Annotated in this window: 52 protein-coding genes (1 of these 52 running past the window's edge); 13 read left to right on the top strand and 39 right to left on the bottom strand. The window is 66.5% G+C overall.

The annotated features are described in order from the left end of the window. The 11 genes from recO to hrcA form a co-directional block, all read right to left on the bottom strand. A protein-coding gene (recO, locus tag OSB52_RS17540) for a DNA repair protein RecO (RefSeq protein WP_235722681.1) crosses the window boundary here: on the bottom strand, positions 1-720 show its 5' portion. The gene continues 39 nt to the left of window position 1, outside the view; the window shows 720 of its 759 coding nt (coding positions 1-720); its start codon is at positions 718-720; the stop codon falls past the left edge of the window. Positions 721-768: 48 nt separating this feature from the next. After that, positions 769-2256 carry a YhgE/Pip domain-containing protein gene (locus OSB52_RS17535; RefSeq protein WP_266062890.1) on the bottom strand — a complete coding sequence of 496 codons (1488 nt, stop codon included), beginning with the start codon at positions 2254-2256 and terminating at the stop codon, positions 769-771. 3 nt (positions 2257-2259) lie between these two features. Then, complete coding sequence (gene era / locus OSB52_RS17530) at positions 2260-3183, bottom strand: GTPase Era (protein WP_266062889.1); 924 nt, start codon at positions 3181-3183, stop codon at positions 2260-2262. After that, on the bottom strand, positions 3183-3539 hold the full coding sequence (locus tag OSB52_RS17525) for a cytidine deaminase-like protein (RefSeq protein ID WP_235722677.1): 357 nt from the start codon (positions 3537-3539) through the stop codon (positions 3183-3185). The genes era and OSB52_RS17525 overlap by 1 nt, the downstream gene beginning before the upstream one ends. Further along, positions 3536-4966, bottom strand: coding sequence for a hemolysin family protein (locus tag OSB52_RS17520; protein ID WP_266062888.1), 1431 nt, complete (start codon positions 4964-4966; stop codon positions 3536-3538). The genes OSB52_RS17525 and OSB52_RS17520 overlap by 4 nt, the downstream gene beginning before the upstream one ends. Positions 4967-4968: 2 nt before the next feature. After that, positions 4969-5535 (bottom strand): rRNA maturation RNase YbeY, encoded by a 567-nt coding sequence (gene ybeY, locus OSB52_RS17515; RefSeq protein WP_235722675.1) that lies wholly within the window; start codon positions 5533-5535, stop codon positions 4969-4971. Beyond that, positions 5532-7697, bottom strand: a complete 2166-nt coding sequence (locus OSB52_RS17510) for a PhoH family protein (RefSeq protein WP_266062887.1) — start codon at positions 7695-7697, stop codon at positions 5532-5534. The genes ybeY and OSB52_RS17510 overlap by 4 nt, the downstream gene beginning before the upstream one ends. Positions 7698-7821: 124 nt before the next feature. Further along, positions 7822-8601, bottom strand: a complete 780-nt coding sequence (locus tag OSB52_RS17505; RefSeq protein ID WP_266062886.1) for an alpha/beta hydrolase family protein — start codon at positions 8599-8601, stop codon at positions 7822-7824. Next, complete coding sequence (locus OSB52_RS17500) at positions 8598-9350, bottom strand: 16S rRNA (uracil(1498)-N(3))-methyltransferase (RefSeq protein WP_266062885.1); 753 nt, start codon at positions 9348-9350, stop codon at positions 8598-8600. Before OSB52_RS17500 ends, OSB52_RS17505 begins: the two co-directional genes overlap by 4 nt. 29 nt (positions 9351-9379) lie before the next feature. Then, positions 9380-10546, bottom strand: coding sequence for a molecular chaperone DnaJ (gene dnaJ / locus OSB52_RS17495; RefSeq protein ID WP_266062883.1), 1167 nt, complete (start codon positions 10544-10546; stop codon positions 9380-9382). 87 nt (positions 10547-10633) lie between these two features. After that, on the bottom strand, positions 10634-11668 hold the full coding sequence (hrcA, locus tag OSB52_RS17490) for a heat-inducible transcriptional repressor HrcA (RefSeq protein WP_235722670.1): 1035 nt from the start codon (positions 11666-11668) through the stop codon (positions 10634-10636). 131 nt (positions 11669-11799) lie between these two features. Here hrcA and OSB52_RS17485 point away from each other — a divergent pair, with 131 nt between their 5' ends. After that, positions 11800-12249, top strand: coding sequence for a type II toxin-antitoxin system VapB family antitoxin (locus OSB52_RS17485; RefSeq protein WP_235722669.1), 450 nt, complete (start codon positions 11800-11802; stop codon positions 12247-12249). A gap of 7 nt (positions 12250-12256) precedes the next feature. Here the strand turns inward: OSB52_RS17485 and hemW are convergent, their stop codons facing one another. Next, entirely contained in the window at positions 12257-13468 is a 1212-nt protein-coding gene (gene hemW, locus OSB52_RS17480) for a radical SAM family heme chaperone HemW (RefSeq protein ID WP_266062882.1), read from the bottom strand. Between the two features lie 425 nt (positions 13469-13893). On the opposite strand from hemW, the gene OSB52_RS17475 reads away from it, so the two are divergent. Genes OSB52_RS17475 through OSB52_RS17455 form a run of 5 tightly spaced genes read left to right on the top strand, consistent with a single transcriptional unit; the run spans position 13894 to position 19441 of the window. Next, positions 13894-15639: a nitrite/sulfite reductase gene (locus OSB52_RS17475; RefSeq protein ID WP_266062881.1), complete on the top strand. Its 1746-nt coding sequence runs from the start codon at positions 13894-13896 to the stop codon at positions 15637-15639. Next, the gene (locus OSB52_RS17470) at positions 15636-16388 is read left to right on the top strand and encodes a phosphoadenylyl-sulfate reductase (RefSeq protein ID WP_235722666.1); all 753 of its coding nucleotides are present in this window, start codon (positions 15636-15638) and stop codon (positions 16386-16388) included. The genes OSB52_RS17475 and OSB52_RS17470 overlap by 4 nt, the downstream gene beginning before the upstream one ends. Next, positions 16370-17344, top strand: coding sequence for a sulfate adenylyltransferase subunit CysD (gene cysD, locus OSB52_RS17465; protein WP_372474971.1), 975 nt, complete (start codon positions 16370-16372; stop codon positions 17342-17344). The genes OSB52_RS17470 and cysD overlap by 19 nt, the downstream gene beginning before the upstream one ends. 1 nt (position 17345) lies before the next feature. Continuing rightward, entirely contained in the window at positions 17346-18650 is a 1305-nt protein-coding gene (locus tag OSB52_RS17460) for a sulfate adenylyltransferase subunit 1 (protein ID WP_266062880.1), read from the top strand. A gap of 23 nt (positions 18651-18673) precedes the next feature. Next, entirely contained in the window at positions 18674-19441 is a 768-nt protein-coding gene (locus OSB52_RS17455) for a sirohydrochlorin chelatase (RefSeq protein ID WP_266062878.1), read from the top strand. On the opposite strand, the gene OSB52_RS17450 is transcribed toward OSB52_RS17455, so the two are convergent. From OSB52_RS17450 to OSB52_RS17430, 5 genes are all read right to left on the bottom strand, one after another. Next, positions 19399-20394, bottom strand: a complete 996-nt coding sequence (locus OSB52_RS17450; protein WP_235722662.1) for a sulfate/molybdate ABC transporter ATP-binding protein — start codon at positions 20392-20394, stop codon at positions 19399-19401. The two genes, OSB52_RS17455 and OSB52_RS17450, sit on opposite strands and share 43 nt — an antisense overlap. Position 20395: 1 nt before the next feature. Next, positions 20396-21322 (bottom strand): sulfate ABC transporter permease subunit CysW, encoded by a 927-nt coding sequence (cysW, locus tag OSB52_RS17445; RefSeq protein WP_266062877.1) that lies wholly within the window; start codon positions 21320-21322, stop codon positions 20396-20398. Continuing rightward, positions 21319-22194, bottom strand: a complete 876-nt coding sequence (cysT, locus tag OSB52_RS17440; RefSeq protein WP_266062876.1) for a sulfate ABC transporter permease subunit CysT — start codon at positions 22192-22194, stop codon at positions 21319-21321. Before cysT ends, cysW begins: the two co-directional genes overlap by 4 nt. After that, positions 22191-23270, bottom strand: a complete 1080-nt coding sequence (locus tag OSB52_RS17435; RefSeq protein ID WP_266062920.1) for a sulfate ABC transporter substrate-binding protein — start codon at positions 23268-23270, stop codon at positions 22191-22193. Before OSB52_RS17435 ends, cysT begins: the two co-directional genes overlap by 4 nt. 228 nt (positions 23271-23498) lie before the next feature. Continuing rightward, complete coding sequence (locus OSB52_RS17430; protein ID WP_235722659.1) at positions 23499-23696, bottom strand: hypothetical protein; 198 nt, start codon at positions 23694-23696, stop codon at positions 23499-23501. Positions 23697-23828: 132 nt separating this feature from the next. Between OSB52_RS17430 and OSB52_RS17425 the strand changes: the two genes are divergently transcribed. Next, positions 23829-25859, top strand: a complete 2031-nt coding sequence (locus tag OSB52_RS17425; protein ID WP_266062875.1) for a glycoside hydrolase family 15 protein — start codon at positions 23829-23831, stop codon at positions 25857-25859. 7 nt (positions 25860-25866) lie between these two features. On the opposite strand, the gene OSB52_RS17420 is transcribed toward OSB52_RS17425, so the two are convergent. The 3 genes from OSB52_RS17420 to lepA are packed head-to-tail and all read right to left on the bottom strand — an operon-like array spanning position 25867 to position 30780. Further along, complete coding sequence (locus tag OSB52_RS17420; RefSeq protein WP_266062874.1) at positions 25867-26790, bottom strand: cation diffusion facilitator family transporter; 924 nt, start codon at positions 26788-26790, stop codon at positions 25867-25869. Between the two features lie 8 nt (positions 26791-26798). Continuing rightward, the gene (locus OSB52_RS17415; protein WP_266062873.1) at positions 26799-28844 is read right to left on the bottom strand and encodes a M3 family metallopeptidase; all 2046 of its coding nucleotides are present in this window, start codon (positions 28842-28844) and stop codon (positions 26799-26801) included. A gap of 4 nt (positions 28845-28848) precedes the next feature. Beyond that, positions 28849-30780, bottom strand: a complete 1932-nt coding sequence (gene lepA / locus OSB52_RS17410) for a translation elongation factor 4 (protein ID WP_266062872.1) — start codon at positions 30778-30780, stop codon at positions 28849-28851. A gap of 46 nt (positions 30781-30826) precedes the next feature. Between lepA and OSB52_RS17405 the strand changes: the two genes are divergently transcribed. After that, on the top strand, positions 30827-31489 hold the full coding sequence (locus OSB52_RS17405; RefSeq protein WP_266062870.1) for an alpha/beta hydrolase family protein: 663 nt from the start codon (positions 30827-30829) through the stop codon (positions 31487-31489). Positions 31490-31495: 6 nt separating this feature from the next. Continuing rightward, positions 31496-31900 (top strand): type II toxin-antitoxin system PemK/MazF family toxin, encoded by a 405-nt coding sequence (locus tag OSB52_RS17400; RefSeq protein ID WP_235722653.1) that lies wholly within the window; start codon positions 31496-31498, stop codon positions 31898-31900. 3 nt (positions 31901-31903) lie between these two features. Here OSB52_RS17400 and OSB52_RS17395 read toward each other — a convergent pair whose 3' ends face one another. The 4 genes from OSB52_RS17395 to OSB52_RS17380 form a co-directional block, all read right to left on the bottom strand. Further along, positions 31904-32752, bottom strand: coding sequence for a transglutaminase family protein (locus tag OSB52_RS17395; protein WP_235722652.1), 849 nt, complete (start codon positions 32750-32752; stop codon positions 31904-31906). Continuing rightward, entirely contained in the window at positions 32749-33732 is a 984-nt protein-coding gene (locus tag OSB52_RS17390) for an alpha-E domain-containing protein (protein WP_266062869.1), read from the bottom strand. Before OSB52_RS17390 ends, OSB52_RS17395 begins: the two co-directional genes overlap by 4 nt. Next, positions 33732-35537, bottom strand: a complete 1806-nt coding sequence (locus tag OSB52_RS17385; protein WP_235722650.1) for a circularly permuted type 2 ATP-grasp protein — start codon at positions 35535-35537, stop codon at positions 33732-33734. Before OSB52_RS17385 ends, OSB52_RS17390 begins: the two co-directional genes overlap by 1 nt. 66 nt (positions 35538-35603) lie before the next feature. After that, positions 35604-36734, bottom strand: a complete 1131-nt coding sequence (locus OSB52_RS17380; protein ID WP_235722649.1) for a sulfotransferase family protein — start codon at positions 36732-36734, stop codon at positions 35604-35606. Between the two features lie 161 nt (positions 36735-36895). Here OSB52_RS17380 and rpsT point away from each other — a divergent pair, with 161 nt between their 5' ends. Then, a complete protein-coding gene (gene rpsT / locus OSB52_RS17375) occupies positions 36896-37156 on the top strand; it encodes a 30S ribosomal protein S20 (protein WP_235722648.1) in 261 nt (86 codons plus the stop codon). Between the two features lie 63 nt (positions 37157-37219). Here the strand turns inward: rpsT and holA are convergent, their stop codons facing one another. From holA to zapE, 12 genes are all read right to left on the bottom strand, one after another. After that, on the bottom strand, positions 37220-38197 hold the full coding sequence (holA, locus tag OSB52_RS17370) for a DNA polymerase III subunit delta (protein ID WP_235722647.1): 978 nt from the start codon (positions 38195-38197) through the stop codon (positions 37220-37222). Continuing rightward, complete coding sequence (locus tag OSB52_RS17365) at positions 38190-39701, bottom strand: ComEC/Rec2 family competence protein (protein WP_235722646.1); 1512 nt, start codon at positions 39699-39701, stop codon at positions 38190-38192. Before OSB52_RS17365 ends, holA begins: the two co-directional genes overlap by 8 nt. Then, positions 39698-40696, bottom strand: a complete 999-nt coding sequence (locus OSB52_RS17360; protein ID WP_266062867.1) for a ComEA family DNA-binding protein — start codon at positions 40694-40696, stop codon at positions 39698-39700. The genes OSB52_RS17365 and OSB52_RS17360 overlap by 4 nt, the downstream gene beginning before the upstream one ends. A gap of 105 nt (positions 40697-40801) precedes the next feature. After that, the gene (locus OSB52_RS17355; protein WP_235722643.1) at positions 40802-41650 is read right to left on the bottom strand and encodes a DegV family protein; all 849 of its coding nucleotides are present in this window, start codon (positions 41648-41650) and stop codon (positions 40802-40804) included. Positions 41651-41659: 9 nt separating this feature from the next. Continuing rightward, the gene (octT, locus tag OSB52_RS17350; protein WP_235722641.1) at positions 41660-42421 is read right to left on the bottom strand and encodes a diglucosylglycerate octanoyltransferase; all 762 of its coding nucleotides are present in this window, start codon (positions 42419-42421) and stop codon (positions 41660-41662) included. Then, entirely contained in the window at positions 42418-43131 is a 714-nt protein-coding gene (locus tag OSB52_RS17345; protein WP_235722639.1) for a histidine phosphatase family protein, read from the bottom strand. The genes octT and OSB52_RS17345 overlap by 4 nt, the downstream gene beginning before the upstream one ends. Then, positions 43128-43490 (bottom strand): ribosome silencing factor, encoded by a 363-nt coding sequence (rsfS, locus tag OSB52_RS17340; protein ID WP_160901019.1) that lies wholly within the window; start codon positions 43488-43490, stop codon positions 43128-43130. The genes OSB52_RS17345 and rsfS overlap by 4 nt, the downstream gene beginning before the upstream one ends. A gap of 61 nt (positions 43491-43551) precedes the next feature. After that, entirely contained in the window at positions 43552-44256 is a 705-nt protein-coding gene (gene nadD / locus OSB52_RS17335; RefSeq protein ID WP_235722637.1) for a nicotinate-nucleotide adenylyltransferase, read from the bottom strand. A gap of 52 nt (positions 44257-44308) precedes the next feature. Further along, entirely contained in the window at positions 44309-45739 is a 1431-nt protein-coding gene (locus OSB52_RS17330) for a vWA domain-containing protein (protein WP_266062864.1), read from the bottom strand. Beyond that, a complete protein-coding gene (locus OSB52_RS17325; protein ID WP_235722634.1) occupies positions 45739-46659 on the bottom strand; it encodes an AAA family ATPase in 921 nt (306 codons plus the stop codon). Before OSB52_RS17325 ends, OSB52_RS17330 begins: the two co-directional genes overlap by 1 nt. Beyond that, the gene (locus OSB52_RS17320; RefSeq protein ID WP_235722632.1) at positions 46659-47936 is read right to left on the bottom strand and encodes a glutamate-5-semialdehyde dehydrogenase; all 1278 of its coding nucleotides are present in this window, start codon (positions 47934-47936) and stop codon (positions 46659-46661) included. The genes OSB52_RS17325 and OSB52_RS17320 overlap by 1 nt, the downstream gene beginning before the upstream one ends. Before the next feature lie 123 nt (positions 47937-48059). Continuing rightward, a complete protein-coding gene (zapE, locus tag OSB52_RS17315) occupies positions 48060-49067 on the bottom strand; it encodes a cell division protein ZapE (RefSeq protein ID WP_266062863.1) in 1008 nt (335 codons plus the stop codon). 967 nt (positions 49068-50034) lie between these two features. On the opposite strand from zapE, the gene OSB52_RS17310 reads away from it, so the two are divergent. Both OSB52_RS17310 and OSB52_RS17305 read left to right on the top strand, forming a co-directional pair. Then, positions 50035-51309 (top strand): HNH endonuclease, encoded by a 1275-nt coding sequence (locus tag OSB52_RS17310; protein ID WP_235722791.1) that lies wholly within the window; start codon positions 50035-50037, stop codon positions 51307-51309. A 12-nt stretch (positions 51310-51321) separates the two neighbouring features. After that, positions 51322-52467: an MFS transporter gene (locus OSB52_RS17305; RefSeq protein WP_235722630.1), complete on the top strand. Its 1146-nt coding sequence runs from the start codon at positions 51322-51324 to the stop codon at positions 52465-52467. Here the strand turns inward: OSB52_RS17305 and OSB52_RS17300 are convergent. Genes OSB52_RS17300 through OSB52_RS17290 form a run of 3 tightly spaced genes read right to left on the bottom strand, consistent with a single transcriptional unit; the run spans position 52447 to position 57127 of the window. Next, positions 52447-53160 (bottom strand): HNH endonuclease family protein, encoded by a 714-nt coding sequence (locus tag OSB52_RS17300; protein ID WP_266062862.1) that lies wholly within the window; start codon positions 53158-53160, stop codon positions 52447-52449. The two genes, OSB52_RS17305 and OSB52_RS17300, sit on opposite strands and share 21 nt — an antisense overlap. Positions 53161-53201: 41 nt before the next feature. Further along, entirely contained in the window at positions 53202-55460 is a 2259-nt protein-coding gene (gene recG / locus OSB52_RS17295; RefSeq protein ID WP_266062919.1) for an ATP-dependent DNA helicase RecG, read from the bottom strand. Beyond that, on the bottom strand, positions 55460-57127 hold the full coding sequence (locus OSB52_RS17290; protein ID WP_235722627.1) for a DAK2 domain-containing protein: 1668 nt from the start codon (positions 57125-57127) through the stop codon (positions 55460-55462). Before OSB52_RS17290 ends, recG begins: the two co-directional genes overlap by 1 nt. Before the next feature lie 240 nt (positions 57128-57367). Between OSB52_RS17290 and rpmB the strand changes: the two genes are divergently transcribed. Then, a complete protein-coding gene (gene rpmB / locus OSB52_RS17285; protein ID WP_124706538.1) occupies positions 57368-57559 on the top strand; it encodes a 50S ribosomal protein L28 in 192 nt (63 codons plus the stop codon). Positions 57560-57671: the final 112 nt, after the last annotated feature.

Here is a 57671-nt window from a genome sequence, read left to right as displayed (position 1 = left end):
GATCAGTGGCAGGGTTCGCAACTGTCGTTCCAGATGCCACTGCAGATGCGCCGCGGTCAGTCCGGTGGCCTGCCGCTGCAACGACGAACTGACGTCCACGGTGTGTTCCCACTGGCCACGGAAGAGCGCATCCATCAGATCCAGTACGCCCGGCGACGGAGTCGCGGAACCGGGAGGGCGGCAATGGATGCACACCGCTCCCCCGGCCGCCACGTGAAACGCACGGTGCGGTCCCGGCTGGGCACAGCGGGCACAGACGTCGAGGGTGGGCATCCAGCCCGCGCAATGCATGGCCCGCAGGAGGTAGGCGTCCAGGATGAGTTCGTTGGGTCGCCGACGTTCGGCCAGCGCGTCGAGCGCACCGACAGTCAGCCGGTGCAGTTGTGCAGCCGGTGCACGTTCCTCACCAGCGAGCCGTTCCGCGGTCTCCAGAACCGCACATGCGGTGGTGTAGCGGCTGTAATCGGCCACGAGCGCGTCGGCGTACGCGTGCAGCGTGTGCACCTGGGTGACCACATCGAGTGAGCGTCCTGGATACAGGTGCACATCGACGTGGGCGAAGGGTTCGAGCCGGGCACCGAACTTGGATCGGGTACGTCGCACACCTTTGGCCACCGCACGCACCAGGCCGTGTTCCTGGGTGAGCATCGTGATGATGCGGTCGGCTTCGCCCAGCTTGTGCTGGCGCAGCACCACGGCCTCATCCCGGTAGAACCTCACCCGATCATTCTTCCACCGTGCACCGACGATGACCGTCGCGACATGCGCTCAGTCCGGGCCGGCGCGCCTGCGCTCGGGCGCCACGCCGGCCACGTGCGCGGGTGACGGCGTGGTGATGGTGGCCGGCCCGCCCCCGTCGACGAACCGTGCCAGACGCGATGGCAACGTCATCCCGCCGGGGAACCGGTGCCAGCCCTTGCGGTCGTAGAGCTTGGTCCCGCCCAAACCCAACGCCACACCGACCAGCAGCCCGACCAGGCACTGGATCACCGATCGCCCCAGTCCGGCATCGAAGTCGGCATCGAAATAAAGGATCGCGCGGCAGCCCAGGTACACCAGATGCATCGGTTCGATCGCGGCGATCCAGGCGAACAGTCGCGGACTGGCCTCCAATGGCACGGTGCCTCCCGACGAGGGCAGTCCGAGGATCACGAAGAAGATCAGGTTGAGGATCAGACCCGGGTTTCCGAAGACCGCCATCATCGAACTCGCCGAGATGCCGACGGCGCTGATCACCAGCACCGAGAACATCCACAGCGAGAACGCGTTGGGCAGCGACGTACCCACCGCGGTGCAGACCGCGATGTAGAGCGCGGACTGGATCACCGCGACGAAGACCATGATGGTCCACTTGGTGGCAAGGGTGCCCCATCTCGAGATCGCCAACCGTTGTCGCAACTGGTAGAACGGCCCGTACTCGATCGGGGTCTGGCCGAGGATGCCGTCGACCACCACGCTGACCATCATCGCCCCGGTGAAACCGGCCAAGATCAGCAGCAACGTGTAATAGAACGCCGACAACCCGTTACCCGAGCCGTCGGGCAGCGGAGTCGGTTCGATGACCCGCACGTCGACGGGGTTGGCCAGCGCCAGTTGTGCGGCCCCGGAGAAGGGCACGTCAGCGGCCACCAACGTTTGCCGCACCGTCTCCACCAACCGCTCGCCGACCTGTTGATTGACCTGCGCCGACATCTCGTCGGCGAACGTGGTGGTGACGGCCGACGCGAAGGTGCCCGAACCACGGTTGATGAACACGTCGATGGCCATCGGTGCAGGTTTGGCCTGCAGAACCGCCGAGCGCCCCAATGCGACGGCGCGGTTGGTGAAGTTGGGACCGATCACCACGACGCCGTAGGTCTTGCCGGAATTGAGTTCGCCCAGCGCGGTGACGCGGTCGGTGCGCTCGACGGCGATTCCACTCGCGGCCGCGGCCGAGACCACGCCGTCGGCGACCTCGTTGCCGAAGTTCTGGGTGCTGGTGCTGCCGTCGGGGTTGTCGACCTCACCGCCACGATCTTCGTTGACCAGCGCGATCGGGAAATCGTGCAGATTCTTCTGCGGATCGGCGACCGCGCCCATGTAGAGCGCGGCCATCAGGGACATGATCACCACCACCAGAACCAGCGGTGCGAGCCAGAACCGTGGTGAGCGCAGGACTTCGGCGATGGTGCTGCCGGCCTCCGCCTCGTGCTGTTCGGGCAGCACGTCATCAACCGGCGCGCCTGCGGTGTCGTCGGCACTCTCGTGACGCCCCATCGGCTAGAAACCCATCCGACCGAGCTGCTTGGGGTCGCGCTGCCAGTCCTTGGCGACCTTCACATGCAAGTCGAGGTACACCTTGGTGCCCAGTAGTTTCTCGATCTGTGCCCGGGCGACGGTACCGACCTCTTTGAGACGCGACCCCCGATGGCCGATGATGATCCCCTTCTGACTGTCACGTTCGACGTAAAGGATGGCGTGCACATCGACCATCGCCGGTCCGTCGGACTCTGCGGTGGCGTCGTCGGTGTCGCGCGGGATGATCTCCTCGATGACGACCGCCAGCGAATGGGGCAGCTCGTCACGCACCCCTTCGAGCGCCGCCTCGCGGATGAACTCCGCCATCAGCACTTCCTCGGGCTCGTCGGTGAGCTCGCCATCGGGGTAGAACGCCGGCCCGGGCTCCATCAGGCTCACCAGCACATCGGTCAGCACGTCGAGCTGTTTGCCGGATCTGGCCGACACCGGCACCACCTCGGAGTCGGGCCCGAGTAATTCGGACAACGCGATGAGCTGGGCGGCGATCTTGTCTGGGGTGACGCGGTCGATCTTGGTGACCACACCGAGCACGGTGGTGCGGGGCGCCATCTGCCGCACCTGGGACAGAATCCACCGATCACCAGGGCCGATGGCCTCGTCGGCGGGCACACACACGCCGATCACATCGACTTCGGAGTAGGTGTCGCGGACGAGGTCGTTGAGTCGCTGGCCCAGCAGTGTCCGCGGACGGTGCAGTCCGGGTGTGTCCACCAGGATGAGCTGCGCGTCGTCGCGGTTCACGATGCCGCGGATGGTGTGCCGGGTGGTCTGCGGCCGGGTGGAGGTGATCGCGATCTTCTCACCGACCAAGGCGTTCGTCAGGGTGGACTTGCCGGTGTTCGGCCGGCCGACGAAACAGACGAACCCCGACCGGAATTCGGCCATCAGACCGAACCCACCCGGTCGATCGGCGCACCCTTCAGGTCGGTCAGCACCGCGTAGGCGTCGGCGCTGATCTCGACCAGGGTGGCCATCCCCGGATCGTCGGCCGCGCCGTTGATGAGTACGGCCGCCTCAAAGGCACGCGCTCCCGAGGACAGCGCGGTCGCGATCGCCACCTGCAGTCCGGACAGTTCCAGGGAGTTAGTGCTGACCGGCGCACCGGCGTAGGTGCGCCCATCGCCGTCACGGACGGCTGCCGCCGTACTCGTCTCGGCGCGGGCAAGTGCTCCCCGGGCGAGCACGACGAGTTTGTGGTCCTCGTCGGAGAGGTCGGTGTTCTCACCCGGGGCTGTGCTCACGTTCGGTCCTCGCTGCTGTTGGTGTGCTTGGTGCGTTCGCCGCGCGATCGCTGCGACGACCCTCGGCTGGACATGGAGTATTCCCCACCTCGATCCCGATCGGCCACCTCATCATCGGGAATGTCGCTGTCATGGTGCTCACCGCGGCCAGATCGGGTGTCGTCGGTCTCGGGCTCATCCATGCGGGTGACCAGCACGGTGATGATGCGCTGACGCCCTCGACGGTTCGGGCCACCTTCGGCGACCAAAAGCAGTCCGTGCGACTCCACCCGCGCCCCGGGCAGTGGGACACGACCGAGTTCGAGGCCGAGGAGACCGCCGACGGTTTCCACCTCGTCGTCGTCGATATCGATGTCGAACAACTCGCCTAGATCTTCCACCGGCAGCCGGGCCGACACCCGCACCGCATCGTCGTCGAGTTCCTCGACCGGTGCGACCTCGTCCGTGTCGTACTCGTCGGTGATCTCGCCGACGATCTCCTCCAGGACATCCTCGATGGTGACCAGACCCGCGATGCCGCCGTACTCGTCGACCAACAAAGCCATGTGATTGCGGGTGCGCTGCATGTCGGCGAGAACCTTGTCCAGCGGTTTGGAGTCGGGAATGAACTCGGCATCGCGCATCACCTCGTGTACCCGCGCCGTCGTCGAGGATTCGCCTGACACCAAGTCCTTCAGATACACCACCCCGACGATGTCGTCGGGGTTCTCGCCGATCACCGGGATACGGGAGTGACCGGACCGCACAGCCAGACTCATCGCCTGTGCCGCCGTCTTGTCCTGCTCGATCCAGATCATCTCCGGACGCGGCACCATCACCTCGCGGGCGTTGGTGTCGCCGAGGTCGAAGACCGACTGGATCATCCGGCGTTCATCGGCCGCCACCACGCCACTGGCCTCGGCGAGGTCGACGACTTCCCGCAGTTCCACTTCGGTGGCGAATGGTCCGTTGCGGAAGCCCTTGCCCGGGGTGATCGCATTACCGATCAGGATCAGCAGCCGGGTCAGCGGTTTGAGTAGCAACCCGATGGCCTGCAGCACGATCGCCGAACCCAGCGAGATGGTGTACGCATGCTGGCGGCCGAGGGTGCGTGGACCGACACCGACGGCCACGTACAGCACCACCGCCATGCCGAGAATCGCGGCGAACAGTCCCCATCCCACGCCGAGCCAGTCGGTCAAGGCAAGTGCGATGAACGCGACCGAGGCCGTTTCGCAGGTGACGCGCAGCAGCACCGCCAGACCGACGTAGGTGCCCCTGCTCTGGAGCACGGTCGCCAATCGGACGGCACCGGCGCGCTGTTCTTTCATCATGTCTTCGACACGGGCTATCGAGACCGTCGACAGGGCGGCATCCATGGCGGCGAAGATCCCGCCGAACAAGAGCAGCACGATCGCGGCCACGACGAAGATGACGTCGTCAGGCACCGTCACTCGTCCTCGGTGGAGGCGTTGTCGCCCGCAGTGAGATCGGTGAAGCCGATGTTGGTCAGCAGCCGCGTGTCGCGGTCGGACTGTCGACGTTGCTGCGCCTGACGATGCCGGTCGGCATAGAAGTCCTCGAGGATTCGGTTCTGCAGACCGAACATCTCCTTTTCCTCTTCGGGCTCGGCGTGGTCGTAGCCCAGGAGATGGAGCACCCCGTGGATGGTCAGCATCGACAGCTCGTGCTCGAACGACCGTCGCGCCGATTTCGCCTGTTCGGCCGCGAATTCCGGGCACAGTACGATGTCACCGAGAATGGCCGGTCCCGGTTCGGCTGCGTCGGGCCGGCCGCCCGGCGCGAGTTCGTCCATCGGGAAGCTCATCACGTCGGTCGGTCCGGGCAGGTCCATCCACTGCATGTGCATGTCGGCCATCGCGTCCTGATCGACACACAGGATGGACAATTCCGCCGCCGGATGCACATCCATCGCCGCCACCGCGAAACGAGCGGCCGAGATGATCAGATCGGCCGGGACCTCGACGCCGGACTCGTTGGCCAGCTCGATGCTCATGACCGACGCCCGTGGTTGGCGGCGCGACGCGACGCGCGGTTGCCGGGCAATCTGTCGGCATCACGCAGGCCACCGGACCGCTGATTCTCCTCGGCCCGGCCGTAGGCGTCGACGATGTCGGCAACCAGGCGGTGCCGGACCACGTCTTGACTGGTGAGGGTGGAGAAGTGGATGTCGTCGATGCCGTCGAGGATGCGGGTGGCGGCCATCAGGCCGCTCTGCGCCCCGCCCGGGAGGTCGACCTGGGTGGTGTCGCCGGTGACGACGACCTTGGAACCGAAGCCGAGACGGGTGAGGAACATCTTCATCTGTTCGCCGGTGGTGTTCTGCGCCTCGTCGAGGATGATGAAGGCGTCGTTGAGGGTGTTGTGCGTGAGCAGAAAGTCCTCCGTCACATACAGCGAGTCCTCGGCGGCGACCTTGATGCAGACCGCCTCCTCGGTGCCCACCTCGTCGATGCTCTCGATGTAGCGCTTCGGCTCCTTGCATGCGCCCGCCGCGTACTTCTCCACCTTGCGGCCGAGCCGGAACGGCGCCAGGCCGGCCGGCAGCCGGATGTCGAGCACGTGCGCATCATGGCGGTAGGGAACCTCACGTCCGCGTGCCTTGCCCGGAGCACGACCAGCTGCTTTCCGGGTGCGTGAGTACACCACGCCCCCGAGAGAGCGCACGAGGAAGATGACGTCGTCTCGCAGGCGGTCGGACACCGTCGTGTACTGGACGCGGCAGGTGCGTCCCGACTGGCCGACGGGTCCGCCGTCGGTGTCGAGCAGTCCTTGCAATACGGCCAGTCGGACGTCGGCGGAGTTCTGCAGGTACTGGGCGGGCACGAACTTCGTGGACGACTTGCTCCCCCACAGCCCCAGTGCACGCATCGCATGCGTGACCGGGTTCTCGATCGTGATCACCTCGCCCGGCGTGCCGATGCGGTTGAGCACATAGTCGACGTCCGATTTCTGTCGGGCCCGGATGCCGGGAACTGCGGCGACGAGCGCGTCGATGAGTTCGGGGTCTGCGGTGGTGAACGACGGTGTCGTCATGCCCGCCATACATCCGGCACCGAGCATCAGTCCGAGGGCGTACGGGTCGAGAGGTACCGGCTGGGCGTCGATGGAGACCGGCGCAGCCAGCATCGGCAGCTCGTAGCGGTGGTAGTGCGCCGCGCGGAGATTGCCGATCATCTCCTTGGCGGCGAGCACCCGGGGCCCCTTGCCGCGACGTCGGTCGCTGCGGGTGTACACCGACCACAGGTGATCGGTGGAGCACAGAGTGGAGGCACCGTCCTGTGCGGTCACCCGCACGATGTCCTTGAAGCCCTGCGGGTAGATGCCTTGCACCTCGGTGGGCTTGCCGTTCGAGCCGATGACTTGATCGCCGACCTCCAGGTCGCCGATCGGGCGGAACCCCCCCGGTGTCAGCACTCGGGTCGACAAGGGTTGCGCCCGGCCACGCATATACGCCAGCGGCGCCACCTCGATCACCCCGGCCGCCATCAGCTTCGGGATCGCCTCGGGGTCCATCATGTCGTGCAGCGCGTCGTACAGCGGCCGCAGGTAGGGGTCGATCTTCTCGCTGAGCGTGCCCGGCAGGAAGCCGAGACGTTCACCGGCCTCGACAGCCGGGCGGGTCAGGATGATGCGGTTGACCGACTTGGACTGCAGCGCCTGCACGGCCTTGGCCATCGCCAGATAGGTCTTGCCGGTACCGGCGGGCCCGAGGCCGAACACGATGGTGTGGTTGTCGATCGCGTCGACGTAGCGCTTCTGATTGAGCGTCTTGGGCCGGATGGTCTTGCCGCGGCGGGAGATGATGTCCAGCGACAACACGTCGGCGGGCGATTCACTCGAACCTTCCGACAGCATCGACACACTGTGCCGAACCAGGTCGGGGCTCAGCGGGGTGCCGCGACCGACGAGATCGACCAGCTCGGCGATCACACGTTCGGACGCCGCCACATCGGCGGGTGCACCGGTCAGGGTGACCTGGTTGCCCCGTACATGGATATCCGCCGGCAGCAGTTGTTCGAGAGTACGGAGATTGACGTCACTCGCTCCGAGCAGGCCGAACACCACCTCGGAAGAGATTTCCACGTTGGAGGTGACAGATCGGCCCGCGGGTGGTCTGTTCGACGACGTGCTCGCGTCCGGGGTGTCGTCACTCACGTATGAAATCCCTCCTCAGGGTCCATGTTCGGTGCAGCTGTTGCGCCGCGATGGTGCCAGTCTAACGCGATTGAACGGGGCATCAGCAGGCATTATTCCGCTCGTACACAGGCCCGGCGCCGGTTCACACACCCAGCAACCGGATCGTCTGCCGAGTGGAGACGCTGTGCGGATCCACGAACGCGTCGTGGCCCTCACCCGGCACCACCACGAGTTCGGCCGATTGGCCGGCCGCGGTGACCGTCTGCACGTAACGCCGGCTCGACTCCACCGGAATCGCGCTGTCGAGTTCACCGTGCAGTGCCACCACATGCGCCTCGAAGGGCTCCTGACACAGCGGGGATGCCTCCCGATAGCGATGTGGGATCTCGTCGACCGGTCGACCCATCAGCCCACGGATTGACGGCCGGTTCGCGCCTGCTTCGAGGTCCAGTGCCGCCGATTGAGCGATGACCTGGGTGATCGTGGTGCCCGCGGTGCGCGCCCCCAGCTGCGCCACCGCCCAGACGGCGAGTTGTCCGCCCGCCGAATGGCCGACCACCGCGACCGCATCCCAGTCCACTCGCGAGCCGATCTCGGGCGGTACGACATCGCGGACAGGACCGTCGAGAGCCCGCAGCGCGGCCAGCACATCTCGGCCGGTGCCCGGCCAGCCGCCGCCTTCCTCGCCGACACGGCGGTACTCGATGTTCCAGACCAAGCAACCACGTTCGGCGATCAGACGAGCGATCGCGGTCTCGATGGTCAGAGCGAACTCGGTGCTCCAGTAGCCGCCATGGATGAGCACCACCGGCCGCACCGTGTCCTCGGGTCCGACGCCGTCTGCGGGGAGATATACATGCCCGAATTGCGATGGCGCCGTACCGTATTCCACTTTGGTCCGATGAACGGCGCATCGTCTCACCGGGTCACCCACCGATCGGTCAGGACTCCGATCGCGCCGAGCGCGACGGCCGCGGCGCTCGACGTGCGCAGGATCTCCGGCCCCAGGATCACCGGCGTTGCGCCGAGCGCGGTGAGATCGGCGATCTCGGTGTCGTCGACGCCCCCTTCGGGTCCGACGACCAACACGATCTCGGAGGCCTCGGCGATCGGAAGGTCGCGGAGCCCGACGCCGCCATCCTCGTGGAGGATCGCCGCCACACCGCCGCCGGCGATGGCGTCAGCGCAGCGACTGCGGACATCTGTCGTGGACGCCAGCGGCGCGATCGACGGAATCCACGGTCGCCGACTCTGTTTCGCGGCAGCCACCGCAGCCGCCCGCCACTTGTCCCGCCCCTTGTCGGCCTTGCCGGTCCACCGGGCCACGCACCGCGCCGCCTGCCACGGCACGATCTCGTCAGCTCCGGCCTCGGTGGCGAGATCGACCGCCAGTTCCGACCGCTCCGACTTCGGCAGTGCCTGCACCACCGTCACGCGGGGCCGCGGAGGGTCGACGTAGGCGTACGAGTGCGCCCGGGCCACCAGCGAGTCCTTGCCGGTGATCGCCACGATCTCGCAGCGGGCGGCGGACCCTCGTCCGTCGCCGGCGATCAACTCCGCACCGACGGCCAGTCGGGTGACCGTGACCGCATGGCGGCCTTCGGAACCAGACACCACGACGTCGGTACCCGCACGCGGTACGTCCTCGACCCAGAACAGTGGTGGACTCACGCGTAGCTCTTGTCAGTTCGTCGTCGGGTTCAGCGTCCGGCGAAAGCGTTACGCAGTCGCGAGAAGAGCCCACCGGCTGCGGCGCCCGTCGCGGAGCTGACGACCTCAGGCTGCTCATGCGACGCCTCGCGGAATTGGTTCAGCGCCTCGGTCTGGGCGGAGTCGAGTTTGGTGGGAACCACCACCTCGAGGTGCGCGTGCAGAGTGCCGCGGACCCCGGTGTTGAGGTGGGGCATGCCCTGGCCCTTCACCTTCACCACATGTCCGGGCTGGGTCCCCGGCGCGATGGTGACGCGCGCGGTGCCGTCGAGGATCGTGTCGACGTCGATCTCGTTGCCGAGCGCGGCGTCGGCGATCGGCACGCGGACGGTGCAGTGCAGGTCGTCCTTGTCGCGGACGAAGACCTCGTGCTGACGCTCGGTGACCTCGACGTAGAGATCACCGGCAGGCCCACCGCCCGGGCCGACCTCACCTTGTCCGGACAGTCGCACGCGCATGCCGTTCTCGATGCCGGCGGGGATCTTCACCGTCATCGTGCGGCGGGAGCGGACACGCCCGTCGCCCCCGCACTTGCGGCACGGGTCGGGGATGACCTCGCCCACGCCGTGGCACGTCGGGCACTCGCGCACGGTCATCACCTGGCCGAGGAAGGATCGCTGCACGGCCTGGATCTCGCCCTGACCCTTACAGGTGTCGCAGCTCGTCGGTTTCGAATCGCCGTGGGTACCCGATCCCTTACACACGTCACACAGGATCGCGGTGTCGACGGTGATCTCCTTGTTGACTCCGGCCGCGCATTCGTCGAGGTCGAGTTCCACGGCGACCAGCGCGGGTTCGCCCGGCTGCACCCGGCTGCGCGGTCCACGACCTGAGCCGAATCCCCCACCGAAGCCTCCGCCGCCGCCGGAACCGAAGAATGCCTCGAAGACATCTCCCAGACCGCCGCTTCCGAAGCCGCCGCCCGAGAAGCCGCCTTGGCCCGGACCCGCCATCGGGTCCCCGCCGGCGTCGACGATGCGGCGCTTCTCGGGGTCGGTCAGCACCTCGTAAGCGGTGCTGACCTCTTTGAATCGGTCCTCTTCGCCCGGGTTGACGTCGGGGTGCAGCTCACGCGCCTTCTTGCGGTAAGCGCGCTTGATCTCCTGGTCGGAGGCACCCTTGGCCACACCCAGGATTCCGTAATAATCACGTGCCACGGTCGTCTCGGTCCTGTCGTCTCACTGGTCACACTGGGCTCGGGTGGTCCGGCATCGCTCCCGGGCCGCTGCGGGCGGCCGCACGGGTCAGCGATCGGCCAACACCTCGCCGACATATTTGGCAACGGCTGCGACAGACGCGATTGTTCCCGGATAGTCCATACGGGTGGGACCGACCACGCCGACGCCGCCGAACACCGTGCCCGAAGCACCGTACCCTGTCGACACGACCGAGGTGCCACGCAGGTTCTCGGTCTGCGTCTCCTCCCCGATCTGGACGGTGACCCGTCCCATACGCTGGCTCGTGGCGAGCAACTTCAAGACCACCACCTGCTCTTCGAGGGCGTCGAGCACCGTGTCCATCCCGCCGAACACCGGCGCGAAGTCGGCGGCCGAACGGGCCAGATTGGACGTGCCGCCGAGAACGAGACGGTCGTCACCACGCTCCACGAGCGTCTCGACGAGAATCGTGGCCACCGCGATCACCGCATCGCGGATGTCGTCCGGGGCATCGTTGGCCAGTTCGGCGACCGCCACCGACGCCTCTTCCAGACGTTTGCCGTGCAAGGCCGCGGAGAACATGTCGCGCAAGCGGATGTAGTCGTCCTCGTCGAGGTCGTCACCGAGCGCCACCATGCGCTGTTCGACCCGACCGGTATCGGTGATCACCACCAGCAACAGCCGCGACGGCGACAGCGACACCACCTCGAGGTGCCGCACGGTGGCCGTCGACAGCACGGGGTACTGGATGACGGCGACCTGCCGAGTGAGCTGAGCGAGCAATTTGACCGAGCGTCGCAGCACGTCGTCGAGGTCCACCCCGGAATCGAGGACCGACAGGATCGCGCGTCGCTCTGCCGCCGACAACGGCTTGACCTCGCTGATCCGGTCGACGAACATCCGGTAACCCTTATCGGTGGGGACCCGGCCGGAACTGGTGTGTGGCTGGGCGATGTAGCCCTCGGCCTCCAGCACCGCCATGTCGTTGCGGACCGTCGCGCTCGACACCCCGAGCTGGTGGCGCTCCACGAGCGCCTTCGAACCGATGGGCTCCTGTGTGGAGACGAAATCGGTCACGATCGCACGCAAGATCTCGAATCTGCGATCGTCCGTGGTCGACATCCGTCTACACCTCCCGATCGTGCACTCTGCCATACAGTAGGTGACGTCCATCTTACGAACCGTTGCGTGAATTCCGTCGGACGCATCGTCCACGCGCCCGTCGCCACGCACGCCGGACCAGGAAGTGCTCGATGATCTTCAAGGGGGTGAGGGACGGGAGGCCCTATCCCGACCATGGGATGTCGGCGAGTGCGTGGGCCAAGATCCCGCCCCGGCAGTTCCGACTCGATGAACTCACCACGGTCACCACGGTCCTCGCGCTCGACCGCCTGCTGAGCGAGGATTCGACGTTCTACGGCGATCTCTTCTCGCATGTCGTGCGGTGGCGTGGCGATCTGTATCTGGAGGACGGGCTGCACCGAGCAGTGCGCTCGGCACTCCGTAACCGGCACATCATCCATGCCCGCATGCTTGATCTCGACGCCATCGACCTCGACGCCGACGCGGACTCGGTGGCCGACCGGCTCGACACCGAACGCCTACCGTCGCCGGGCCGGGCTCCGGTGCCCGGCGGCGCCCATCGCAAGGCCACCCGCAGCACCGGCTGGACCCTCCCGTCGACTACCCCTCCACAGTGGTGAGCCACCGTCACCCGGCGTACAGGATCTCCCGCACCACCCGATCGGCGAGCAGCCGTCCGGCGTCGGTGAGCACCAGCCGTGCGCCCACCGAACCGACGAAGGCGAGCAGCCCGTCGTCGACGAAGCCCGATGCCCGCCGGAACTCCTCGGCGGTGAGGTGCTCGACGGGCAGCCCGTTGCGGCATCGCGCGGTCAACATCACCGACTCGACGTGGCGGTCTTCGTCGGTGAGTACTTCGTGACCGCCCACCGGCAGCCGCGCATCGGTCAGCGCGTCGGCGTATCGGGCCGGATGCTTCTGGTTCCACCACCGCACACCATTGACATGGGAGTGCGCGCCCGGTCCGATGCCCCACCAGTCACTGCTGTACCAGTACGCGAGATTGTGGCGGCAGCGACTGTCCTCACCGCGTGACCAGTTGGACACCTCATACCAATCGAATCCGTCGGCCTGCAGGCGGCTGTCGAGGATCTGATAGCGATCGGCGAGCACGTCGTCGTCAGGTGCGGGCAGTTCGCCACGACGAATCCGACGGGCCAACGCGGTGCCGTCCTCCACGATCAGGGCGTAGGCGGACACGTGGTCGACGTCGGTGGACAGTACGGCGTCGACGCTGGCGTGCAGATCCGCATCGGTCTCCCCCGGCGTTCCGTAGATGAGGTCTAGATTGACATGTCGGAAACCGGCGGCGGTGGCCTCGCGGGCGGCGGCCACCGCCCGCCCCGGCGTGTGAGTGCGGTCCAGTGTCGCGAGCACATGCGGTGCCGCGGACTGCATCCCGAGCGAGACCCGGGTGAATCCGGCTGCCAACAAACCGTCGAAGAACTCCGGCGAGGTCGATTCGGGGTTCGACTCGGTGGTGACCTCGGCGTCGTCGGTGAGCTCGAACCGGGCACGCACCGCGTCCAGGAGGCGCCGCAGACCATCGGCCCCCAGCAGCGACGGCGTGCCACCGCCGACGAAGATCGTCGAGACCCCTCGGGCCGGATTCAGCAGCCGTGCGGCACTGTCCAGCTCCCGCTCCACCGCCTGCTGCCATGATTCAGGCGACGACGAACTCCCCAATTCCCCTGCCGTGTAGGTGTTGAAATCGCAGTACCCGCAGCGCGTCGCACAGAACGGCACATGCAGATAGAGGCCGAGTGGTGTCGCAGGGTCGACCGCACCACACGCGATTTCGACGGCGCTGTCGACTGCCGGCTCGGTTTCGACCTTCATGGGTCCATCATGCGCGCTCGGTGCGGTGTGATGAGCGCCACCTCGACCGTTTCGGCGCCTCTTCGCGGATGCGGAATAGACGTCGAACCGAACGCCTTGACCCCAAAGGAATGGACCTCGAGGTGCACCGGTAACGGACATTTGCCTCATCGTGAGGAAAAATAACCCCAAGTAGACGCGGCAAGGGTGATCGTGGCACTATGAACGACGTGACTTCCCCAGGGGTGTGGCTCGCAGCCCGACGCCACATCGATCTCAAGCGCGTCTGCAGCGCATTCTGTCGTCCTTAGACGACGTGTTGCCCTGTCGTCGGCAGACGACAGTTCGGCCCTGAGAAGTCCCCCGCTCGACGCGGGATGCCGACACGTTTCCAGCCCACCTTTTCGTGATCGCTGACGTGTGCCTGCGTCAGCTCAGGAGACTTCATGACGTCCACCACCGACGATCTGTCCGTGACCACGCCCGACGCAGCCGCCAAGGCCGCGCCGGCCGCGGACCGCCCCGCTCGTAAGAAGCGCCCGGCCAAGCGCCGCGCCGAGGGCCAGTGGAAACTCGGTTACCGTGAGCCGCTGAACCCCAACGAGCAGGTCAAGAAGGACGACAACCCGCTCAATGTCCGGGCCCGCATCGAGAACATCTACGCCAAGCAGGGCTTCGAGTCGATCGACAAGCAGGATCTGCGCGGCCGGATGCGCTGGTGGGGCCTCTACACCCAGCGCGCCGAGGGCTACGACGGCACCTGGACCGGCGACGAGAACATCGACATCCTCGAGGGCAGCCACTTCATGATGCGGGTGCGCTGCGACGCGGGTGCCCTCAACGTCGCCCAGCTGCGCACCCTTGGCGAACTGTCCACCGAGTTCGCCCGCGACACAGCCGACCTGTCCGACCGCGAGAACGTCCAGTACCACTGGATTCGCATCGAGGACGTCCCCACCATCTGGGAGCGGCTCGAAAGCGTCGGGCTCTATACCACCGAGGCGTGCGGCGACTGCCCGCGCATCATCCTGGGTTCCCCGCTCGCCGGTGAGGCCGTCGACGAGGTGCTCGACCCCACCCCGGCGATCGACGAGATCGTCCGCCGCTACATCGGTGACCCGCAGTACTCGAACCTGCCGCGCAAGTTCAAGACTGCCATCTCCGGTCTGCAGGACGTCTCGCATGAGACCAACGACGTCGCCTTCATCGGCGTGAACCATCCCGAACACGGCCCGGGCCTGGACCTCTGGGTCGGCGGCGGGCTGTCCACCAACCCGATGCTGGCGCAGCGGGTGGGCGCCTGGATTCCGCTCGACGAGGTGCCCGACGTGTGGGAGGGCGTGGTCGCCATCTTCCGCGACTACGGCTACCGCCGACTGCGCACCAAGGCACGACTGAAGTTCCTCATCAAGGACTGGGGCATCGAGAAGTTCCGCCAGGTCCTCGAGGACGAATACCTCGGCCGCAAGCTGATCGACGGTCCGGCACCCGAGCCGCTGACCGCTCCGCGCGACCACGTCGGCGTGCAGAAGCTCAAGAACGGCCTCAACTCGGTCGGTTTCGCCGCGATGGCCGGCCGTGTCTCCGGCACCATCCTGACCAAGGTGGCCGAGGCAGCCGAACGAGTCGGGTCCGACCGCATCCGCTTCACCCCGTACCAGAAGCTCGTGGTGCTCGACGTCGCCGACGACAAGGTCGACGAGCTCATCGCCGACCTGGCGAAGCTCGGCCTCAGTGCCCGGGCATCCAACTGGCGACGGAACCTGATGGCGTGCAGCGGCATCGAGTTCTGCAAGCTCTCCTTCACCGAAACCCGCAAGCGTTCGCAGCGGCTGGTCCCGGAGCTCGAGGAGCGCCTCGCCGACATCAACGCCGACCTCGACACCCCGATCACCGTGAACATCAACGGCTGCCCCAACTCGTGCGCCCGTTCGCAGGTCGCCGACATCGGCTTCAAGGGTCAGCTGGTCGAGGACGGCAACGGCGGACAGACCGAGGGATTCCAGGTGCACCTGGGCGGAAGCCTGGGCCAGGACGCCGGATTCGGCCGCAAGCTGCGGCAACACAAGGTGCTCTCCACCGAACTCGGCGACTACATCGACCGGGTGGTCCGCCAGTACGTGGAGCAGCGACACGACGGAGAACGGTTCGCGCAGTGGGCCGTTCGAGCTGACGAGGAGGCACTGCGATGAGCACGTCCACCGACACGACAGCGACCGGCCGACGGTTCAGCGAAGACGAGCTACGCGCGATCGCCGAGAAGGGCGCGGCCGACCTCGGCCCCGACGCCACTCCCGCCGACCTGCTGCGCTGGACCGCCGAAACCTTCGGCGACAATTTCGTGGTCGCTTCCAACATGCAGGACGCAGCGCTGGTCGACCTGGCCACCAAGAACATCGACGACGAGGCGCTGCACGGCAGCAAGCTCAAGGTGCTGTTCCTGGACACCGGCTATCACTTCGCCGAGACCATCGGCACCCGGGACGCGGTCGAGCAGGTGTATGGCGTCGAGATGGTCAACCTGACCCCCGAACACACCGTCGCCGAGCAGGACGAACTGTTGGGCCGCAACCTGTTCGCCCGCGACCCCGGCGAATGCTGCCGGCTGCGCAAGGTGGTTCCGCTCAAGAACGGGCTCGCCGGCTACGACGCCTGGATCACCGGCATCCGGCGCGTGGAGGCACCCACGCGCGCCAACGCTCCGCTGATCTCCTTCGACGAGGGCTTCGGGCTGGTCAAGATCAACCCGATCGCCGCCTGGTCTGACGAGACCATGCAGGACTACATCGACTCCAACGGAGTGCTGGTCAACCCGCTCGTCGACGACGGCTACCCGTCGATCGGCTGCGCACCCTGCACCGCCAAACCCGAACCCGGATCCGATCCGCGCAGTGGCCGTTGGGCCGGTCGCGCCAAGACAGAATGTGGGCTGCACGCATGACCATCGCCGACACCTCGTCCACCACCACCCCCGACACCGCACGGGCCGTGGTCGACTCCGCCGACGACTTCACCACCCTCGACGCCCTCGAATCCGAGGCGATCCACATCTTCCGTGAGGTCGCCGGCGAGTTCGAACGCCCGGTGATCCTGTTCTCCGGCGGCAAGGACTCCACCGTGTTGCTACACCTGGCGATCAAGGCGTTCTGGCCTGCGCCACTGCCGTTCTCGCTGCTGCACGTGGACACCGGACACAACCTGCCGGAGATTATCACGTTCCGCGACGAGATCGTCGAGCGGTACAACCTGCGCCTGCACGTCGCGTCGGTGGAGGAGTACATCGACGACGGTCGCCTCACCGAACGACCGGACGGCATTCGCAACCCACTGCAGACCATCCCGCTCCTCGACGCCATCACCGAGAACCGCTTCGACGCGGTGTTCGGCGGCGGCCGACGCGACGAGGAGCGCTCGCGCGCCAAGGAGCGGATCTTCTCGCTGCGTAATGCCTTCGGGCAGTGGGACCCCAAGCGTCAGCGCCCGGAACTCTGGAACCTCTACAACGGCCGCCATGCACCCGGCGAGCACGTGCGCGTGTTCCCGCTGAGCAACTGGACCGAGCTGGACATCTGGCGCTACATCGCCCGCGAACAGGTCCTGCTGGCACCGCTGTACTACGCGCACGAGCGTGAGGTCTACTCGCGCGACGGCATGTGGATGACCACCGGCCCGTGGGGCGGACCCCGCGAGGGTGAGGTCGTCGAGAAGCGCGTGGTGCGTTACCGCACCGTCGGCGACGGCTCGACCACCGGCGCGGTGCTCTCCGACGCCGCCGACAACGAGGCCGTGCTCGCCGAGGTCGCCGCCTCCCGACTCACCGAACGCGGCGCAACCCGCGGCGACGACCGCGTCTCCGAGGCCGCCATGGAAGACCGCAAGCGCGAAGGATATTTCTGAGATGAAGCACGCCCCCGACCTCCTGCGTATTGCGACGGCCGGCAGCGTCGACGACGGCAAGTCCACCCTCGTCGGCCGCCTGCTCTACGACACGAAATCGGTTCTCGCCGACCAGATCGACGCCGTCACCAAGGCTTCGGTCGACCGCGGCCTGGAGGGTCCCGACCTCTCGTTGCTCGTCGACGGGCTGCGCGCAGAGCGTGAGCAAGGCATCACGATCGACGTCGCCTACCGCTACTTCGCCACGCCAGCACGCTCTTTCGTGCTCGCCGACACCCCCGGCCACGTGCAGTACACCCGCAACACGGTGTCCGGTGCATCCACCGCCCAGCTGGTGATCCTGCTGGTCGACGCCCGCAACGGTGTCGTCGCGCAGACTAGGCGCCATGCCGCCGTGATGGCGTTGCTCGGTGTGCCGCAGTTGGTTCTGGCGGTCAACAAGATCGACCTCGTCGACGACCCGGCCACCGCCTTCGCGCAGATCTCGGCCGAGTTCGCCGAACTGACCCGTTCGCTGGGCTGGTCGGCCGAGCAGGTCACCGCGATCCCGGTCTCGGCACTGCACGGCGACAACATCGCCACCCGGTCCGAGTCCACCCCGTACTACGACGGTCCGGCACTCATCGAGCATCTCGAGACGGTGCCGAATGTCACCGACCCTCGGCCGGTGGGCCTGCGCTTCCCGGTGCAGTACGTGATCCGCCCGCGCACACCTGAGTTCCCCGACTACCGCGGGTACGCCGGACAGATCGCCGCCGGCCGGGTCTCCGTGGGCGACGAGGTCGTGATCCTGCCTGCGGGCACCCGCAGCACCATCCGGCAGATCGATACCGCCGACGGGCAGCTCGCCACCGCGCACACCGGCCGCAGTGTCACGCTGCTGCTCGACGACGACGTAGACATCTCGCGCGGCGACCTCATCGCCGCGGTCGCCGACGCCCCGGAACCGTTGCAGCAGTTCAGCGCGACGGTCTGCTGGTTGGCCGAGAAGCCGCTGCGCCCCGGTGCCCGTCTGCTGCTCAAGCACGGCACCCGCACCACACAGGCGATCATCGGCGGCCTCGAGGTGCTCTTCGACGAGCAACACCTGTCGCTGATCGATGCTCCGGACACCGTGGAGCTCAACCAGATCGGCCGCATCTCCATCCAGACCGCCGAGCCCATCGCCGCCGACGACTATCAGGTCAACCGCGAATCGGGCAGCTTCCTGCTGATCGATCCGCAGGGTGGTAACACCCTCGGGGCCGGCCTCGTCGGTGACGCGCTGGCGCATCTGCACCTGTCGCAGACGCCGGAGCTCGTCTGAATCCCGTTCGGTTGGACAAGCTGATGAACCCGACACTGCTGTTGGTGGCACACGGCAGCCGTGACCCCCGGTTCGCGGCCACCGCCTCGCGCATCCGCGACGCGGTCGGCCGCGTCATGCCGGGAGTCGACACCGAACTCGCCTATCTGGACCTCGACGCTCCGCTGGTCGGTACGGCGCTCGAGGAGGTCACCGGCGACTGCGTGGTGGTTCCGCTGCTGTTCGCGGCGGGCTATCACAGCAAGATCGACCTGCCGACGATCATCGCCGACCACACCGGTCGCGGGCGTGCGGTCACCCAGACCGACGTCATCGGCTCGTCACCACTCGCCCAGGCCTTGGCCGACCGCCTCGTGGAGGCCGGGATCACCGATCCGGTCGCCGATCGCGTAGGGGTGATCCTCACCGCCGTGGGCTCTTCCGACGCCGCCGCCGACCGCCACGTCCGCCGGCGCGCGGTCGAGTTGTCGACGCTCCTGAACCGACCGGTCGAGGTGGTGTTCGCGACCAAACTGGGCGCGCGTGATCATCGTCTGCGGACCGCCATCCGTCGCCTACGATCCGCCGGCGCGGAGCGCATCGCGGTGAGCCCGTACTTCTTGTCCGCCGGCCTGCTGACCGAGCGGGTCGAGGCCGCAGTCGATCGCCACACCAGCGATGCGATGGTCGCGGGACCGCTGGGCGCCCACCGTGACGTCATCGAGGCGGTCTGCCGTCAATACCGGGCGGTGGCGACCCGCGACTCGACTCAGGAGTCGCTGAGCGCGGCCACCTTCGTCGCGCGGGCGTAGATCACCTCTCCGGGTTTCAGATTCAACGCGTACGCGTCGCCTCGGGTGATCTGCGCCTGGAACTCGTCACCGGTCGTGGCGGCGATCAGCTCCAGCCGCACCTCGAATCCGAGATGCACCACCCGCGTCACCGTCGCCTTGATGACCCCGGTGTCCAATGCCGAGTCTGCTGCCGGCAGTGCCAGTTCGGGGTTGCGCCCGATGCGGATGTCGTGCGGACGGACCAGTTCGCCGTTGAGGCGCACCGTCGACCCCAGAAACGACGCGACGAAGACGTTGGCCGGTCGGTCGTAGAGGTCGTCGGGTGTGCCCACCTGTTCGATACGCCCCTTGTTCAGCACCGCGATGCGGTCGCTCACGTCGAGCGCCTCCTGCTGGTCGTGGGTGACCAGCACGGTGGTGACGTGCACCTCGTCGTGCAGGCGACGCAACCACTTTCGGAGATCCTCCCGGACCTTCGCGTCGAGCGCACCGAACGGTTCGTCGAGCAACAGCACCTGCGGGTCGACGGCCAATGCACGCGCCAGGGCCATCCGCTGGCGTTGGCCGCCGGACAATTGCGCGGGAAACCTCTTCTGGAACACGGTCAGCCCGACCACGTCGAGCAGCTCGTCGACCTTCGCCGCGATCTCAGCCTTGGGACGCTTGCGGATCTTGAGGCCGAACGCGATGTTGTCGCGCACGGTGAGGTGCTTGAACGCGGCATAGTGCTGGAACACGAATCCGATGTCGCGTTGCTGCGGCGATGCGGTGGAGACGTCGTTGCCCTTGATGAGCACGGTGCCCGAGTCGAGGCTGTCGAGACCGGCGATCGCCCGTAGCAGCGTCGATTTGCCCGAGCCGGACGGGCCGAGCAACGACGTCAGCGACCCTTCCGGAATGTCGATGGAGACGTCGTCGAGAGCGGCGAAATCGCCATACCTCTTGTTCGCGCGTATCACCGAGATCGACATGTCACATGCCTTCCTTGTGCGGTTCGGTCGAGGCAGGGCCGTACGGGACAGCCGGCGCGGCATCTTCGGCAGGCGCCTCACCAGTCGACGGTTCGTCACCGGCCGCCTCGTCGGTGTCGCCGACCCGGCTCTGGGCACCGCGTTCGATGAGTGTCATCGCGATCAACACCGCGATGGCCACCAACATCAGCAATGTGGCCGCAGCATACGCGCCGTACTCGTTGTAGTCGTCGACGTAACGGGAGTGGACCAGCAGGGTCAGGGTCTGCGAGATGCCGGGAAAATTCGACGACACCATCATCACCGCGCCGTACTCGCCCAGTGACCGGGCCACCGTCAGCACGATGCCGTATGTCAGACCCCACCGGATGGCCGGGAGCGTGATCCGGCTGAACGTCTGCCAGCCGTTGGCCCCCAACGTCGCAGCCGCCTGTTCCTGCTCGGTACCGATCTCGCGCAGCACCGGCTCCACCTCGCGCACCACGAACGGCAGCGTGACGAAGATGGTGGCGAGCACCAGACCGGGGAAACCGAAGATGATGCGGAACCCGGCGCTCTCGATGCCGCCGAACCATCCGCCGTAGCCCCACAGCAGGATCAGTGCGACGCCCACCACCACCGGCGACACGGCGAACGGGAGGTCCACCACGGCTTGCAGAATCCCCTTGCCGGGGAATCGGCCGCGCACCAGGGCCAGCGCGGTCACGATGCCGAACACCACGTTCAACGGCACCACGATCGCAACGATCGCCAGGCTCAGCTGGAGCGCGGAAATCGCGGCGGGTGTAGTGATCCACTCCCAGAACTGCCCGACCCCGTGTTCGAACGACCGCCAGAAGATGAGGGTCACCGGCACGATCAACAGCACGAACAGATAGATGAGCGCGACGGCACGCAGACCGTAGCGGGTGACCGGCGACAGTCTCACTGGTCGCGCTCCTCTCGCATCCGTTGGCGGTGACCCACCAGTCGCAACACGAGCAACGCACAGAAGGCGATCAGCAGCAGCATCACCGAGACAGCGGCCGCCCCGACCTGGTCGTCGACCTCGATCTGCTGCTGGATGTATTGCGAGGCGACCTGGGTGTCGCGCGGAATGTTGCCGCCGATGAGCACCACCGAACCGAACTCGCCGATCGCGCGCGTGAACGCCAGGCCTGCACCGGTCAGGATCGACGGGAGCAGCGCAGGCAGCACGATCTTGGTCCAGGTGGTCCAGTTGGTCGCGCCCAACACCGCAGCGGCCTCTTCGACGTCGGTGTCGAGTTCCATCAGCACCGGCTGTACCTGCCGCACCACGAACGGCAATGTGACAAAGGTCAACGCCACGACCACTGCGGGTTTGGTGGCGTTGATGTGAACGTCGATCGGGCTGTTCGGGCCGTACAGCGACAACAACACCAGGCTGGCCACGATGGTCGGCAACGCGAACGGGAGATCGATGATGGCGTTGACGAATCCCTTGCCCCAGAACTGGTCCCGCACCAGCACCCACGCGATGATGGTGCCGAAGACCACATTGATCAATGCGGCCACCAGCGAAACGATGACGGTGATCCGCAAAGTGGCCAGCGCGTTGGGGTCGGTGACGGCGTCGACGAACCCAGACCACCCATCAGAGAACGACGAGACGGTGATCGCGGCCAGCGGCAACAGCACGATGACGGTCAGCCACAATGATGCAACGCCGATGCCCAGCGGACTCACCCCGCTGAATGTGCGGCTGCGTCCCAGGAAACCTCGGGGCGGCGCCTTGCTAACGGCTCTTTGGGAACCACTGTCGGTGACCGGCGTGCTCACTGTCGGCCGCCCGTGTCGTAGAGCTCGGTGATCGAACCGTCCGAACCGAACAGCACCGTGTCCACCGCCGCCCAGCCGGTGCGGATCGAGCCGTCGGCGGCAGGGCCGGCCTGCGGACCGAGAATCGCGCCGAGTTCGTCGATGGTCCACAGCTTCTCGATCTGTCCCGGGAACATCTTCGTGGTCGCCGCCGCGACGGAATCCGTCACCGGCCGGAAACCCTGTTCGGCCCACAGGAGTTGCGCTTCGTCGGTGAACAGATAGTCCACGAAGGCGCGTGCGGCGGGCTCGTCGAAGGTGGTATTGACCACCGCCACCGGGTTCTCGATCTGGAAGGTCTCGCGCGGCACGAAGTACTCCACCTGCTGGTCCGGGCTCGCAGTCGCGTTGGCCCGATCCAGCATGATCGCCTCGTTTTCGTAACTGATCAGGACGTCGCCCTGCCCTTGTTCGAAGGCCGTGGTGGCCTCGCGTCCCGACTTGGGGATCACGGTCACATGGTCGCGGATCAGTTCGGCGATGTAGTCGAGGCCTGCCTGGTTGTCGCGGCCGCCGTTGCTCTTCACCGCGTAGGGGGCGAGCAGATTCCATTTGGCCGATCCGGAGCTGCCCGGATTGGGGGTGATGACCTGCACGCCCGGCTTGAGCAGGTCGTCCCAGCCGCGGATGTTCTTGGGGTTGCCCTTGCGCACCACAAATGCGACCACCGACCCGAACGCAACGCTGTTGTTGGGTTCGCGCTGCTGCCAATCCGCGTCCACCACGCCGGCGTCGACGAGTCGGGTCATGTCCGGTTGCACCGAGACGTTGACGACGTCGGCGGGCACGCGACGGGCCACCTTGCGGGATTGGTCACCGGACGGGCCGTACGACTGGGAGAACCCGATGTCGTGACCGTTCTCGGTGCGGCGGAAGGCCGGGATCACCACGTCGAAACCCGGTTTGGGGGTCGCGTAGGCGATCAGGTTCACATGACGCGAGCCGGTGGAGATATCCTCGCCGCCGGGCTCATCAGTCGACCCGCCTCCGCAGGCCGCGAGGACGAGCGTCAGGGTTGCCGCGATGGCCACCGCCATCGCGGGGCGCCTCGAGCGCACGCCAACCGACTTCGTCACGCTCACTTCCTCCCCCGCTGCGTCACACCGAACTCATAGACGCTAGCAACGGCCGGGGCCGTGCCACCAATGCGCTCGCGCCGGCGCCACCTCACTACCGCGGCCAGGTCAGCGGGTGAGGACCCAGGCCAGGATCACCAGCACGATGAGTGCCACCAACGCCAACGTCACGCGAGAACGGAACATCGCCTACAGCCCCTTTCCATCGTCGTCGGCGAATCGTCGTCGATCGAACACCGTCGAGACCGCGTCGACCAGCACATTGAGCACCGCTGCCACCACCACGGCGAACGGGATCACCACCACGAGGGTCACCAGCAGCTGCGGAACGAACGAGAGACCGGTCAGCCACTCCTCGACCCCGTCCCACCAGGTGAGCAGCGACATGACGTATCACCCCATCGTCTTTCCGGCCCGACTCGTGGGCGCACCTGGGTTTCGCTCAGGCTGATTCAAACCCGGCGAGATCCCGACGTCGGCCGAGTGGCGACGGTCGGGCCTGATCGCAATGATATAGCCATGACTCCACCGGAAGACGCTGCCGTCACTGCGCTGCCCATCGACAACGCCACGCACATCGACGCCGCCGGCAGCACGCATTCCGATGCCACCGGAATCGACCCGGAGGCAAAGGCCTTCTCGCCCGCCACACCAAGCCACAACGCGTTCCCACCCATCGGCGATTACGCCTTCCTCTCCGACACCGAGACCAACTGTCTGATCGCGCGCAACGGTTCGGTCGAGTGGATGTGTGTGCCACGTCCCGATTCGCCCAGCGTGTTCGGAGCCGTCCTCGATCGCAGCGCCGGGCACTTCCGACTGGCCCCGTACGGCGTGAACGTGCCGGTCGATCGGCGGTACCTGCCGGGCAGCCTGATGGTGGAGACGACCTGGCAGACCGACACCGGGTGGATCGTGGTGCGCGATGCCTTGGTGATGGGTCCCTGGCACGACCACGAACGTCGGTCCACCACACATCGCCGCACCCCCACCGACTGGGACGCCGAACACATTCTCTTGCGGACGGTGCGTTGTGTCTCAGGGACCGTGGAACTCGCCTTGAGTTGCGAACCGGCATTCGACTATCACCGTGGCAAGACAGTGTGGGAGTATTCGGGGCCTGCCTACGGCGAGGCGATCGCCACCGGATCGGGTACCACGGCCCCCGGTCCCACGCTCAAACTGACGACCGATCTCCGGCTCGGGCTCGAAGGCCGCGAGGCCCGGGCCCGCACACGTCTGGTCGAGGGCGACAGCAAGTTCGTCGCACTGTCCTGGTCACGACAGCCCGCGCCGCAGAACTACGAGGAGGCGGCGCAGAAGATGTGGTCGACCTCCGAGTGCTGGCGGCAATGGATCAATGCCGGCACCTTCCCCGACCACCCGTGGCGCACGCATCTGCAGCGTTCGGCATTGACGCTCAAGGGCCTCACCTACTCGCCCACCGGCGCACTCCTCGCCGCAGCGACCACATCGTTGCCGGAAACACCAGGCGGGGAACGTAACTGGGACTACCGATATGCCTGGGTGCGTGACTCCACGTTCGCGCTGTGGGGCCTGTACACCCTGGGACTCGACCGTGAGGCCGATGACTTCTTCTCGTTCATCGCCGACGTGTCGGGGGCCACCAACGGCGAGCACCATCCGTTGCAGGTGATGTACGGGGTGGGCGGCGAGCGCACCCTCGAGGAGGAAGAACTCCATCACCTGTCCGGATACGACGGCGCCCGTCCGGTGCGTATCGGCAACGGCGCCTACAACCAGGCGCAGCACGACATCTGGGGCACCATGCTCGACTCGGTCTACCTCAACACCAAGTCCAGCGAGGCGGTCCCGGAGACCCTGTGGCCGGTGTTGAAGGCACAGGTCGAGGAGGCAGTGAAGAACTGGCGCAAACCCGATCGCGGGATCTGGGAAGTGCGCGGCGAACCAAAGCATTTCACCTCGTCGAAGGTGATGTGCTGGGTCGCTCTCGATCGCGGCGCCCGGCTCGCCGCCCTTCATGGCGAGAAGTCGTATGCAAAGACATGGGCGGGCATCGCCGACGAGATCCGCGCCGACATCCTCGAACACGGCGTCGATGAGCGTGGGGTGTTCACCCAGCGCTACGGCGACCCAGCGCTCGACGCGTCCGCACTGCTGATCCCGCTGCTGCGCTTTCTGCCCTCGGACGACTACCGGGTCCGCAACACTGTGCTCGCGATCGCCGACGAGTTGACCGACAACGGACTGGTGCTGCGCTACCGCGTCGAGGAGACCGACGACGGACTCTCCGGCGAGGAAGGGACCTTCACCATCTGTTCGTTCTGGTTGGTCTCGGCGCTGGTTGAGATCGGTGAGTTGCATCGCGCCAAGGTGCTGTGCGAGCGGTTGCTCTCCTACTCCAGCCCGCTCAAGCTCTACGCCGAGGAGATCGACGCCAAAACCGGCCAGCATCTCGGCAACTTCCCGCAGGCGTTCACCCACCTGGCGTTGATCAACGCGGTGATGCACGTGATCCGGGCCGAGGAGGCCGCCAGCCACGGCACGTTCCAGCCCGCCCACCACTGAGGGGACACTAGCTCAGGCGCCAGGACTCGTAGGCGCGCGGATCGTCGACCGGTTCGACGTGGATGGCGACGTCGAGGTGTGACAGGGCGGCCCGCAACTCACCTTCGACCTCTTCGGCGAGGTCGTGGGCGTGTTGCACCGACCACTCACCCGGCACCAGCATGTGCATCTGGACGAACCGACGATGTCCGGCCTCACGGGTGCGGATGTCGTGGAAGACCACGCCGCGGTCGCGATGTGGGCTCAGCGTCGTGTCGATCACCGCCAGGTCGGATTCCGGTAGCGCCGCATCCATCATCCCCGCCGCGGAGCGCCAGATCAGTCGGCTGCCCACCACCAGGATGTTGATCGCGACGGCCATGGCGATGAGCGGATCGAGCCGAAGCCAGCCGGTGACGGCAACCAGGAACACCCCGAACACCACCCCCACTGTGGTCCAGACGTCGGTCATCAGGTGTTTGCCGTCGGCTTCCAGGGTGATCGATCGATGACGTCGCCCGGCCCGCAACAAGACCACCGCCACTACGCCGTTGATGACCGTGGCCCCGACCGAGATGGCCAGACCGGGGCCCACCGCCTCCAGTTCCGTGGGGTTGATCAACCTGTTGATCGCGGTGACGATGATCGCGCCGGCCGCGACGAAGATCATCACACCCTCGATGACGGCCGAGAAGTACTCAGCCTTGGTGTGGCCGAAGTTGTGACCGGTGTCGGCCGGCCGGGCGGCCACCCGTAGGGCCACGAACGCGCCAACCGCCGCAACGAGATTCACCACCGACTCGGCCGCATCGGACAGCAGGCCGACGGAACCGGTGATCTGCCAAGCGATCACCTTCATCGCGATGGTGACCACGGCAGCCGCGATACTGAGCAGAGCGAACCGCGTTAGATCGCCGCGGCTGTCGCGACGAGAACCGGCCCCGGATTCCATCGCCGCGGCTAGCGTTCCTCGGACGCGACGAGTCCGCGCCGGGTGAGCAGCGGTTCGATGCGTGGAGTCCGCCCGATGAGCGTCTCGTGGGCGGCCAACGGGTCGATGCTGTCGCCGCGCGAAAGTGTTGCCTCGGCGAAGCGCCGGCCGTTGTCGCGCAGCAGTCCGCCCTCGGCGAGGAACCACTGTTCGGTCTCGGCGTCGAGTACTTCCGACCAGATGTAGGAGTAGTAGCCCGCGGAATAGCCGCCGCCGAAGATGTGGTTGAAGTACGCGCTGCGATACCGCGGCGGGATCAGGTCACCGGTGAAACCTGCCGCCCGCAACGCATCTCGTTCGAACTGCGCGACATCGTCGACCGTGTCGTCGGCGGTGATCCGATGCCAGGCCAGATCGAGCTGCGCGGCAGCGAGATACTCGATCGTGGAGTGCGCGCTCTCGGTCTTCGCCGCATCGCGTGCCGCATCGGCCAGCGCCGCCGGAATGGGTTCACCCGTGGCGTGGTGACGGGCATACTGCGACAACACATCTGGATGCAATGCCCACATCTCGTTCACCTGCGACGGGAACTCGACGAAGTCCCGCGGCACCGACGTACCCGATTGCGACGGGTAGTCGACAGCCGACAACAAACCGTGCAGGGCGTGTCCGAACTCGTGGAACAGAGTGGTCAGCTGGTCCATCGTCAGCAGGCAGGGCGCGCCGTCATCGGGTTTGGTCAGATTGGCGACGTTCACCACGATCGGTTGTGTGGACAACACCATCGACTGGTCGACGATGTTGTTCATCCAGGCGCCGCCCCGTTTGGACGGGCGCGCATAGAAGTCACCCAGGAACAGGCCGATGCTGCGCCCCGCCTCGTTGATCACGTCCCACACCCGCACGTCGGGGTGGTAGCCGTGCAGGTCGGTTCGTTCGATGAATCGCAGTCCGTACAGTTTGCCCGCGGCATAGAACACCCCCCGCTGCAACACATTGTCGAGCTCGCAGTAGTCACCGAAGTCGTCGAGCGGAACCGCAGACGCGGCCCGCCGCTCCCGTTCCAACCAGTAGGTGAGGTCGGCCGCGCCGATCTCCTCGTCGGCGAACCGGTTCAGGCGGGTCAGTTCGCGTCCGCCCGCCCGCAGGGCGGACGCGGTGAGCTCGGCCAGCAACTCGACGACCGCGGCCGGGTTGGGTGCGGTCTCCTCGGCGATCACATACTCGGCATGGTCGCGATACCCCAGGAGTCGGGCACGTCGAGCGCGAAGCCCGACGATCTCGAGGACGAGCTCACGGGTGTCGTGGTCGTTACCCCGCGCACAGCGCGAGATCGACGCGTCGAAGACCCGTTGCCGCACCGAACGATCCGTGAGCCCCGTGAGTACCGCCTGGCTGCTGGGTAGTTCCAGGGTGAGCAGGTAACCGGATTCGTGTCCCGCGTCGGCTGCCGCCCGGCGAGCGGCGGCGACCTGTCCCGCCGAGAGCCCGTCGAGCTGGGCGATGTTGTCGACGAGCACCGCCGAGGCATTGGTGTCATCGAGAATGCGTTGCGAGAACGTCGTGCTGAGATATGCCAGCCGCGAAGAGATCTGGCGTATCTGTTCTTGCTCGTCCGGGCCGAGCCCGGCGCCGGCCCGCACCGATTCGCGATAGCGCTTGGCGAGCAACCGTTGCTGCGCCTCGGTCAGGTCGAGTTCGTCTGCGCGGTCGTGCAGCGCCGAGATCCTCTCGAACAGTCGCCGATCCATCGCGATGGTGTTCGCGTGGTCGGTCAGCAAGGTCGAGAGTTGCCGGGAGATCTCGTTGCGCTGCGGGTTGGTGTCCGGCCCGACGAGATTGAAGAAGATCCCGCCGGCCCGAGCGAGATCCCGCCCGGACAGTTCCAACGCCTCTACGGTGTTGGCGAACGTCGCGGGCCGTGGGTCGGTGGCGATCGACTCCACCTCCGCGAGATGGGTCGCCATCGCCTCACCGAAGGCGGGCAGGAAGTCGTCGTCGGAGATCGACGCGAAGTCGGGCAGTCCGTGCGGCAGCGGACTCTCGGCCAGTACCGGGTTGCGGCGGTTGTCCAACGGTCTACTTCCCCTTCGGCTTGTCTCCCAGTGAGTCGGTGGACAGCGCGGCGACAAACGCCTCTTGCGGGACGTCGACCCGCCCGATCGTCTTCATCCGCTTCTTGCCCTCTTTCTGCTTCTCGAGCAGCTTGCGCTTGCGGCTGATGTCACCGCCGTAGCACTTGGCCAGCACGTCCTTGCGGATGGCACGGATGTTCTCGCGCGCGATGATCTTGGAGCCGATGGCCGCCTGCACCGGTACCTCGAACTGCTGACGCGGGATCAGTTCCTTGAGTTTGGTGGCCATCTTGTTGCCGTACGCATAGGCCGCATCCTTGTGCACGATCGCGCTGAACGCGTCCACGGCCTCCCCCTGCAAGAGGATGTCGACCTTCACCAGCTCGGCTTCCTGCTCGCCGGCTTCCTCGTAATCCAGGCTGGCGTAGCCGCGGGTGCGCGACTTGAGTGCATCGAAGAAGTCGAAGATGATCTCGGCCATCGGCATCGTGTAGCGCAGCTCGACGCGGGTCTCCGAGAGGTAGTCCATCCCGCCGAGATCACCGCGCCGGCTCTGACAAAGTTCCATGATCGCCCCGACGAACTCGCTCGGAGCGATGATCGTCATCTTCACGATCGGCTCGAAGATCTGCTTGGCCTTGCCCGCAGGCCAGTCCGATGGATTGGTGACGGTGATCTCCTGCCCGTCCTCCATGATGACCCGATAGACGACGTTGGGTGCTGTCGAGATCAGGTTGAGGTTGAACTCGCGTTCGAGGCGTTCACGGGTGATCTCCATGTGCAGGAGCCCGAGGAAGCCGCAGCGGAAACCGAACCCGAGGGCCACCGAGGTCTCCGGTTCGTAGGCGAGTGCCGCGTCGTTGAGTTGCAGCTTGTCCAGCGCCTCGCGCAGCACCGGGTAGTCCGAGCCGTCCACTGGGTAGAGCCCCGAGTAGACCATGGGCTGCGGCTCCCGGTAGCCCGTCAGTGGTTCCTCGGCCCCGTGCTTGGCCGTGGTCACGGTATCGCCGACCTTGGACTGCCGCACGTCTTTCACACCGGTGATCAGGTAGCCGACCTCACCGACTCCCAGCCCCTTGGATGCCTTCGGTTCGGGCGAGACGATGCCGACCTCGAGAAGTTCATGTGTCGCGCCGGTCGACATCATCAGCACCTTCTCGCGCGGCAGGACGCGTCCGTCGACGACACGGACGTAGGTGACCACCCCACGGTAGGTGTCGTAGACCGAGTCGAAGATCATTGCGCGCGCCGGAGCGTCCTGATCACCTTCGGGCGGGGGGACCTGCAGGATGACCTCGTCGAGCAGTTCGGCCACGCCGGCTCCGGTCTTACCCGACACCCGCAGCACCTCGTCGGCCTCGCAGCCGATGATGTGCGCGATCTCCGCGGCGTAGCGGTCCGGATCGGCCGCCGGCAGATCGATCTTGTTGAGGACCGGGATGATCGTCAGGTCCTTGTCCATCGCCAGGTAGAGGTTGGCCAGCGTCTGCGCCTCGATGCCTTGGGCGGCGTCGACCAGCAGAATCGCCCCTTCACAGGCCTCGAGGGCACGCGATACCTCATAGGTGAAGTCGACGTGGCCGGGTGTGTCGATCAGGTGGATGACGTAGTCGGTGGTGGCGCCGTCGGGCTCGGTGACCTGCCACGGCAGGCGCACGTTCTGCGCCTTGATGGTGATGCCGCGCTCACGTTCGATGTCCATCCGATCGAGGTACTGCGCGCGCATCTGACGCTCCTCGACCACGCCGGTCAGCTGCAACATACGGTCGGCCAGGGTGGACTTTCCGTGGTCGATGTGGGCGATGATGCAGAAGTTCCGGATCCGCGCGGGGTCGGTGAAGGTGGTGTCAGCGAAGGTGGGAATCGAACTGCTCCTCGGACGTGCGGCATGGTGACGCGGCCGAAGGTGACCACGTCGCTGGGTCCAGTTTCTCATGCCCGCCACGGTCGGCGTCGGCGACGCTCGCCGCTACGGTTGTGCAATGGCTGCCGCGCCCCCTCCGAACAGTCCCGAGTCGCATACGTACGACGCCGACTCGGTGGTGGCCGAGGTCACCGAACCCGGCCACGATCGGATCGGGGTGGCTGTGCTCGCGCACGGCGCCGGCGGCAACCGACACGCGGTCATCCTGCGCGTGCTGGCCGACGAGCTGTCCGCGCGGGGCCTGCTGGTGGCCCGTATCGATCTGCCCTACCGACAACGACGCCCCAAGGGCCCGCCGAGCCCGTCGACGGCGGCTGCCGATCGTGCCGGCATCGTCGCGGCCTGCGAGACGTTCCGGCTCGACGGTGTTCCGCTGATCGTCGGCGGTCATTCCTATGGCGGTCGGCAGGCCTCGATGGCGGTTGCCGAGAATCCGGATCTGGCCGATGGCCTGCTGCTGACGTCCTATCCCCTGCACCCGCCGGGCAAACCCGACCGGCTGCGGACCGAACATCTGTCGTCGATCTCGGTGCCCACGGTGATCGTGCATGGCAGTACCGATCCGTTCGCCACACCTGCGGAACTCGCCGACGCGGTGGCGTTGATCCCGTCGCCGACCCGCGTCGTCGAGATCGAGAAGGTCGGCCACAATCTCAACCCCGATCGCGCACCCACCGCCACGGTGACCGCCGACGCCGTGTTCGATACCCTGATGGGCTGACCCGCGATGCGACTCACTCCGCGTACCGCTGCGACACGTACTCTCGCGCGCGCGATCTGCTACTCCCCTGACCTCGACGGCGCCGCCGATCCGGGCGAGATCGTGTGGACCTGGGTGCGCTACGAGGATGATCCCGATCAGGGCAAGGACCGCCCGGTGCTCGTTGTCGGCCGGTCCGGCGCGAATCTCCTCGGATTGATGCTGTCCAGCAGGGAGTATCACCGCGAGGACCCTGATTGGATGGGTATCGGCAGCGGGGTGTGGGATGCGTCGCGGCGGGAGAGTTTCGTTCGGCTCGACCGGGTCCTGGTCGTTGCCGAACACGGCATCCGTCGCGAGGGCGCCATTCTCGATCGTGCGCGGTTCGACCGGGTCGCGGCCCGTCTACGCGCCGACTTCGGCTGGCACTGACCGCTAGGCCAGCCGGGTGATCTCCACGACGACATCGAGATCGGTTGCCCCGCCACCGGTGTAGATCCCCTTCAGGGGTGACACATCCGAGTAGTCGCGTCCGACTCCGACCGACACGTGCTGCTCGGTGATGCCGGTGGCATTCGTCGGGTCGTAACCCCACCAACCACCTGTCCACGCCTCGATCCACGCGTGGCTCTGCCCCTCGACCGTCTTGTCGATGGCCGCATCGGGTTTCGGGTGCAGATACCCCGAGACGTATCGGGCGGGGATGCCGAGGCTGCGCAACATCAGCAACGACAGGTGCGCGTAGTCCTGGCAGACACCTTTGCGTTCGTTCCATGCGTCGACGGCGGTGGTGTGCACGCCGGTCGTGCCAGGCACGTACTTCATCTCCTCGTGCACGTAGCGGCACACCGCCTCGACGGCCGCATCGGGATCGAGCCCTTTGGCAAGTCGCGTCGCCGCCGAGGCCAGCTGTCGGTTCTTCGGCACGTACCCGGTGTAAGAGAGCATCTCGTCGTAGCGGTCCTCGACGTAGTCGCTGCGCACGTCGTCCCAGGTGCGTTGCTCGGCGACCGGGACCCGGCCACCGGCCTCGGTCTCCACCACCGACATGCCGGACACCTCGAGTTCCTCGTGCGGTGCGTGCAGGTCGAAGGCGGTCACCGCAGTGCCCCAGTAGTCGGTGTAGCGGTAGGACCTCGTGGCCGGCACCGTCTCGACCCGGTTGATGATGACGTTTTGCCGGTTGTCGCTGCGGGGCGTGAGGCGGGCCTCGTTGTACGACGACGTCACCGGACTCTTGTAGGCGAATCCGGTGGAATGGACGACGCGTAGACGCCAGCTCACAGTTCACTCTCCTCGATCATGTGGTCCTCCGAATCGCTCACGCGGGCGTCGGCCCACGAGACATACGGCGACACATGGAAGTATTGGCCGGTCACCGCCTCGTTGACCGCGCGGCAGGTGTCCTGGAGATCGAGCAGACGGTCCTGCAGGTCCTCGAGCAGATTGCCCGGTTCGATGAACTCCAACGAGCTGCGCGCACGGCCGAGGAGCAACAACGCCTCGGCTTGGGTGCCGACGCGGCTCGGCCGCTTCTCCAGTTCGGTCAGATTGTGCTCGGCCACCCGCAGCGCGTGGAACACCGACCGCGGGAACAGCCTGTCCACCAACATGAACTCGACGATGTTCTCCGCGTCGAGCCGTCCTCGGTAGGTGCGCAGGAAGGTGTCGTGTGCACCGGCTGACACCAGCACACTGACCCACGACGGCGACGTGACGCGATCGCCGGCGCGCGACAGCAGCATCCGAATGGTCATGTCCACGCGTTCCACCGACCGCCCGAGCAGCAGGTACCGGTAGCCGTCGTCGTGGCTGAGGGTGGCGTCGGCGAGTCCCGCGAACATGGCGGCCCGGTTCTTCACGTAGGACAGGAACTCGTGCGGGCCGAGCCGGCGAGCCCGACGTTCGGCGTCGTTGAGACCGTTGTAGGTGGTGTTCAGGCACTCCCACATCTCGCTGGACGTGACCTCACGCGCACCACGTGCGTTCTCCCGGGCCGACCGGATCAGGTCGACGATCGAACCGATTGCGTCCTTGTCGTAGGCGACGCGCTCGGTCAGGGCCCACACGTCGATCAGATCGTCGGTACTCGGCGTGTCCAGACCCAGAACCTGGATAACCAGGCGTGCCTGACGGTCCACGTCGACAGTCGCATCCTCGAGCAACTGGTGGATCGCGACGTCGAGAATGCGTGCCATGTCGTCGGCACGTTCGACGTAGCGGCCGATCCAGTAGAGCGATTCCGCGTTGCGCGCCAACATCATCAGTGCTCACCACCCTGCTGTTCGAGGCCCTGCTGCTGTTGTTGGGTCTGGGTGTGCAGCGGGTCGGGAGCGTTCTCGGCCGGGCGGGCGGCGGCGACCCCGCTGGCGTTGACCACCTTCGCCCCGGAGAGTTCACGATCTTCCGACGAGCGCGCCGACGCGAGCACCCACGTGTCCTTGGAGCCGCCGCCCTGACTGGAGTTGACCACCAACGATCCCTCGGGCAGGGCGACGCGGGTGAGACCACCGGGCAGAACCCACACCGACTCCCCGTCGTTGACGGCGAACGGCCTCAGGTCGACGTGCCGGGGCCGCACCTCCCCGTCGATCTTGGTCGGCACCGTCGACAACTGCACGACGGGCTGTGCGATCCATCCGCGGGGGTCGTTGCGTACCTTGCGGGCCAACGTGTTCAATTCTGCCTTGGTGGCGTCCGGACCGAACACGATGCCGTAGCCGCCGGAACCCTCCACCGGTTTGACCACGAGTTCGTCGATCCGGTCGAGCACCTCTTCGCACTCGTCGTCGAGCCAGCACCGCAACGTGTCCACGTTCTGCAACGAGGGTTTCTCACCGAGGTAGTACTCGATGATGTCCGGAACGTAGGTGTAGATGAGCTTGTCGTCGCCGACGCCGTTGCCGACCGCACTCGAGATAACCACGTTGCCGGCGCGGGCGGCATTCAGCAGGCCTGCGACGCCGAGCATGGAATCCGGCCGGAACTGCATCGGATCGAGGAAATCGTCGTCGATGCGGCGGTAGATCACGTCCACCCGCTGCTCACCCTCAGTGGTGCGCATGTAGACGATGTTGTCGCGGCAGAAGAGGTCTCGACCCTCGACCAACTCGACGCCCATCAGTCGCGCCAGCAGCGAATGTTCGAAGTAGGCGGAGTTCGCGACACCCGGGGTGAGCACCACGATGTTGGGATCGGCCTCGTTGAACGCCGCCGATGCCCGCAACGCGCGCAACAGGTGACTGGGATAGTCGGCAACCGCACGCACCCGATGCGAGGAGAACAGATCCGGGAAGACCCGCGCCATGGTGCGCCGGTTCTCCATCACATACGAGACGCCGGACGGGGATCGCAGGTTGTCCTCGAGTACCCGGAAATCGCCGTTCTCGTCACGGATGAGGTCGATACCCGCGACATGGATGCGAACCCCGTTGGGCGGACGGATGTTTGCGGCCTGCCGATGGAAATGCTCACACGAGTGCACAAGCCGTTTCGGCAACACCCCGTCGCGCAGGATCTCCTGTTCGCCGTAGATGTCGTCGAGGAACAACTCCAGGGCCTGCACCCGTTGGGTGATACCGGCTTCCAGCTTGCTCCATTCGCTCGCCGAGATCACCCGCGGCACAACGTCGAGCGGGAACGGTCGTTCCTTGCCGGACAGCGAGAACGTGACACCTTGATCGATGAACGCGCGGCCGAGTGCATCGACCCGCACGTCGAGGTCGGCCGTATCGTAGGCCGACATCGCCTTGTAGATGCCGCGGTATGGTGCGCGCACCTCGCCGTCGGCGTCGAACATCTCGTCGAAGGCCTTGCCGTACGGCCCTTTCGAGTATCCGGCGAAGATCGTGTTGTCGATCGCCTTGGGTTCACGGACCGTGGTCTTGGCACGTTTGGCCGGTTCCTTGGACCGCCCCTTGGTGCCCGCGGCCTTGGTGTCGGACTTTCGCCCGGACGACGACTTGGTGGCCTTGGTCGACTTGTTCGCCGGGCTACCAGTAGTCGTGGTGGACTTCGTGGCCTTGCTGGCGGCTCGCTTGCTGGCGGAGGTCGTCGGCGCGGGACTCATAACTTGACATGGTGCTACAAAAACCGCGATTCGGCAGGACTGTTGGTCACGGGCGTGCCACGCCGATCACCGACGGCGCAGCGCGCGTACCCGACGCCGGGCACGACGCGCCACGTTCATCGCGCGTGTCCGCAGCCTTGGGCGGTCGTCACGGATCGGCGCCTCCTTGACCATCTCCGCCATGGTCGTGACAGCGACGTCGAGTATGTCCTGCGTGGTCGGCGGCTCGGCGTCGACACCCGCGGCGGTGGACACCTCCAGATCGGCGAGATCGCCGGAGACGACGTAGCCACGCGACCGGACGGCCGCCACCATGTCATCGGCGGCGCTCGCCGCCCAGACACGTTGTTCTGCGCTGAGCCCCAGGGGCGCGCCGTGCGCGCGTTTCAGGATCTGGATGACCTGACCCTTGACCACCCCGTCATAGCGGCTCCAATGCACGTCCGACGGCTGCAGATGGTGATTGAGTCGGCGCAGGTACTCGGCCTGTGCCGCCGGCAACGACGAGTTCAGGTTCGGCACATCCATCGTCAGCGGCGCCGGATCGACGTCGAGTACCCGCAGGAATCTCTCCCAGATCGATTCCCCGGGAGTGTCGCGGCGGGTCGGTACGGTCACCAGATGCACTCGTTGCGGGCCCACCGCGTCGGCCCAGTCGGCGAGGATCCGCACATAGTCCTGGAACTCCCAGAACGGTTCCTCTTCGCCGCCGTCGGTCGGTGGCACGAAGCCGGGCACCGCCGGTCCGTGCTCACGCACCGACGCCAGGAACTCGGCGAAATCGGCACGCCGCTGGTTCTTGATGTTCTCCTGCCACACCGAGGGCAGTTGCCGCGCCAGATCGCGGACGGTTGCGATGACATGGATCTCGTCGGCGAAGGAGAGGTCCGACATCAGTGTGTCGATGTGTCGCGGTGTGGCCGTCGCATACAGCTCGTGGGAGAGTAGCGATTTTCCCGGCCAGGCCTTCATCTGACCCAGAAGGTTGGGCCACGCGTCATCGAAGTCCGGGTTCACCCAGTCCAGGTAGCGCTCGGGCTGCAGATGGGTGGCGGCATGGAAGTGATCGGTCATGTGATTGCCCGGATAGAGCAGACCCGATGACCGTAATGCCAGGTCACGGTTACGCCAGAGGCGATCCTGAAGGTGGGTTGTGCCGGTTTTGGGCAGGCCGATGTGAATGAAGACGACTGACATGATGAGCGCCAGCCTAATCGGCTCTGTCCGCGATTTGGGCGGGGTGGCCGCCTGCTGGTAAAGTCGATCGCTGTCGCAGCGTCGACGTGATCCACCGGATTCACGGCACCCGACCTGCTGGAAACGAAACAACTACCGACCAGATCAAGAGGGATACACGCGTGGCCAACATCAAGTCGCAGATGAAGCGTAACCGGACCAACGAGGAGCGCCGTCAGCGCAACCAGTCGGTGAAGTCGTCGCTGCGCACCGCGATCCGCAGCTTCCGCGAAGCCGTCGACTCCGGCGACAAGGACAAGGCCGCCGAGCTGTCGCGTGCCGCCGGCCGCAAGCTCGACAAGGCTGCCTCGAAGGGCGTCATCCACGCCAACCAGGCCGCCAACAAGAAGTCGGCGATGGCCATCGCCGTCAACAAGCTCTGATCCCGACTCTTTCTTTCAGATCAGCTGAAGTCTTTTCGGTTCACCCCGGTGACGTCCACGCGGTCACCGGGGTGAACTGCGTTGTCCGGGCGCCGGACGCAGGTCCGCCACCGCCGCGACGGCGTGCGCGAGACTGAACGCCGGGTCCGCGGCCTGCCCCTTGACGTCGCCGTTGAGCTGGGCCACCACCCGCACCGCGGCCGCGATCGACACCGAATCCCAGGCGCGCGCCTGAGCCTGCACCTTCTTGACCCGCCGCGGCGGCATGCCGAGCTCGGATGCGGCCGCGTATTGATCCATCGAACCGATGGCGCGGACCCGGGCGATCGCATGGACGGCCTCGGCCAGCGCGTCGGCGAGCAACACGCGCGGGACCCCATGATGTTCGGCCCATGCCAGTGATTCCAATGCGCCCGGACGGTCACCGGTCACCGCCTTGTCGGCCACCTCGAATCCGGTGATCTCCGGGCGCCCCTGATAGTAGAGGCGGACCGCGTCGACAGTGACCTTCCCGTCGGTGTCGGCCACGAGCTGGGCACACGCCGCGGCCAGTTCCCGTAGCTCGGCACCGACCCCTTCGACGACCTGTTCCACCACGTCGTTGCTCACCTTGGCGCCGAGCACGCGGAACTCCTTGCGCACGAAATCCATCCGCTCCGACGGCCACTTGGGCCCGGCGCAGTCGTGCTCGGTGGCACCGGCCTTCTTCAGTGCGGGCACCAGTGACTTCGCACGACCGCCGCCGGTGTGGATCACCATCAGGGTGATGCCCTCGGGTAACTCCCCCGCTGCCTGCGCGATCAGCGAGGCGGGTTCCTTACCCGCCTCGGCCGCCGACTCCACCACGACGATCCGATCCTCGGCGAACAGCGACGGACTGAGCAATTCGGCCAACTCGTGCTCGGTCACATCGCCGGCGCGGACCCGCGTCACCGGAACCTCGGTGCCGGCCGCTGCCGCCTGTTGTGCGGTGATCGAACTGATGACCCGCCCGGTCAGGAAGTCGTCATCACCGAGCAACAGATGTAGGCGTTCACTCACGACGACAATGCTGCCAGACCGCGCGGAGCGCCCCGAGAGCGCACACGGTCATGAGCGCGACGATCACCGCACCGAGCACTCCGGAGGGAACCTCGATCGCCGCCCACGACAGACGGCCCAGTACGCGGGCGCAGCTCAGCATCCACCACAATTCCGGTGCCAGCGCACGGATCATCAGTTCGGCGCACACCGCGCCCGGGCCGTTGGGTCCGCCCATCGCACCCAGCACTGCGGCGCCGGTGCCGATGATCGCGATCACCCCGACGATCGGTGCGACCGCCACATTGGCGGCCAGTCCGACGACGCTGAACCGCCCACCTATCATCGCGACGACAGGCGCGGTGACCAGCTGCGCCACCAGCGCCATCGCCAGCAGCTCGGCAACGCCGGCCGGTACTCGCCAGCGGCGCAACCGATCTCGCACCGGGGCCGACCACAGCACCAGTCCCGCGGTCGCGATCACCGACAACGCGAATCCTGGATCCGCGGCGAGTTCCGGCCACCACAGCAACCCGAGCACCACCGCCGTCCCGAGCGCCGGCAACGCCTGCGCTCGCCGTGACCGGATCAACGCCAGCAGTCCGATCAGGCCCATCATCGCCGCGCGCAGCACACTCGGAGAGGGGCGGACCAGGATCACGAAGGCCACCACCACGATCGCCCCGACCACCGCCGTCACCCCTGGCGACGCGCCCAGCATCCGCACCGCCAGCACCGCAGCTCCGCAAACGATCGCGAAGTTGGCGCCCGACACCGCCACCAGGTGGGTCAACCCCGCCGCGCGGAAGTCCGACCGCACCTCGGTCCCGAGTCCACTGGTGTCCCCGAGGACCAGACCAGGCAGCAGACCGGCAGCCTCCACCCCCAGAGCCCGCGCGGAGATCTGCTGCAGCCGTGCGCGAATGAAGGTCGCCAGTCGCTGATGCGGCGGCGGCCGGCCAAGCAGCCGCGGCTCGGCCACCGCGGACAGCCGCGCCACCAGCATCTCACCCCGCCGTGGCGGGCTCACCCGGACGACAGTCGAGAAGCTTTGACCCACAGAAAGTTCCGACCAGCTCGCAGCGGGACCGGTCAGCTCCGCCGACGCCGGCGCGACCGCGCGTCCCGACAACTCGCAGACATCCACGCGGACACGCACCCGTGCGGACGAACCCATGATGATCGCGTCGTCGCCGACCACCGCACTGATCCGCACTTTGCCCTCGATCCCGCTCAGCGGGTGAGCCGTCGCAGCCTGCAGCCGCATCGCCAATGCCCCGGCGGTCACCGTCGCCATCGCCGCCGCGACCACCACCAGCGACACCGTCGCCCAAGTCACCCACGCCCGGCGGACGGCGAGTGCGCAGGCCGCACAGACCAGCACGCCGACAACCAGCACCGGCCACACCACCGCGCGCGGGCCGAACAGGATCAGCAAGGTCACCGTCCAGGTGCTCGCCCCGGGCACCACCAGCCGGTAGTCGCCACTCGGCACGACACTCCGGGCCACACGCCCAGCGGTCACACCGTCACCAGATCGCGCAGCCGCGCAAACCGGGTGGGCCCGATGCCATCGACCTCGGCGAGCTGGTCGACCGACGTGAATCGTCCGTTGGCCTCACGCCAGGCCAGAATGGCCTGTGCCGTCACCGGTCCGACACCGGGCAGTTCATCGAGTTGCGCCTCGGTCGCGGAATTCAGATTCACCTTCCCTCCCGGCGCGTTGTCGGTCGCCGATGTGTCGCTGCGCCCCGCCGACGAGCCCGACTCAGCCGCACCCGACTGCCCGCCGCCGACGACAGCACTGCGCAGCGCCATCCGCCCACCGTCGCCGCCGTAGCCGACCAGAACCTGGTCACCGTCGTTGAGGCGTTGAGCCAGGTTGAGCGACAGCAGATCCGCTCCCTTCCGCGCCCCACCGGCACGAGCTATCGCGTCGGCCACGCGCGCCTGGGCTGCCAGCCGCACCAGCCCCGGGCGATGCACCAGTCCCACCACGCTGACCACCAGTTCGGCGGCCTGGGTCGGCGGCTGGGGTGCCGCAGTCTGCGGCGAGGACACCTGGGTCGGGTCGGCGGCAACGCCGGCCGACGGTCCGGCGGTCGCCGGGAACGCCACCGGAGTCGCCGTGTCCGTTCCGGCGCGCAGGAGCGAGAACCCCGCCACGGCACACGCCGCGATCCCCACCAGGATCAGGGCGATCGCGGCCGGTGGCGCGACGAGAAAACGTCGGCGCGGTTCGTCGTCGACGTCCTCTGCGTCGAGGGCACCGAACCGATCGCCGACGCTGAGTTGCTCCCCGGATCGCTCGGCGTCGCCGACCGGCGCGTACCAGGTGGGTACGGCCGTGACCGGCCACGGACCGCCGACGCCGACGGTGTCGACCCCATCGTCATCCACCTCCGACGAATCTGGAATTTCTTGCCGCGCAGATATTTCCGACTCCACAACGGTCTGATTCGGGGCACGGGAGTCGAGTCGATCCAGACCGGACCGGCGCCGCGGCGAGGTTGTGCTCATGCCCGTCGAGGCTAGAACCGATCGTCGTCGATTCAGTCCGCACGTCGGCTGCCGACAGAGATCTGTGGATCAACCGGCGGCTGTGGATTCGGCCGCGCCGAGAATCTACAGTTCGATCGGTTCGAGGTTGGTGGCCAGTGTCACCCCGATGGCCCCCGGCCCCACGTGGCAGCCCAGCACCGGACCGAGATCGACGATCACCCGTGACGTCACCTCGCGAAATCGATCGGCGATGGAATCGGCGAATTCGGATGCGAGCTCGGGTGATTCGCAGTGCTGCACACCGAGGGTCACCGGCCGGCCGGCCGCTGACTCGACCGCCGCGTCGGCCATTTTTTCCAGCGCCTTGGAGAAGGTCCGGTGGCGTTCACGCAAAGTGAGCACGCCGTCGACCATGTGCAGGATCGGCTTGATCGACAACGCCGAACCCAGCATCTTGCTCGCTGCGCTGATCCGGCCGCTCTGTCGGAGATTCTCGAGTTGATGGACGCACAGCATCGAGTCGATGGTGGCGGCCTGTCGGATCGCGGATTCGTAGACGCGATCGCGATCGGCGCCGGCATTCGCCGCCTGCGCCGCACCGATCGCGGTGAAGCCGACGGCCAGGCCCACCGACCGTGAATCGACGATGCGGACCTGTCCGGAGTACTTCTCAGCGGCCAGCCGGCCGGCGCTCCAGGTTCCCGACAGGCGACGCGACATGTGGACCGCAACCACTCCGTCGCCGTCGCTGTCGGCCAGCGCCTGTTCGTAAGCGGTGCCGAGTTCGTGCGGATTGGCCCCTGAGGTCGTCACACCCGGGTGAGAGACGATGTCTGCGGGCATCTCGTCCACGCCTTCGCGATAATCCTCGTCGTCCAGCGTCAGGTGCAACGGCACCTGCCGGATACCGTAGTGGTCGGCGATCTCGGCGGGCAGGCGCGAAGATGAATCGGTGACGACGACGACTGGCACGCGTCTACGTTAGCCGGTCGGTTTCGGGGCGGCCGGGGGCCCGTCGGCACCGTTGCGGCCAGGTGTGGTCAGCGCCTCGCGCACCACCCCGATGACCTCGTCGGCGATGCGCCGATGACAGTCGAATCCCCAGTGAATGCCGTCGGGGTTCATCGTCTCGGGCCGCTGCTCGAACGCGTCGCGGGTGACCGGGTAGAAGTCGGCGATGCGCAAATCGTGGGAGCGCCCCCAAGCGAGCATCGCCGCCGTGGTCGGTATCCGGCCCGAGTGCACGTATCCGTAGTACGGACTGCGATGTGTCGGCGGCAGACACAGCACGATGGGCAGGTCGGGCCGCAACTCGGCGAGCGCGGCCCGGATCTTCTCGAGGTATTCGACGGTGACCGACGGCGGCAGTGCCAGTGGCCATCCGACTGTGGACAGGCGAGGCTGCAACCACGAGTAGCCGTCGCGCACCACCTGACGCAGCCGCGCCGGTCGCACGTAGCGGATCTGTTCGCGCACCGCGGTGGGCAGTGGCGACGGCAGACTGTCCATCCCGCCGAAAGCCAGCACCACCACCTCCGCGGTCGGTACTGCCGCCCAGATGTTGGGGTCCTGGGTGAGAGCCCACCAGACATCTCGGCTGGTCCAGCCGATCCGTCCGAACAGCGCCACATCGCGATCGCATCCCACCCCGACCAGCGACGGCCAGATTCGGGTGTCGTCGGCGGGCAGGCCACCGGTCGGCCCGTAGTAGGCCAGCGAGTCCGACAAGACCAGGATCGTCACTGCACGCCCGCGTCGGCCACCTCGGCCGAGGCGTTCCAGACGTCCAATCGCCACCGTGGCGCACTGCCGGGCACGCCGTGGCCGGACAGTTGCACCCAACTGGTGTTCGCGAGTCCGCCGAACACCGGCCACGACTTCCGGTCCAGGTCCAGCAGTGCCGCGGTCATCGCGGCGATGACGCCGCCGTGAGCGACGAGCACCACCGGGGCCTCAGGTCGTTCACCACTGCCCCAGCCGTCGACGATGTTCACGAGCTCATCCACCAGCGGGGTGGCCCGGGTCGCGACGTCGATTCGGCTCTCGCCGTTCGGTGGCGCCCAGGACGCGTCGTCGCGCCAGATGCGCCGCGCCCCCGGCATCTCGGCATCCACCTCGAGGTGGGTCATGCCCTGCCAGTCACCGAGATGTGTTTCACGCAGGCGCTTGTCGGTGGTGACCGTGAGCCCTGTCCGCCGCGCCAACGCCTCGGCGGTGTCGCGGGCGCGGGTCAGATCGGAGGACAGGATGCGCATAGGTGCGCGATCGGCCAACGCGACCGCGGCGTCCTCGGCCTGGCGCCGGCCCAACGTCGACAGCTCCGTGTCCAGCTGCCCCTGCATCCGGCTCGTCGCGTTGTAGTCGGTCTGCCCGTGACGCAACAGGATCAGCCGACGGACCACCGGCGTGAGACGTTCCACGGAGGTGTCGTGACTGTCCGGTCCGCCGCTCACGCGAGGCCGTCCACGTCGATGACCGGGCAGTCCTTCCAGAGCCGCTCCAGCGCGTAGAACTGCCGCTCGTCGGTGTGCTGGATGTGTACGACGATGTCGGCGTAGTCGATGAGCGCCCACCGGCCCTCACGGGTGCCTTCCCGCCGCACGGGTTTGTGACCGGCTTCGCGCAGTTTGTCCTCCACCTCATCGACGATCGCGGTCACCTGCCGTTCGTTGTCGGCCGACGCGATCACGAAGATGTCGGTGATGACGAGTTGTTCGGAGACATCGATGACCGTGACATCGTGGGCGAGTTTGTCGGCGGCGGCGTGTGCCGCCACGGTGGCCATCTGCAGCGCTTCGGCTGAGGCAGTCACTGGAGTCCTTCCGTCGGGGTGCGGTGCGGTGTGTGAGGCAGGTCTGGTCGTCGCAGTGAGATCAGGGCGCGGACACCCCCGGCGAGGACGCCTTCGGCGCACGGTACAGCTTGCGTTTGGCGATGTACTGGACGACTCCGTCGGGAACGAGATACCAGACCGGACGCCCGCGCGCGGCGCGGGCGCGGCAGTCCGTGGACGAGATCGCCAGCGCCGGGATCTCGAGCATCTGCAACGTATCCGGCGGCAGCGAACCGAGGTGCGCAGCGAGATGCTTGGCGTGCAGTTCGTAGCCGGGTCGGCTGACGCCGATGAAGTGCGCGAGTTCGAACAATCCCTCCCAGTCCTGCCAGGACAGGATCGATTCCAGCGCATCGGCGCCGGTGATGAAGAACAGCTCGGCGTCGGGATGGTGCTTGCGGAGATCACGCAGTGTGTCGACGGTGTAGGTGTCGCCGTCACGTTCGATGTCGACGCGGCTCACGCTGAAGCGCGGATTCGATGCGGTCGCGATGACCGTCATCAGGTAGCGGTCCTCGGCCGGACTGACCGCCCTCGCCGCGTCGATGACGTGGCCGTCCTCGTCCTCACCCAGCTTCTGCCAGGGTCTTCCGGTCGGGACGAAGATCACCTCGTCCAGGGAGAACCGATGGGCCACCTCACTGGCGGCCACCAGGTGACCGTTGTGGATGGGATCGAACGTGCCACCCATGATGCCGATGCGGCGTGCGCGCGGTCGCGTGGACGTCTGCCCGTCGGTGGCCATGACGTGTGAGTTTACGCGGTCGACCACACGGCACCCGGTGACCCGCTGCAGATCACACCGGCAGCAGGTCGGCGATCACTCGTCCGAGCTGGGTGGCGTTGCGACATTCGAACATCTCGATGCCCTCGGCATACTCTGTCGCGGCGGAGTCCCCGGTGCCCCAATTGCGCTCGGCCTCGGGATTGAGCCAGTACGCATGTCGGGCACGGTCGACGAGTTCACGGAGCGCTCCCAGCCGCGGATCGTGGTAGTTGTTGCGGGCGTCGCCGAGGATCAGCAGTGCCCCACGGTGGGTCAGCGAGTCGGCGTATTCTTCGACGAAGCCATTGAGCATGTTGCCGTAGTCGGAGTGTCCATCGCGGGTGCTGATCCGGGCCGTGGTGATCATCCGATGCATGCTGGCACCGAAGTCCTCGTCGTCGGAACCCCGGTCGAAGAAGTCGGTCACCTCGTCGACGGTGTCGACGAAGGCGAAGACCCGGACCTTCGAGAACTGTTGACGCAACGCATACACCAATCGCAGCGTGAACTGGGAGAAACCCGCCACCGAGCCCGACACGTCACAGATGACGGTGAGCTCCGGACGCCCCGGTCGGGGTTTGCGATGCGTGAGCTCTATCGGCACACCGCCGGTCGACATCGATGCCCGCAACGTCTTGCGCACGTCGACCGCGCCACGATGCGATCGGCGGCGACGAACTTCCAGCTTCGCCGCCAACAGCCGTGCCAGCGGCTCGATCGTGCGTCGGATTTCGGCGAGGTCCGACGCACCGGCCGACAGGAAATTGATGTTCTCCGGCAGCTGCGGCACGGCATACTCCGCGACCCGTTCACGGCCCTTGGCACCGGCCATCCGCCGCTGCGTCTCCGCCTCGATCGCAGCACGCAGATCGGCCGATCGGGCGCGCGCCGCACTCCGGTAGCGGGGCTCGGTACCCGCGCGGTCGCCGAGCGAGTCGTCGTCGCCACCGCCGGCCATCGCGGCCGCGATCCGCGCGATCAGCGTCTGCGGACTGATCTGCGACAACGCCTGATAGGCCGAGTACGCCTCGCCGCGGGTGGAATCGTAACGTCCGAGCTGGTCGACGATGAGCGCCACCATCTGCGCGAGCCGCGCGTCCGCATCGGGCGACTCGTCGGCGAGCAACTCGGCCAGCTGGTCGCGGATCGCCTCCACATCCACCTCGCCGTCCTGCGTTCTCGGCAATTCGGAGACCGCGGTGCGCGCGCCGGTGCCCAGCGGAAACCACAGGTCGAAGACGGTGTCGAACACCCGGCGATGCATCTGATCGCTGATGAGGGTGGCGGCCAGTCCCTCCCGCAAGGTGCGACGGTCGAGCAGATCGAGCACCTCCACGGCTTGCGCCGCGTCGATGAGCGACGACGGCCCGACGACGATACCGCGGGCCCGCAGCTCGTCGACGAAACCGGTCAGATGATCGATCAACGGCACCTCGGGTGCCGCCTGCGCCGGAGGGGACATCAGCCCAACTTGAGTTCTTTGAACGCCGTCTTCAGATCCGGGCGGTGCTTGAGCACCACACCCAGGGTGCGCGCGATCAGACCGTCGTCAAGAGTCGCGCCGGAGCCCGTAGTCGATTCCCCCGCGCCGAGCGCCAGCAGGGTGTTGCCCCAGTCGATGGTCTCGGCCACCGACGGCTTCTTGCGGATGTCGAGGGTGCGCAACACACCGACGACCCGCACCAGTTCCGCGGCGAGAGCGTCCGGCAACCCGGGCACCCGCGACGCCAGGATCTCGCGTTCGCGGACCGAGTCGGGGAAGTCGATGTAGAGGTACAGGCACCGACGCTTCAGCGCCTCGGAGAGATCGCGGGTCGCATTGGACGTGAGGATGACGATCGGCCGCCGGGTGGCGGCAACCGTGCCCATCTCGGGAATGGTCACCGCGAAGTCACTGAGCACCTCGAGGAGCAGACCCTCCACATCGACGTCGGCCTTGTCCACCTCGTCGATGAGAAGCACCGTCGGTTCGGATCTCGAGATGGCCCGTAGCAGCGGACGCGGCAACAGGAACTCCTCGCAGAAGATGTCGCTCTTCGCCTCGTCCCAGTCTCGTGTCCCGGTGGCCTGGATGTGCAGGATCTGTTTGGCGTGGTTCCACTCGTAGAGTGCCCGCGCCTCGTCGATGCCTTCATAACACTGCAGCCGGATGAACTCGGCATTCGTCGACTGCGAGATCGCCCGCGCCAGTTCGGTTTTGCCGACGCCGGCGGGGCCTTCCACCAGGAGCGGTTTGCCGAGCCGGTCGGCCAGGTACGTCGACGTGGCAGTGGCGTCGTCGGCGAGATAGCCGGTGTCGCGCAGCCGTGTGGTGACGTCGGCGACGTCGGTGAACGATGGCACGGTGGTGGGCCCGCCGGTCGCGGCGGTCGTCTCGGCCATCAGGCGGGCCTGATGTGGCCGTCGCCCCAGACGGTCCACTTCGTCGAGGTGAGTTCCGGCAGCCCCATCGGACCGCGCGCATGCAGTTTCTGTGTCGAGATGCCGATCTCGGCACCGAACCCGAACTGCTCACCGTCGGTGAACGCGGTCGACGCGTTGACCATCACCGCCGCCGCATCGACCCGCGAGGTGAATTCCCGCGCGGCGGCCAGATCGGTGGTGACGATCGCCTCGGTGTGACCGGTCCCCCAGGTGTCGATGTGGGCGACCGCCGCATCCAGGTCGTCGACGACCTTCATCGCGATGTCCATCGACAGATACTCTTCGGCCCAGTCCGTGTCCGTCGCCGGCTCCATACCGGGTTCATCACCGTGGATCACCACGCCCTGCGCCTGCAGGGCCTGCGAGATCTTCGGCAACGCGTCGGACGCCACGGCCTTGTCGATGAGTACCGTCTCGGCGGTGTTGCACACGCTTGGCCGCCGTGTCTTGGAGTTCAACACGATGCGCGTGGCAACGTCGAGGTCGGCGAGTGCGTGCACGTAGACATGACAATTGCCCGTGCCGGTCTCGATGGTGGGCACGGTGGCATTGGCCACGACTGCATTGATCAGTCCGGCGCCCCCGCGCGGGATCACCACGTCGACCAGGCCGCGGGCACGGATGAGAGCGGTGACGCTCGACCGGTCCTCGCTCGGCAGCAGCGCAACGGCGTCGGCGTTGACACCTTTGTCGCGCAACACCTCACGCAGGATGCGGACGAGTTCGGCGTTCGAGTTCGCGGCGGACGACGAACCGCGCAGCAGCACCGCATTGCCCGACTTGAAGGCGATACCGAAGGCGTCGACGGTCACGTTCGGCCGCGCTTCGTACACCATGCCGACTACACCGAGCGGCACCCGGAGCTGACGCAATTCCATGCCGTTGGGCAGCGTCTTGCCCGACACGACGGTGCCGATCGGATCCGGTAGGACCGCCACCTGGCGGAGTCCGTCGGCAATTCCGGTGATGCGTTCCGGGGTCAGCCGCAGCCGGTCGATCAGGCTGGCCTCGGTGCCGTCGTTGTCCGCGCGGGTGATGTCGGCGGCATTCGCGGCCAGGATCGCTTCACTGTCGGCCTCGATGGCCTCGGCCGCTGCGAGCAGAACCTCGTTCTTGGCCGCGGTCGTCAACCCGGCCAGGGCCTGCGACGCGACCTTGGCGGCCTTGGCCAGACCCGCGACGACCTCTTCGACGTCGGTCGCCACCACGCCCGAATCGGCGGTGGGTGCACTCATGGAATCCTCGACTTCGCCTGCGGAAATATGTCGCCCACCAGAGTAGCGGTGCGTCCGGAAGTGCCCCAATCCCGGCTGAGCTGGTATCGAGACGTGATGATGTGGGACGAGTTGTTCTCGCTGCTAGCCACGAAGTAGCTGGAGTCGGCTGGCCATGCGGAAGGCGTCCGGGCGCGCGGTATCAGTCGCGAGGAACTCGTCGAGGGTGTGTGTTGAGATGAATGTGGCGGGGGTATCGGTGTCGGTCAAGATGTCGATGACGTTGATAAACCGCTGCTGCGCTTCGCGGCCCACCTCGTCGAACAGCGGGATGTCGGTTACGACCCAGTCACCGAACGCGTCGGCCAAGTAGAGATATTCGATCGTCGATAGTGGTGAGTCGCACAGCTGACCGAACGAGATCCATAGCTGACCATTACGGACAGCGAGGGCAGCGAATTGTCGACCCCGGACCGTGAGCGTCGCTTTCTCGTCGGCGGATGGATAGCTACCGGGCGCCGAATCGGTCAGCCACTTGCCGGACGCGAAGCCCGTGGTGTGGTGTGGTGACTGCGTCCGGTAGTCGGTGGGACCGTCGAGGTGGAATACGTCGAGGTGGTTCTTGATCATCGCGATACCAGACTCGAAGGTGTGGTGCCAGATGGGATTGGGCAATAGGGATTCCGGCGCATAGTTCGAGGTGACCAGCACCGTGAGCTGCCGAGCGAACACGAACTCGAGAAGGCGTGTGAGAAGGCGAGCGTCCCCAGAATCGTGGACATGAAACTCGTCGAAGAACAGCAGGCGACTTGGCCCGAGGAGTTCACTGAGCGCGGATTCTAGCGCTCTAGGATCATCGCGGGAGTCGTGTACGCGAAGGTGCAACTCGTCGAAGAAGTTGTGGAAGTGGACCCGGGTTTTCGGCACGGTCGCTTCATCGAAATAGGCTTGAGCCAGCCAAGATTTTCCGCGGCCGGCCGGCCCGTGGACATATAGTCCACGTGAACTCTGGTTTCGGCGGGCTCGGAGTCGACGACCATCGGGCTGGGCGAGCATGGCGAGTCGTTCAGTAAGCCGCTTCTGGTCGGCGTTTAGAACGATACCGGCCTGGGTGGCAGAGATATCGATTGCTTCTACGATGCTCTGACGCACAGCGGGCACCTGACCGATAGTTGCACGCCCGCTACGTGTCGAAGCAATACTGTGTGCGACGTCGCACTGCACAAACCACTGCTGATCGGGATATCAAGCCATATCGCGGCCGCGGCCAAGCAGACGCTACTGGCCAGGACGAGTGTTCTCAGAGGCCCCGACGTCGTTGAGCCCGGCCGGAAAATGATGAGGCTCGAGCGAAGGCAGTGCCACCGAAGTACAACCGAACTCGAACCGAGTACTGGCAGGTGCCGTCACCGACGGAGATACTGTCGCTGACATTTAGGTCGCCGATGGATACAGCTCCAGCATCGCGGGCCCTTTCGAGTACAGCCTTTTCATCTGCTCGCTGAGTCGGGCCCGTGCAAGTGAGCCGGCAGCGTGAAGCGGAACGTCGCCTCGTTGCTCTTCGCTCCCACAGGACCATTGTGCGCCATCGGAGCCAAGCGGTGCAGGCATCACCCCGATCAGTTTCGTGCGGTTGGATTTCCCTCGGGTGCAGCATTTGTCGGGTATTGGAGTGCACTACGGCCGCTAAGCAGCCCTCACCAGCTTGCAGCTCGTCTCCGTTTCGCCAATCACGTGTCCTATATCAGGACATCGGTGACGGTTCCGCAGCAGAACATCCGCATGGTTGTCCGCTTCTGATAAATGTGACTCCTGCAGCGAGCCATGAGATAGCCAGACGCACCATAGGGTCAATCGTTTCACGAGCAGCCACCACGCGAGCCTCGCTGCACAAGTCTCACCACCATGACCACCCACAATGTCACCAATGTCTTGATACAGAACTGTCACCGATGCACTGGTAAATAACGGTTGCGCCGGTCACGATCGCGGCGTAGCATCGAACGTGAGTTCGAATCAGTCGATCGGGGGGTCGATGTCGGTGGACGTATCGGTTGTGACGCCGGGTAACGCCGAACCTGCTGCAGAGACGCCGGCTGCGCCCGACTTCCTGCGCTCCATGCCGGATTCGATTGCATCGCTTGCCGTAGCCGACACCGAGGCCGCTGCGACCAAGCGTCTGACATTGCTCGAGGAGATCAAGTCGGCGTGCGCTGCCGCACAAGTGCGTGAGACGGCGCGACTCGAGGAGTTGCGTGACGCCGACGAGCAGATGCGCAACGTGCCGGCATCCCGGCGCGGACGCGGCCTGTCGGCAGAGGTCGGTCTCGCACGCAAGGTGTCCCCGCGAAAAGGCAGTCAATACCTGGGTTTCGCACGGGCTCTCGCCCACGAGATGCCGCACACGATGCGGGCATTGACCTCCGGGACGCTCACCGAATGGCGCGCCACCATCCTGGTCCGTGAAACCGCTTATCTGACAAAAGAAACCCGAACCGAGATCGATCGACGCATGTGTGCCGATCCGGCCACACTCGACGGCGTCAGCGATCGCGCACTCGAGGCCTCGGCCAAAAAGCACGCCTACGAACTCGATCCACACGCCGTGGTCGCGCGGTCGGCCCGGGCGGAGAAGGACCGTCGGGTCGGGGTGCGCCCCGCCCCGGATCTGATGACGAAACTCTCGGCGCTGCTACCCCTGAAGCAGGGAGTCGCGGTGTACGCGTCACTCAAGGCACATGCCGACGCGACGGTCGGGGGTGACGATCGAACCCACGCGCAGATCATGGCCGACACCCTTGTCGAGCGGGTCACCGGCCAGGACTACGCCGAAAAGGTCCCGGTGTCGGTGAACGTGGTCATGTCCGAACGCACCATGCTCACCAACAGCCATGAGGCGGCGGAGATCCCCGGATTCGGCCCGATCCCGGGCAGCCTGGCGCGACAGATGATTGCCGAAGGTACCGACGGGACGACGAGATCGTCGCTGCGACGATTGTTCGCGCGCCCGCGCGACGGCACGCTGGTCTCCATGGACGCGCGGTCGCGCACATTCCCCAAGGCGTTGGCGCATTTCATCGCCATGCGTGACCGAATGTGCCGCACACCGTATTGCGGCGCACCGATCGCCGAGACCGATCACGCCCACCCGCATCGACACGGCGGCGCCACCACCGACGTCAACGGCGACGGCGCGTGCCGCGCGCACAACCTGGCGAAGGAGGCGGGCGGCTGGCGGTACGCGGTGGTCGAGACCGCCGGCGGCCACCGAATGGAGATCCATACACCCACCGACGGCCTTCACCTGTCGACCGCGCCACCGTCGGTCGGTCACGTTCCGGACACCACGAGCGTCGTCGAGTCCCACCTGCTCGCACTGCTCAACGCTGCGTGAAACCCTGGTGCCATGAGCAATCTCGTGGCCTTGATGGGCGCCACCTTTCTGGCCTTCGTCAACTACGCCGCGTTACTTCCCGTGGTACCGATGTGGGCGTCGAATGGTGGCGCCGGAAGTGTGGTGGTCGGTGCCACCACCGGGGCGATGATGGCGGCCACCGTGGCGACACAGCTGTCGATGCCGTGGTTGTTCCGACGCGTACCACTGCGCACCATGATGGTGCTCGGCGCCGTCCTGCTCGGTGGCCCGACGCCGCTGTATCCGCTGGCGACCGACGCCGTACCGATCGTGCTGATCACCGTCATCCGCGGTATCGGCTTCGCCTTCATCGTCATCTCCGGGGCGGTGATCGTGGCCGACCTCGCCGGTCCCCGGAAACTCGCCTCGTATTCGGGCTATTACGGTGCCGCTGCGGCGCTGCCGAACATCGGCGCGTTGGCCGGCGGCGTGTGGGCCGTCGACGTCCTCGGCTATCACCTCGTGTTCTACATCGCCGGAGCAGCGGCCCTGGCAGGCGCGGTCATCGCCTGCCTGCTTCCGAGCGGACTGTACGGGCGTTTCCGACTGCCGTCGATATCGGACGTGCGGCCGATCACGGTCCCGATCGTGGTGTTCGTGATGGTCGCGGGCGCCTTCGGCGCCACCACCACATTCCTGCCGCTGTCCGGACCGAGCGCTGCAACTGTCGCCGCCGCACTCCTCGCCGGCTCCGTCACCTTGGTGGCAGGGCGGCTGGGTGCCGGATTCCACGGTGATCGGCGCGGTGCGGGGCGACTGCTGGTGCTCTCGGTGCTCATCGCCGCGCTGGGCTGCACCATCATCGGAACATCATTGGACGGACCGGGCTGGTCGTTGATCCTCGGTGCCGCGTTGTTGGGCGCCGGTTTCGGTTCCTGCCAGAATGATTCGTTCGTCGTGACAGTGCAACGTCTCGGCCCAGATCGCAGCGGGACCGCCAGCATCATCTGGAATATCGCCTATGACGGCGGACTCGGTCTCGGTGCCGTCGGATTCGGTTGGTTCGTCGGCCGACTCGGCTACGCCGATGCGTTCCTCGCAATGGCAGCAGCCATCGCTGTCGTGACCCTCGTGTGCGGGCGGTTCGTCTCCCCGCCCAGTCCGTCCTCCCCCGTGTCAGGCACCGCAGGACCGTAGAACCTGCGCCATCACATCACGCGACCGACGATCGACAGGGAGCTGGTAGGCGGCCATCACCATGACGAACTGAGTCACGTACTGGCAGTGGAACCCCCGATTGGGTGGCATCCACTCGGCCGGGGCCTGATCGGATTTCGTGAGGTTCGAGGCCGCGTCGGCGGCGACCAGGTTCGCGGGGTCGTTCGCCAGATTCATCCGCGCCGTTTGCGGCCACGCCCACGCACCCATGTCCCAGGCGTATGCCAGCGGAACGATGTGATCGATCTGCACGGCGCCGGGACGTCGGTCGCGGCGGAAGACGATGAACTCACCGGTGTACGGGCTACGGAACTCGCCGGCGACGACGGCGTCAGGGCAACTGTCGAGGACGGCTCGACGCACATCGACCAAGTCGCGCGCCAGGACGTCATTTCGGGTATCGCACCCGTTTCCGCCACCCGTCACCGTCACAGCGTCGGTCCAGGCGGCCCCGAATGCCGCACGCTGGTAGTCCGAGCGCTCGGGGCGGCGGTCGGTCACCGACAGGCCCGCGAGTCGCAGCGAGGCCGCACCCGCTGCGCCGCCCGCCGCCGGGTCGGTGGGCGCTCCGCGCCCGGACACCGTCAGACCTCCGGCCACGATCACCGCGGTCAGCACGCTGCCGACGAGGATCAGCCACCACCGCAGTGGCCACGCGGCGCCCGACACCATGACAGTTGGACGCGGCAGCCGCGTGTTCGGTTCCGCTCTGGTCAGGATTTGTCGAGGTATTTGACCTTGTTGGGGACCAGCACGGCGTCGACGAGGTCGGCGAGCGGCCTGTGATCGGCCAGGGGCAGGTCGGCCCCCACCACGTCGTCGGCGAGTTCGCGGGCGTCAGCGATCACATCGCCGTCCGCCAGCAGCGACAGGAAGTGCAGCGAGGAGACACCACCGGACTGCAGCGACCCGAGAACGTCACCCTCCCTGCGCTGCTCGAGATCCACGCGGGCCAGTTCGAACCCGTCGGTGGAAGCCTCCACCGCCCGCAGTCGCTGCATCGACTGCGAGATGTCCTTGGCCGAGGTCATCAGCAGACACAGGCCGGGGTGCCTGCCACGGCCTACGCGGCCACGCAACTGATGCAGCTGACTGACCCCGAATCGTTCCGCATCGACAACCACCATCATCGTCGCGTTGGGCACGTCCACGCCGACCTCGATGACAGTGGTCGAGACCACCACATCGATCTCACCACGACCGAACGCGTCCATGATCGCGTTCTTCTCCTCGGCGGGCAGGCGTCCGTGCAACATCTCGATCCGGTGGCCACTGAGCGGCCCACCCAACAACTCGGTGTACTGGTCGAGAACCGAGGTGCTCTGCGGTTCCGATTCCTCGTTGCGTCCCTTCGGTTTCTTCTTACCGTCGGGATCGTCGCCGATTCGCGAACACACCACGTACACCTGGCGGCCCTGGGCGATCTCTTCGGCCGCGCGCGTCCACGCGCGGTCCACCCAGGCCGAGTTACGCATCGGGACCACTGACGTCTTGATGGGCTGGCGGCCTTTGGGTAGTTCGGTGAGCACCGAGGTGTCCAGGTCGCCGAAAACTGTCATCGCGACGGTTCGCGGGATGGGTGTCGCGGTCATCACCAGGAAGTGCGGCATCAGCCGGTCTTTACCTCTGCCGCGCAACGTGTCCCGCTGTTCGACACCGAATCTGTGCTGCTCGTCGACCACCACCATGCCCAGATCGAAGAATGCGACGTTCTCCTCGAGCAGCGCGTGGGTGCCCACCACAATGCCGGCCTCGCCGGTCACCACGTCGAGCAACGTCTGCCGTTTGCCGGCGGTCTTCATCGATCCGGTGAGCAGCGCGATCTTGGTCGCACCTTCGGCCGCGGTCAACTCGCCGGCCTCCGCGAGGTTGCCCAGCATCGACGTCATCGTCCGATAGTGCTGCGCGGCAAGTACTTCCGTCGGAGCAAGGATCGCACACTGATGTCCGTTGTCCACCACCCGGAGCATGGCCAGCAGGGAGATCAGCGTCTTGCCCGAGCCGACCTCGCCCTGCAGCAAACGACTCATCGGGGTGTCGCGCGCCAGGTCCTCGGCGATCTCGGCCACCACGGTCTGCTGGCCGTCGGTCAGGGTGAACGGTAGACGCTCGCGCAGTCGGTCCTCGAGTCCGCCGGCGACGTGCGGGCACGGCGGTCCGTTCTCGGTGCGGCCGGCGATCCGCCGTTGGGCGAGCACAGTCTGGATGGCCAGCGCCTCGTCGAACTTCAATCGCGCCCGCGCCGCCTCGATGTCGTCCTCGGTCTCGGGCAGATGCACTTTGTGTAGCGCCTCGGCCGTGCTGATCAGCCCGCGCGATCTCTGCTGCTGGTCGGTGAGGGCGTCGGCCTGCGCGCCGCTGCGCTCGACCGCGGCCAGTGTGCGCGCAATTGCCGCCCCGATGGTCCAGGTCTGGATGTCCTTGGTGGCCGGGTAGATCGGGATGATGGACCGATCCACCAGTGCTTCGGCAGCGGTGTTGCCCGACTCGTCGAGCGACTCCGCCTCCGCGCCGAGCATCTGCGCCAGCATCGCCGAACCGACCACGCCGTCGACGCCGGCCTCGCCATCGGGCAACACTGCCCACTCCGGGTGGGACAGCTGTATCTGGCCTCGGAAGATCTTCACCTTGCCCGCCATCAGCACCCTGGCCCCCGGCTTGATCCGGTGTTGGATGAAGCGGGCGTTGAAGAAGTTCGCGACGTAGGTGTAATCGTCGTCGGTCACAGTCACCTTCAAGAACTTCCCGGACCGCTTCTTCATGGGGATCATGCTGGCGCCGGTGACGCGGCCGACGATCGTCAGCCAATCGTCTTCCACGGGCATCTCCTGGTTGGAGAGCTGACCCTGTCGCACGTATCTGCGCGGAGCGTAGCGGAGCAGCTCCCCCACCGTGACGATGCCCAGTGTCGAGATCTGCGAGGCGACCTTGGGGCTCACCACCGTCTCGAGACCGTCGGCCATCGCCACCATCACTCGACCCCCACCTGCAGCAGCTGATCGGGTTGGCCGGTCCGGTAGATGGCGAGTTCCACACCCGCGTAGCTGCGGCGCATCTGCTCGGCGAGCGCATCCAGCGCGGCGTCGTCCACCCCGGAACCCGCCATCACAGTGACCATTTCACCACCGGTGGCGAGCATCAGGTCGACCAGCGCGGTCGCCGCCCCGGTCTGGTCGGGCGCGATCACCAGCACATCGGACCCGATCATGCCCAGGACATCCCCGACCTCACACGTACCGGCGAGCGTCATGATCCGGCTGTCGGCCCGCACCAGCGAACCCCAGCGGGTACCTGCGGCAGCTTCTGCCATCGCATAGGTGTCGGGATCGGGCGCCTCGGTGGGATCGTGTACGGCCAGCGCCGACAGGCACTGCACCATCGACGAGGTCGGCAGAAACACCACCGAACGCTGCGCGGACCGCGTGGCCGCCGTGACCGTGACCAGGTCCTGCGAGCTCAGTTTGCCGTTGGCCATCACCACCACGTGTGCGCTGTCGGTTCCGCGAATCGCCTCGGTCAGAGCCTCCGGCGCGAGTCCGGCGTCTGCGCGTAGTACCGCGGCCCCGGCCTCGGTGAACAATTCGTCGGCACCTTCGCCGGTCACCACCGCGACCACCGCTCGCTTGTGCCGGGGCGGCGGTTCGGCTGTGTCGGTCTGGGCACGAATCGCGTCGAGCGCAAAGCAACTGATCCGGACCTCGGCGACGGGTCCGCGGGCCGCACCCTCCTCGACCGCCCGTCCCGGGTCGCTGGTGTGCACGTGGACCGAGAATCGTTCGCCCCCGGTCGAACTGTCCCCGACGATCACCACGGAATCGCCGATCTCGTTGAGGACCTGACGCAACGACCCGACCTGATCGCCGGCGGCACCGTCGAGGAAGTACATCACCTCGAAGTCCATGTCGCTGCCGCCGGTACAGGCGTCGTTGCCCTGATGCCCCGGGACACCACCACCAATCAGGATCCCCCGGTAACGGCGCCGGCGCTGCGCGACACCGGTCAACACCGCGACCATGGCATCGGCCAGTGCGAGGAATCCCCGCCCACCTGCGTCGACGACACCGGCCTCGGCGAGCTCGGGCATTTGCTCCGGTGTGCGCTCGAGCGCATCGGCGCAGTCATCGGCCACCGCCCGGGCCAGGTCGCCCGCCGACTCGGAGACGTGCGCCGCGGCGGTCTCCGCTGCGGTCCGGATCAGCGTGAGGACGGTGCCCTCCCGGGGTTCGCTGACCGCCCGCATCGCCGCCAGCGACCCGAGCCGCAACCCCGCGGCCCACAGCTGGTTGAAAGTCACCTGGGTCTGGTCGGGCATCAGCTCGGCGGCATCGGCCAGACCGATGAGCACCTGCGAGAGGATGATGCCGGAGTTTCCGCGGGCCTGTGCGATCGCCGCGTCGGCCATCGCCCGGGCCACCTGCGGGGTGCTCGCATCCTCGGACAGCGTTGCCAGGCCGTCGGCAGCGGCCTGCATCGTGAAGAGCATGTTGCTGCCCGTGTCGGAGTCCGGGATCGGGAAGACGTTCAGGTCGTTGATCTCGCCCCGCAGCGTCTCGAGCCCGTCGACCGCGGTGTGCGCCCAATCCCGCAACAGCTGCGGATTCATCATCCTGATGCGACCACCGTCGAACACCGACTCCATGAAACCCCTTAACGTTGGCAGTGACGATGGCCGTTGGCCGGATGTGTTCGAGGTTACTCGGACGCCCCGACGGCCACGGTGCCACCATCTGCCCGCTCCTGGCGCCGCGATTTGGCCGGGTCGGGTCCTTCCGGCTACTCTTGCAGGGTTGCCTTGCAACTGTGCCCGTCGACGCCCGTCGCCGATCGTGGAACTGCGGGCAGAACACGACCACTTTCATCAACACAAGGGAGTTCGACGATGGCTGCCGTCTGCGACATCTGCGGCAAGGGACCGGGCTTCGGCAAGTCGGTGTCACACTCGCACCGCCGCACGAACCGCCGGTGGAACCCGAACATTCAGTCGGTGCGCGTCGAGGTCGCGCCGGGGAACCGCAAGCGCAAGAACGTGTGCACCTCCTGCCTGAAGGCCGGCAAGACCGCTCGCGTCTGACGCTCCCGACGGCCTCGGCCGTCGGCGTCGAACCGACATCCACATTGCACCCGACTCCCCGAGCGAACACTAGCTCGGCCCTGGGAGTCGGGTCTTTGTGCGTTGGCACTAG

The organism is Gordonia aquimaris (assembly GCF_026262595.1).
In the GTDB taxonomy this organism is placed as follows: domain Bacteria; phylum Actinomycetota; class Actinomycetes; order Mycobacteriales; family Mycobacteriaceae; genus Gordonia; species Gordonia tangerina.
Note: the sequence above shows the minus strand (reverse complement) of the source record. Positions and strands in the feature narration are given on the sequence as shown.

What these genes read in the sequence shown, in the direction of transcription:
- OSB52_RS17535 (WP_266062890.1), bottom strand. Translation starts at nt 2,256, where the DNA reads ATGGGGCGTCACGAGAGTGCCGACGACACCGCAGGCGCGCCGGTTGAT.
- era (WP_266062889.1), bottom strand. Translation starts at nt 3,183, where the DNA reads ATGGCCGAATTCCGGTCGGGGTTCGTCTGTTTCGTCGGCCGGCCGAAC.
- ybeY (WP_235722675.1), bottom strand. Translation starts at nt 5,535, where the DNA reads ATGAGCATCGAGCTGGCCAACGAGTCCGGCGTCGAGGTCCCGGCCGAT.
- hrcA (WP_235722670.1), bottom strand. Translation starts at nt 11,668, where the DNA reads ATGTCGACCACGGACGATCGCAGATTCGAGATCTTGCGTGCGATCGTG.
- OSB52_RS17485 (WP_235722669.1), top strand. Translation starts at nt 11,800, where the DNA reads ATGATCTTCAAGGGGGTGAGGGACGGGAGGCCCTATCCCGACCATGGG.
- hemW (WP_266062882.1), bottom strand. Translation starts at nt 13,468, where the DNA reads ATGAAGGTCGAAACCGAGCCGGCAGTCGACAGCGCCGTCGAAATCGCG.
- OSB52_RS17475 (WP_266062881.1), top strand. Translation starts at nt 13,894, where the DNA reads ATGACGTCCACCACCGACGATCTGTCCGTGACCACGCCCGACGCAGCC.
- OSB52_RS17470 (WP_235722666.1), top strand. Translation starts at nt 15,636, where the DNA reads ATGAGCACGTCCACCGACACGACAGCGACCGGCCGACGGTTCAGCGAA.
- cysD (WP_372474971.1), top strand. Translation starts at nt 16,370, where the DNA reads ATGTGGGCTGCACGCATGACCATCGCCGACACCTCGTCCACCACCACC.
- OSB52_RS17460 (WP_266062880.1), top strand. Translation starts at nt 17,346, where the DNA reads ATGAAGCACGCCCCCGACCTCCTGCGTATTGCGACGGCCGGCAGCGTC.
- OSB52_RS17455 (WP_266062878.1), top strand. Translation starts at nt 18,674, where the DNA reads ATGAACCCGACACTGCTGTTGGTGGCACACGGCAGCCGTGACCCCCGG.
- OSB52_RS17450 (WP_235722662.1), bottom strand. Translation starts at nt 20,394, where the DNA reads ATGTCGATCTCGGTGATACGCGCGAACAAGAGGTATGGCGATTTCGCC.
- OSB52_RS17435 (WP_266062920.1), bottom strand. Translation starts at nt 23,270, where the DNA reads ATGGCGGTGGCCATCGCGGCAACCCTGACGCTCGTCCTCGCGGCCTGC.
- OSB52_RS17430 (WP_235722659.1), bottom strand. Translation starts at nt 23,696, where the DNA reads ATGTCGCTGCTCACCTGGTGGGACGGGGTCGAGGAGTGGCTGACCGGT.
- OSB52_RS17425 (WP_266062875.1), top strand. Translation starts at nt 23,829, where the DNA reads ATGACTCCACCGGAAGACGCTGCCGTCACTGCGCTGCCCATCGACAAC.
- OSB52_RS17420 (WP_266062874.1), bottom strand. Translation starts at nt 26,790, where the DNA reads ATGGAATCCGGGGCCGGTTCTCGTCGCGACAGCCGCGGCGATCTAACG.
- lepA (WP_266062872.1), bottom strand. Translation starts at nt 30,780, where the DNA reads ATGAGAAACTGGACCCAGCGACGTGGTCACCTTCGGCCGCGTCACCAT.
- OSB52_RS17405 (WP_266062870.1), top strand. Translation starts at nt 30,827, where the DNA reads ATGGCTGCCGCGCCCCCTCCGAACAGTCCCGAGTCGCATACGTACGAC.
- OSB52_RS17400 (WP_235722653.1), top strand. Translation starts at nt 31,496, where the DNA reads ATGCGACTCACTCCGCGTACCGCTGCGACACGTACTCTCGCGCGCGCG.
- OSB52_RS17390 (WP_266062869.1), bottom strand. Translation starts at nt 33,732, where the DNA reads ATGATGTTGGCGCGCAACGCGGAATCGCTCTACTGGATCGGCCGCTAC.
- OSB52_RS17385 (WP_235722650.1), bottom strand. Translation starts at nt 35,537, where the DNA reads ATGAGTCCCGCGCCGACGACCTCCGCCAGCAAGCGAGCCGCCAGCAAG.
- OSB52_RS17380 (WP_235722649.1), bottom strand. Translation starts at nt 36,734, where the DNA reads ATGTCAGTCGTCTTCATTCACATCGGCCTGCCCAAAACCGGCACAACC.
- OSB52_RS17360 (WP_266062867.1), bottom strand. Translation starts at nt 40,696, where the DNA reads ATGAGCACAACCTCGCCGCGGCGCCGGTCCGGTCTGGATCGACTCGAC.
- nadD (WP_235722637.1), bottom strand. Translation starts at nt 44,256, where the DNA reads ATGGCCACCGACGGGCAGACGTCCACGCGACCGCGCGCACGCCGCATC.
- OSB52_RS17330 (WP_266062864.1), bottom strand. Translation starts at nt 45,739, where the DNA reads ATGTCCCCTCCGGCGCAGGCGGCACCCGAGGTGCCGTTGATCGATCAT.
- OSB52_RS17325 (WP_235722634.1), bottom strand. Translation starts at nt 46,659, where the DNA reads ATGGCCGAGACGACCGCCGCGACCGGCGGGCCCACCACCGTGCCATCG.
- OSB52_RS17320 (WP_235722632.1), bottom strand. Translation starts at nt 47,936, where the DNA reads ATGAGTGCACCCACCGCCGATTCGGGCGTGGTGGCGACCGACGTCGAA.
- OSB52_RS17310 (WP_235722791.1), top strand. Translation starts at nt 50,035, where the DNA reads ATGCCGGATTCGATTGCATCGCTTGCCGTAGCCGACACCGAGGCCGCT.
- OSB52_RS17305 (WP_235722630.1), top strand. Translation starts at nt 51,322, where the DNA reads ATGAGCAATCTCGTGGCCTTGATGGGCGCCACCTTTCTGGCCTTCGTC.
- OSB52_RS17300 (WP_266062862.1), bottom strand. Translation starts at nt 53,160, where the DNA reads ATGGTGTCGGGCGCCGCGTGGCCACTGCGGTGGTGGCTGATCCTCGTC.
- recG (WP_266062919.1), bottom strand. Translation starts at nt 55,460, where the DNA reads ATGGTGGCGATGGCCGACGGTCTCGAGACGGTGGTGAGCCCCAAGGTC.
- OSB52_RS17290 (WP_235722627.1), bottom strand. Translation starts at nt 57,127, where the DNA reads ATGGAGTCGGTGTTCGACGGTGGTCGCATCAGGATGATGAATCCGCAG.
- rpmB (WP_124706538.1), top strand. Translation starts at nt 57,368, where the DNA reads ATGGCTGCCGTCTGCGACATCTGCGGCAAGGGACCGGGCTTCGGCAAG.